Genomic DNA, 56,020 nt, shown 5'->3' with positions numbered 1-56,020 from the left:
CGCGCGGGTTCGGCGGCCAGACCGGAGATTTCGGCGGCGAGACGATCGGAGCTGAACTCGGTCTGCGGGATGCGGATCGCGCCATCGACCTTGGCCAGCACGCCGGCATTGGCGAACTGGTCCTGGTCGATCGAACCGGGCAACGGCACCAGGATCGAGGGCCTGCCGATCGCCGCGAGCTCGGCCACCGTGCCGGCGCCGGAGCGCGATACCACGAGATGGTTTGAAGCGAGCCGTGCCGGCAGATCGGTGAAGAACGGCGCGAGCTCGGCCTTGATCTTGAGCTTGTCATAGACCGCGCGCACGCGGCTCATGTCTTCCTCGCGCACCTGTTGGGTGAGGATGAGGCGATTCCATAACGCCGGCTCGAGCCGCTCGATCGCACCGGGCACGATGTCGGCCATGATGCGCGCACCCTGGCTGCCGCCGACGACGAGCAGGCGCAGCGGGCCGTTCACCTCCGGCGCGGCATAAGGCACAGCGGCGGCGGCGAGCACTGCCGGACGCATCGGCGTGCCGACCGTCGTGGTCTTGCCGGAGAGCGCGGGATCGCGGTCGAGCACCCCGGGCAAGGACGTCGCGATGGCGCGGACGTGGGCGGACAGGAACCGGTTGGCGCGGCCGAGTACGGCGTTGGCGTCGTGGATGATGCCGGGCACGCCGGCGAATTTCGCCGCGACCAGCGGCGGCAGCGTCGGATAGCCGCCGAAGCCGACGACGGCAACGGGCTTCAAGCGCTTGATCAGGCGATACGCGGAGAGCGTGCCGGCGGCGAGCGTGAAGCCGGCATAGGCGAGTTGCAGCGGATTGCGGCCGCGCGCGGTCTCGCTTGCCACGACGTCGATCATGTCCTTGCTGAACAGCCCGCTATAGCGCAGCGCGCGCTCGTCGGTGACGAGGCGGACGCGATAGCTGCGCCGGATCAATTCGACGCCGAGCGCCTCGGCCGGAAACAGATGGCCGCCGGTGCCGCCCGCGGCAAGAAGAATCAGGGGGGACGTGTCCATGATGGAGGGGTTTTACAGTGTCTCAGCCGTCATTGCGAGCGCAGCGAAGCAATCCAGAATCCCTCCGCAGAGACAGCCTGGATTGCTTGGTCGCTGCGCTCCTCGCATTGACGAGCTAAGCGTAACTGCGCATCGCCTCGGCGTGGCCGCTGGCCTCGACCTCGGTGCGCGGGCGCAGCCGCGTCAGCGCCAGCATCATGCCGACGCCATAGGCGAGCGACACGATCGAGGAGCCGCCATAGGAGATGAACGGCAGCGTCATGCCCTTGGCCGGGATGAGCTGGAGGTTGACCGACATGTTGATCGCCGCCTGCACGCCGAACAGGATCGCGAGACCCGAGGCGGCGAAGCGCGAGAACATGTCTTCATTGGCATAAGCGCGCGACAGCGTGCGGAGGACGACGAAGGCGAACAGCGCCAGCATGGCCAGGCACAGGATGATGCCGAACTCCTCGGCAGCGACGGCGAATACGAAGTCGGTGTGGCTGTCCGGCAGGCTACGCTTGGCGATGCCCTCGCCCGGCCCGAGGCCGAACCAGCCGCCGTTGTAGAAGGCTTCCATGGCGGTATCGACCTGGAAGGTGTCGCCGGAGGCCGGATTCATGAAGCGCCTGATGCGCCCCGCCACGTGCGGAACGAACAGATAGGCGCTGAACAGGCCGGCGGCGCCAAGGCCTGCGAGACCGAACACCCAGATCATGCGCATGCCCGCGATGAAGAACAGCGAGCCCCACACCATCAGGACCAGCATGGTCTGGCCGAAGTCGGGCTCCATCACCAGGAGCGCGACCAGCATCAAGAGCAGCACCAGTGCCATCGTGGTCGCCGGCATCTCCGGGCGCCTGGTCGATTCCGCGAACAGCCATGCCGCGATCACGACGAACGACGGCTTTGCGATTTCGGAAGCCTGGATGTTGACGCCGAGCAGCGTGATCCAGCGCCGCGAGCCCTTCACCTCCGGGCCGATGGCGAGCGTCAGCACGATCAGGACGATGCTGATCGCGAAGATGATCAGCGCGCTGCGGCGGATCGAGCGCGGCGACAGGAAGGACACTCCGAGCAGGACGATGCAGGACGGCAGCAGGAACAGCACGTGGCGGCTGAAGAAGTGGAAGGGCTCGAGCCCGATGCGGGTCGCAACCGGCGGGCTCGCCGCCAGCGATAGGATCACCCCGGTCAGCATCAAAGCCAGGATCGCGCCCATCAGCGGCTTGTCGACGGTCCACCACCACTCGGAAAAGGGGGTGCGTTCTTCACGGGAGAGCATGGGCGGCCGCTTTCGGACGGAGGTCCGTCCATTGGTCGCCGAGGTTGGTTACCGAAGGGTTAATAGCTTGTTCAAGTTTTGAAGAGTCTCGTGCCCCGGACGCAGCGCAGCGCCTTTTGCGGTGCGCTGCAGAGCCGGGGCCCAGCGAGCTTTCTGGTCCCGGCTCTGCGGAGCGTCACTTCATGCCGCGCCGCGTCCGGGACACGAGACCGCCTCACACCACCGGCTTCACCCCCGGCAGCGCCTGCACCAGCTCGCGGAACTTGGTGCCGCGGATCTCGAAGTTGCGGTACTGGTCGAAGGAGGCGCAGGCGGGGGACAGCAGCACGACGGCGTCGGTGAGGCCTGCGGCATCCGCATCGCGCGCGGCATGCTCGACGGCGACGTCGAGCGTCTGGCTGATCTCGTGCGACACCTGCGTGCCCAGCGTTCCCGAGAACTCCTGCGCGGCCTCGCCGATCAGATAGGCTTTTCGGATACGCGGGAAGAAACCGGTCAGGCCAGTGATCCCGCCGGCCTTGGGCTTGCCGCCGGCGATCCAGAAGATCTCCGAAAACGACGACAGCGCATGCGCGGTTGCGTCCGCATTGGTGCCCTTGGAATCGTTGACGAACAGCACGTTGCCGCGGCGGCCGACCTGCTCCATGCGGTGCGCAAGGCCGGGAAAGCTGCGCAGGCCGTTCTGCAGCACCTCCAGGCTGATGTCCATCGCGAGCGCGGCGGCGGCGGCACAGGCCGCGTTCTGCGCGTTGTGCTGGCCGCGCAGCGAGCCGATGCCGCCCAGCGCGGCCACTTCGCTGCGGGCACCGCCCGAAGAACGCACGATGTCGCCATGCTCGACATAGATGCCGCTCGCCAGCGGGTTCTTGACGGAGATACGCACCACGTTCTTGCCGACGCGGTCGAGCCGGTCGGCGATGTCGCGGCAGAAGCCGTCGTCGACGCCGACGATCGCGGTGCCGCCGTCCTGCACGCCGGCAACGAGGCGTTCCTTCACGGCGGCATAATGTTCGATGGTGCCGTGACGATCGATATGGTCCTCGCTGACATTGAGCAGGATGCCGACGGAGGGATCGAGCGAGGGCGTGAGGTCGATCTGGTAGGACGACATCTCGATGACGTGGACGCGGCCCATGCGCGGCGGCTCCAGCGACAGGATCGCGGTGCCGATATTGCCGCCCATCTGGGTGTCGTAACCGGCGACCTTGGTGAGATGCGCGATCAGCGCCGTCGTGGTCGACTTGCCGTTGGTGCCGGTGATGGCGACGAACGGCGCATCCGGCGCGTGTCGCCGCCGCTCACGGCAGAACAGCTCGATGTCGCCGATCACCTCACAGCCGGCCTCGCGCGCCTTCAACACGCTCCAATGCGGCACCGGATGGGTCAGCGGCACCCCGGGCGCGAGCACGAGGGCCGCGAAATTCGCCCAGAACACGCTGCGCAGATCGGCAGTGATGAAGCCGGCCTGCGCGGCCTTGGCGACGTTCTCGGCATTGTCGTCGGCCGCGATCACCTCGGCGCCTCCCGCCTTCAGCGCGTGGCAGGAGGCAAGCCCCGACCCGCCGAGGCCAAACACCGCGACGGTCTTGCCGGCAAAGGAGGTGACGGGGATCATCGATCGATCACCGCAGCTTCAGCGTCGACAGCCCGGCGAGCGCCAGCATCACCGAGATGATCCAGAACCGGATCACGATCTGCGGCTCGGTCCAGCCGAGCTGCTCGAAATGGTGGTGGATCGGCGCCATCTTGAAGATGCGCTTGCCAGTAAGCTTGAAAGACACCACCTGCACGATGACCGAGACCGCCTCCAGCACGAACAATCCGCCGATCACCGCGAGCACGATTTCGTGCTTCACCGCGACCGCGATGGCGCCGAGCATGCCGCCGAGCGCGAGCGAGCCGGTGTCGCCCATGAAGATCGAAGCTGGTGGAGCATTGAACCAGAGAAAACCGAGGCCGGCACCCAATAGCGCGCCGCAGAGCACCGCGAGCTCGCCGGTGCCGGCGACATATTTGATCTGGAGATATTCGGCGAACACCGCGTTGCCGGCGAGATAGGCGATCATCGCAAAGCTCGCGGTCGCGATCATCACCGGCACGATGGCGAGGCCATCGAGACCGTCGGTGAGGTTCACCGCGTTGCCGGAACCGACGATGACGAAGGCGCCGAAGATGACGAAGAACCAGCCGAAATGCAGCACGGTGTCCTTCAGGAAAGGAATCGTCAGCGCGGTCGAGGCGGGGTCGCGGTTCAGCCGCACCAGCGCGTAGCAGGCCACCAGCGCGATCGCCGCCTCGATCAGGAGGCGCAGCTTGCTGCCGAACCCGGTCGTGGTCTGCTTGGTCACCTTGAGGTAATCGTCATAGAAGCCGACGAAGCCGAAGCCGAGCGTCACCGCCAGCACGATCCAGACATAGGGGTTGAGCGGATTGGCCCACAGCACGGTGCCGACCGTGAGGCCGGACAGGATCATCAGCCCGCCCATCGTCGGCGTGCCCTTCTTGGCGAGATGCGATTGCGGACCGTCGGTCCGGATCGGCTGACCCTTGCCCTGGCGGATGCGCAGATGGTCGATGATCCAGGGCCCGAACAGGAACACGAACAGCGCGCCGGTGACCACCGCACCGCCAGTGCGGAAGGTGATGTAGCGGAAGACGTTCAGGAAGGTGCGGACGGCACCGAAGCCCGGAAATGTGTTGGAGAGCTCGATCAGCCAGTAAAACATTCAGTCGGTCCTATGGCGCCAATGCACGCGGTCTTGGCCTGGGTATTGGCTTGAACGTGCCTCACGCGCATTCGCTGTCTTCATCATGGGTCGCGCGCCCCCAGGGAAACCGGATCGCTTCGCGCCGCAAAGGGTGGGATTCGGGAACGGCGCCTTCCAAGCAGTTTACGCCTTCGCCTGCAAGGCGGCCACCAGGCCGGGCACAAACTTGTTGACCCAGAACATCTTCTTGCTGCCCTTGACAACCACGACATCGCCTGCCTGCAGCAGATTTGCGACCTCGCCCGGCTTCAGCGTGGCGGGATCATCGTGCCAGCCGAGGCGCTTGCCTGACGGCAGCACATCGTAGAGGTGGCGCATCAGGGGGCCGACGCAGTAGACCCCGTCGATCCCGTCGAGGTGCTTGGCAAGGGCGGTGTGGTAGCCTGGCGCGTCTTCGCCGAGCTCCAGCATGTCGCCAAGGACCGCAATGCGGCGGCCGCCGCTCATGTGGCGGGCCTGCAGGCTCTGCAGCGCGGCAGCAACGCTGGCCGGATTGCCGTTGAAGCTGTCGTCGATCACGGTGATGCCGCCGACCGCCTGCTCGACGCCGCGGCCGGTCATGATGCCGACACGGTCGAGCTTGATCGCGAGCGTCGCCGGATCGAGATGGGCCGCGCGGATCGCGGCGAGCGCGGCCAGCGCATTCTGCACGCGATGCGGCGCGCCCGGCGTCAGGCTGAAGGCGATCTCCTTCTTGCCGATCATGGCCACGACCTGCCAGCTCTCGCCATGCGGCGCGTGCGCGACCTCATGCACCTCGGCGTGCTCGCCGAAGCGCACGACCTTGCCTTTCCATTCGGAGGCCTTGAGTCCCGCAGGCAGCACCAGCACGCCGTCCTCGGGCAGACCGAGCGCGATCGAGACTTTCTCGTGCCTGATAGCTTCGAGCGAGCCGAGCTTTTCCAGATGCACGGGCTGGACGTTGACGACCAGCGCCACCGTCGGCCGCGTCAATTCGCTCAGCCGCGCGATCTCGCCTTTCTGGTTCATGCCCATCTCGACGACCCAGAGGCTGGCGTTGGGCCGCGCGTTGCACAGCGTCAGCGGCACGCCCCAGAAATTGTTGAAGCTCGAAGGGCTGGCATAGGCGTTCGGATAGGCCGCCAGAAACTCCTTGGTGCTGGTCTTGCCCGCGCTGCCGGTGAGCCCGATCACCGGCCCCTTGAAACGCGCGCGCCCAGCGCGTGCGAGAGCCCAGAGGCCGTCGATCAGCGTGTCCTTGACGACGATCTGGGGAATGCTGATGCCCGCGATCTGGTGCGGCACGATCATGGCGACCGCGCCTGAAGCCTCCGCCTTGTCGGCGAATTCCCAGCCGTCACGCGCGCTGGCGAAGGCCGAGACGAAACCGCCGCTCGGCGTGCCGCTCAGCGCCACGAACAGGCTGCCCGGTTTCACCAGGCGGCTGTCCTGGGTGACGAAATCGATCGGGGTGTCCGGGAACGATCCGTCCGCGCCCAGCGCGCGCGCCACTTCGGCAATCGTCCATATCGGCGCGCTCATGCAATCCTCGACGCTAATGCGGCGGCGACCGCCTCGTGATCACTGAAGGGCAAGACCTCTCCGCCGACGATCTGCCCGGTCTCGTGGCCCTTGCCGGCGATGAGCAGCGCATCGCCCTCCTGCAATTCCTCGATCGCGGCGCCGATCGCGGCAGCGCGGTCGCCGATCTCGCGGGCGCCCTTGGCGGTGGCGAGGATCGCGGCGCGGATCGCCTCCGGCTTCTCGCTGCGCGGATTGTCGTCGGTGACGATGATGCCGTCGGCATTCTCGGCCGCGATCTCGCCCATGATCGGACGCTTGCCGGCATCGCGGTCGCCGCCCGCGCCGAACACGACGACCAGCCGGCGCTTGGCATAGGGCCGCAGCGCCTGCAGCGCCTTCGCCAGCGCATCGGGCTTGTGCGCATAGTCGACGAAGATCGGCGCGCCGTTGCGCTCGCCGACGCGTTCGAGCCGGCCCTTGGCGCCTTCGAGATGCTCCAGGCTTGCGAACACGTCGGCTGCATCGCTGCCGGTGCCGATCGCAAAACCGGCCGACACCAGGGCGTTCTCGATCTGGAATTCGCCGACCAGCGGCAGCCGGATCCCATGGCGCTTGCCGCGATGTTCGAGCGTCAGCCGTTGCGAGAAGCCTTCGACCACGGCTTCAGTGAGACGGATGCCCTCGCCCGCCCCGTCGCCGTTGCGGCCGACCGCCATCACGCGCAGGCCGCGCGCCTTCGCTGCATCGATCGCCTCTGCCGAGCAATCATGATCGGCAGAGACCACCGCCGCGCCGCCGGGCGGCACCAGCTCGCGGAACAGGCGGAGCTTCGCCGCGAGATAATGCGCGACGGTCGGATGGTAATCCATGTGGTCGCGCGACAGATTGGTGAAGCCAGCGGCGGAGACGCGCACGCCGTCGAGCCGGTACTGATCAAGCCCGTGCGACGACGCCTCGAAGGCGAGATGCGTGACGCCCTCGCGCGCGATCTCGTCGATCTGCCGGTGCAGCGCGATCGGATCCGGCGTCGTCAGCGAGCCGTAGATGGTGCGCTTGGGCGAGACGAGGCCGATGGTGCCGATGCTGGCGGCGGCATGCCCCAGCCGCTCCCAGATCTGGCGCGTGAAGGCTGCGACCGAGGTCTTGCCGCTGGTGCCGGTCACCGCCGCGATGGTCGCCGGCTGGGCGGGGAAGAAGTTGGCAGCGGCCAGCGCCAGCGCGCGGCGCGGATTGGCCACGGTGACGAACGGCACCCTGCCCGCGACCGGCGCATGGTCACCGACCACAGCCACGGCGCCCGCGGCAACCGCAGCATCGATGAAGCGTGCACCGTCGGTCTTGCTGCCCGCCAGCGCGAAGAAGACATCACCCGGTTTGACCGCGCGGCTGTCGAGCGCAAGGCCGGTCACCTCGAGCGCGGCGGCAGCGGGCTCGATGGCGGCGTCATTGCCCAAAATATCCTGACCCAGGAGGTCGCGCAGCTTCATGGTCTTCCAGTCGACATGCCCTGCCGGAAAGCCGAATCCTGGAAAAATCCCGACTCAGCCGCGGCGAAAAGCCTACCCGTTGATTACTGGGTTGTCCTGGATGCTGCAAGAATAAGGCGCTCCGCAGGCGGCAGGTCGAACCGCGGCTCGACGCCCAGAAGCGGCGCGATCCGCTCGATCACCTTGCCGCCGGTCGGCACCGCGTTCCATCCCGAAGTGATGAAACCATGCGTCTCGGGCAACGCCTGCGGCTCGTCCAGCATGATCAGGACGTGATATTTGGGATCGTCGCAGGGCAGGATGGCGGTGAACGAGTTGAGCACGCGCTTCTTGGCGTAGCGGCCGTTGATGACCTTCTCGGACGTGCCGGTCTTGCCGCCGACATAATAGCCCTTGACGTCCGCCTTTCTTGCCGAGCCGACTTCGGCATTGAGCCGCATCAGGAACCGCATCTTGTCGCTGGTGTCCTGCTTGATCACGCGCTTGGCCAGCGCCGCGGCTTCGGATTCGCTGCGCTTCATGAAGGTCGGCGGAATCAAATGGCCGCCGTTCACCAGCGCGTTGATGCCCATCACCGCCTGGAGCGGCGCCACCGACATGCCCTGGCCGAACGCGATGGTGACGGTGTTCAGTTCCCCCCAGCGTCGCGGCACCAGCGGCGCCGCGCTTTCCGGCAGCTCGGTGCGCAGCCGGGTCGTCTGTCCCAGCTTGGTGAGGAAGGCCTTGTGCGCCTCGACGCCCTGGTTGAGCGCAATCCGTGCCGCGCCGATGTTGGAGGAATAGGTGAACACTTCCTTGGTGTTGATGAAGCGCCCGAGCGGATGGCTGTCGTGGATGGTGAACTTGCCGTAGTGCAGGTTGCCGCGCGCGTCCCACATCGAGTTCAGATTGATCTTACCGGAATCCAGCCCCATCGCCAGCGTGAACGCCTTGAAGGTCGAGCCCATCTCGTAGACGCCGGTGGTCAGGCGGTTGATGCGGTCGGGATCGTGCGCTTCCTTCGGATTGTTGGGATCGAAATCCGGCAGCGACACCATCGCGACGATCTCGCCGGTCTTGACGTTGGAGACGAGGCCGGAAGCGGCCTTGGCGTGGAACTTGTCCTTGGCCTTCAGCAGCTCGTCGCGCAGCGCGTGCTCGACGCGCAGATCGACCGAGAGTTCGATCGGCTTCTGCAGCCGGTCGGTGGCGAATCCGGCGCGATGGAGATCGGCAAGGCCCTGATTGTCGAGCCACTTCTCCATGCCGGCGATGCCCTGGTTGTCGATGTTGACGAGGCCGATGAGGTGGGCGACCTCGTTGCCGGTCGGATAGACGCGCTTGTTCTCGCGCAGGAAGCCGATGCCGGGAATGCCGAGCTTGTGAATCGCCTGCTGCTGCTGCGCCGTGACCTCGCGCTTGAGCCAGACGAAGCCCTTGCGCGTCCTCAGGCGTTCGCGCACCTCGGCCTCGTCGAGGTCGGGCACGGTCGCGGTGAGAAGCTCGATCGCCTCGTCCTTGTCGATGATGCGGCGCGGCTCGCCGAACAGGCTTGCCGTCTTGACGTCGGTCGCGAGGATCGCGCCGTTGCGGTCGACGATGTCGGGCCGCGCGGTCGCAACCACCTCCTGCGAGGCCGCGCGACGCGCACTGTGGGCGTCGGCGCCGATCGCGAACATCACGAGCCGGCCGCCGATCAGGGCGTAGACCAAGGCGAAGGCGAGCATGGCGAGACCGACACGTGCGCGCGCCTTTACGGCGCGGTCGACGTTGCGCCCGTACAGCAGGCTGCGGATCAGACGCTGCCGCCAGGGTTCTGCAGGCTTGGCCGGAGTCACAGCGCTCATTGCTTGTCCTCGGGCTGAGGCACGGAGCCCGTCACATTGTCGGGATCGCTGGCGGCTTCGATGGTGTTGAGCATGGCGCCGATCGGATCGGGCTCGCCCGGCCTGAACATCCGCGGCGGACGCTCCGGCAGGTTCTTCAGCGAATCATATTGCGTGCCGTTGACCGGCCTGAGCTGCAGATGCCGGTCGGACAGCCCTTGCAGCCGATGCGGCGCATCGAGCTTGGCCCACTCGGACCGCAGCGCCGCGATCGCGTCGCGCTGCTCGCGGATCTCCGCATGCAACCGCAGCACCTTCTCGGTGCGCGCGGTGGAGTCCATCTTGATCCGGTAGACATAGGCCGCCGCGAAGATCAGCGCGCCGATGACGATGAGGTGGATGATGCGCATGCGCTACCCTCCCCTGATCACGTCGGAGAGTTTCGGCCAGGACGATTGCTCGCCATCCTGATGCGCCGGCGCCGAGGTGCGTTCGGCCGCGCGCAATTTCGCGGAACGCGCCCGCGGATTGTGCGCAACTTCGTCGTCTCCGGCGACGATGGGCCGCCGCGTCAGCAGCTGGAAGCTCGGCGCAACTTGCGCGACCTCCGGCAGGTGCCGCGAGCCGCCGCCGGTCTTGGAGCGCTCGGCGAGGAAATTCTTGACGATGCGGTCTTCGAGCGAATGGAACGAGACCACGACGAGGCGGCCGCCGGGCTTGAGCACGCGCTCGGCCGCGGCCAGCGCGATCTGCAGCTCATCGAGCTCCTCGTTGACGAAGATGCGCAAGGCCTGAAAGGTCCGCGTCGCCGGGTGAATGTCGCCCGGCTTCGATCGCACCACCCTGCCGACGAGATCGGCGAGCGCGCGCGTGGTCGTGAACGGCGTCTCCTGCCGGTCGGCCACGATGGCGCGGGCGATGCGGCGCGAATGCCGCTCCTCGCCGAGCTGGTAGATGATGTCGGCGAGATCGCCTTCGGAGGCACGCGCGACGACCTCGGCTGCGGTCGGCCCTGACTGTCCCATCCGCATGTCGAGCGGACCGTCGAGGCGGAACGAGAAGCCGCGGCCGGCCTGGTCGAGCTGCATCGAGGAGACGCCGACATCCATCACGACGCCGTCCACGGTGTCGAATCCCTGTGCCGCGCAGACATCGGCGAGATTGGAAAAGCGGTCCTCGACCAGGGTCAGCCGGCCGGCGGAGCGTTCGACCAGCTCGGCACCGCTCGCGATCGCCGTGCGGTCGCGATCAATGGCGATGAGCCGGGTTCCCGGCACTTCCAGGATCGCACGGCTATAGCCGCCGGCACCAAACGTGGCGTCGACATAAAGGCCGCCATCGCGCGGAGCGAGATGGGCGATGGCCTCGCGGCCAAGAACGGGAATGTGCGGGGCCGGGCTCATGCGCCACGCCCGCCGAAGGCCCTGCCTGACGTCCAAGCGAGATCGGGGACGAACAAGCCCATAACGCCTCGAATCATTCCGCGTCGCGGCGGTTCCACGACAAAGCCCCAGTCCGGCATGGTTACCGAGCCCGGTCGTCCCGGGCCGCAGACCGAGTGTTCCCAGCGGAATTTGTCGGGCAGCCATGGGATTTCGAGCCAAAATACGCTTTGGCCGCCTCCGGACGCGGGTCGGCTCTTCATCTCTCAGTAACGGCCCTTAGCGTTAAGAAAGCGTTGATCGACTCGTTACAAGTCGCAAAGGTGAAGCGGCGGTGATGCCTCTTCCACACACATCCGCAAAATGCATGCGTTAACCGCGCCGCGCGATTGCGTACGGTTGACGGTAAAGGAATAGTAAAGAGAAGGGCTTGGCCCATTCGCGTCCGACCTGAGTTGTCCATGCCGCCGTCCGGTTCGTCCACACCATCTGGAACTGATTCGAAGCGCCACCGCGTCCTCCCGGTTCCCAAGGCCGCGGCGAACATGCGGACGTTCGAGCCGGACTCCTCGATCGTCTCCGACATCATCCCTTCGCCGAATTACGGCGAGCGCAACAAGGGACGGCAGCCCGATATGATCGTGCTGCACTACACCGGCATGCCCGATGTCGAGGGCGCGCTGGCGCGGTTGTGCACGGCCGGCACCGAGGTCTCGGCGCATTATGTCGTGCTGGAGGACGGCCGCATCGTGCAATGCGTGCCCGAGACCAAGCGCGCCTGGCACGCCGGCGTATCGTCCTGGGCCGGCGAGGACGACATCAACTCCTGCTCGATCGGGATCGAGATCGTCAATCGCGGCCATGACTGGGGCTATCCGGAGTTTCCGTTGCGCCAGATCGCCGCCGTGATCGCGCTGTGCCGCGGCATTATGCTCCGCCGCAAGGTGCCGTCCCACCGGGTGCTCGGCCATTCCGACGTCGCGCCCGCGCGCAAGAAGGACCCCGGCGAGAAGTTTCCGTGGCACTCGCTCGCCAATTCCGGCGTCGGTCACTGGGTCACGCCCGCCCCTGTCGTGCGCGGCGAGACCCTGATGCTCGGCACCATCAGCGACGAGGTGCTGAGCCTGCAGCAGGCGCTCGCCAGATACGGCTACGGCGTGCCGCTATCAGGCAAATACGACGCCGCGACCATGGAGGTCGTCACGGCCTTCCAGCGTCATTTCCGCCCGGCGCGGCTCGATGGCGTCGCGGACCACTCGACGCTGTCGACATTGCAGGCGCTGCTGGCCAGCCTGCCGCCGGAAGGGACGACCGTCGCATCGAAGTGACGACGAGAGCCGGACGCGCCATCGCCGCGTCCCGTGTCCCGGACGCACTGGGCACACATCTTCAGGATGAACTATTGCAGGCCGTGCGCTCGGCGATATCGGCTTGACGGGACGGTCACAAATGCCCCATGCGTTACCGGTCAGTCGGCCGGACGGCCGCTCCGGCAGGTGCCGAAAGGCCGCCGGGGAGGAAAGTCCGGGCTCCCTTGACATGCGGTGCCGGATAACGTCCGGCGGGGGTGACCCCAGGGAAAGTGCCACAGAGAACGAACCGCCCCGCTTCGCCTTCGGGCTTCGCGGGGTAAGGGTGAAAAGGTGCGGTAAGAGCGCACCGCGGCTGCGGCAACGGAGCCGGCATGGCAAACCCCACCGGGAGCAAAACCGAATAGGGACGGCGTAGCGGGCTGTTCGCGAAAGCGATAACGCCGCGGGGCGATGTCAGGCCCGCCGTCCGGGTAGGTTGCTCGAGGCCGTGTGCAAACACGGTCCCAGAGGAATGGCCGTCACGTATCGTCCGCGCAAGCGGGCGGTGCCCTACAGAACCCGGCTTACAGGCCGGCTGATATCTTGCAACGAGGGGTTCGGCGCCAACGCGCCGGGCCCCTCACCATTTTAGCCAAGCGCGTCCGGTGTCATTCCGGGGCGCGCGCAGCGCGAGCCCGGAATCCATCGCGCAGCAGAGTTAGTGGAAGAATGGATTCCGGGTTCTCGCTACGCGCGCCCCGGAATGACGGCGGAAACTATGCGACGATCTCGTCCAACATCCGCATCAGCGCTTCCGGCGCAGTGACATTCGGGGCATGACTGGCGTCGAGCTCGAAAGAGCGCCATCCGTCCTCGTTCTTGGCACGCGTCGCGAATTGCCCGAACACGTCGCCCGGCGGGATGCGGGTGCAATAGATGTAGCTGCACGGGATCGTCGGCTCGCCATGTTCGAGCCTCAGCTTCGTCTCGAAGCACTTGATGGGCATCGGCACCCGGCGCGCGTTCAGCCAGTCGAGATCGGCCTGCGGCGTATCCGGCGGCGGCGGGTTCGGCGGAATGCGAAAACCGTCGCCAGCAGCTGCCGCCCTTCGCATCGGCTCCCGCCCGCCCTCGTTGAGGTCGAACAGCGACTGGCCGTCGCGCGGCACGAAAGCATCGAGATAGATCAGCTGCCTCACGCGCTCGCGGACGCGGTCGGCGACACCGGTCGCGACCATGCCGCCATAGCTGTGGCCGAGCAGCACGATGTCGTCGAGATCCTCGAATCTGATGACGTTGAGGATGTCCTGAATGTGCGTGTCGAGATCGATCGCCGGGCTGGCGAGATGCGCGCGTTCGCCGAGGCCCGTATAGGTCGGAGTCACCAGGCGATGACCGGCCCCGGCCATCAGCGGATGCATCTTCTTCCAGGCCCATCCGCCGGACCATGCGCCGTGACAGAGCAGGAAGGTCTTCGCGCGTGCGGCCATCGGCGTCTCCATCGTTTTTATTTCTTTCGACGATGAAGTGTAGCGACCGGCCGCGTGATGTAAACGCCGCCTCAGGCGGCGCGGGCGTCGGCCTTCACCAGCACGGGCGCGAGCTCGCCCGCCTCCCGCCGCAGCTTTCCCGCCTCGAATCCGTGCATGCCGAGCTGCCATTGCAGCCCCACGATGGCGCCCTTGGTCGGCTGCAGCAATGCGAGCGAGGCGAACAGCGTCACCGGAAGCCACACGGCGAGCTGCAACCATTCCGGCGGCGCATAGGCGGTCTCGACCGCGAGGATCGCCGGCACCACGAGATGGCCGACCACGACCATCACGAGGTAGGCCGGAAAGTCGTCTGCGCGCTGGTGAAACAGCTCCTCGCCGCAATGATCGCAACGATCGGCGACTTTCAGGAAACGGCCGAACAGATGCCCTTCGCCGCAATTCGGGCACTTGCCGCGAAAGCCGCGCCACATCGCCTTCCCCAGAGAGACTGAACCGGCCGCCATGACCACACCTCTTCCTTTTCGACGACCCATACAATAATAGGCTGTATCCATACATTCAAAGGATAAGGGCCGGAATTGCATGGATTGGATCCCGACAATCTCGGAGCTGTCAGGCCCGCGCTACCAGCGCATCGTCGAGGCCATGGAGGCGGACATCGCCGCCGGCCGGCTGGTGCGCGGCCAACAGCTGCCGACGCAGCGCGCGCTGGCGAAAGCCCTCGGCATCGATCTCACCACGGTGACGCGCGCCTACACCGAGGCGCGGCGCCGAGGCATCCTGGAGGCGCGGGTCGGACAGGGGTCGTTCGTGTCTGAGACCAGCGCGCGCCGCGCCGTCGACCTGCCGCATCCCGTCGCGATCGATCTGTCGATGAACGTGCCGCCGCATCCGCTGGAGGCGCAGCTCGACGAACGCATCATCGCCGGGCTGGAATCCATCCGCGCGCAATCGGGCCTGACGGCGTATCTCAACTACCAGCCGCCCGGCGGCAGCGCGCATGAGCGCGAGGTCGCGGCGCGCTGGATGCGCGGGCGGGTGCCGCACGCGCATGCCGACAGGCTCGTGGTCTTTCCCGGCGCGCAGACGATCCTGTTCAACCTGCTCGCGCACCTCGCGAAGCCCGGGGATATCGTGCTGACGGAGGCGCTGACATTTCCCGGCATCAGGGCCGCGGCCGTGCAGCTCGGCATCAGGCTCGTCGGAATCGCCATGGATGATGGTGGCATCCTGCCCGATGCGCTGGCCAAGGCCTGCCGCGTGCACAAGCCTAAGGCCGTCTATCTGATTCCGACGCTGCACAATCCGACCACCGCGACGCTTTCTGCCCAGCGGCGCGGTGCCCTCGCAAAGATCATCCGCGACGCCGACACGATCCTGATCGAGGACGACGCCTACGGCCTGCTCGACCGTTCGGCATCGCCGATCGCCAATCTCATTCCCGAGCGGACGTATCTTGCGACCACGCTGTCGAAATGCATCGCACCGGCGTTGCGCGTCGCCTATCTGGTGACGCCCGACGGCGGCGCGCAGCGACAGATGCGCACGTCCCTGCAGGCGACCGTGCAGATGCCGGCGCCGCTGATGGTCGCACTGGTGACGCATTGGATCGAGACCGGCGTTGCCGATCGCATCATCACCGCCATTCGCAACGAAGCAATCGGCCGGCAGCAGCTCGCGCAACGCACGCTGAAGGGCTTCCAATTCCTGGCGAGGCCGGCAGCGCATCATCTATGGCTGCGGCTGCCCGAGCGCCGGCCCGATGTCGCCGCAGATCTGCTGCGGAACGGCCTTGCGGTCGTCGCCGCCGATGCTTTCACGGTCGGCGGGATGCCGCCGCACGCGGCCCGCGTCTCGCTGGGGGCGGCCCGGAACAGATCTGAATTGACGGAAGCGCTGCGCATCCTGGTCGGCGCGCTGCAGAAGCCCGCCGACACCAGGCAGATCGTCTAGACCATCGACGACGAGGCGATGGCCGCAGCGCACGATCCTTGCAGCCCTTCGCGAAAGCCCGACGCGCCGCAGATCACGCTTGCATGCGGGATGGATTGACTTGCACGGCAGCAAGCGTGCTATGCGGGCGGCGGCGATCGACCATTCGGGATCGCCGCGGCGAAGGACAATCCGTTGGAAACGCTCACCTACGTCCTGCTGCTCCTCGGCGCGTTGGCCGGCGGCTTCGTCTCGGGGCTGGCAGGGTTCGGCACGGCGCTGATGGCACTCGGCATCTGGCTCTACGTGCTGCCGCCCTCGCTCGCGGTGCCCCTGGTGCTGATCTGCTCGGTGATCGCGCAGACCTCGACGTTGCCGTCGATGTGGAAGAGCTTTGACCTCTCGCTGGTCTGGCCGTTCCTGATCGGAGGGCTGGCCGGCGTGCCGCTGGGGACCATGATGATCGCCTCGGCCGATCCCAAAGTGTTCAAGCTGAGCGTCGGCATCTTAATTCTGATCTTTTCGAGCGCGATGTATCTGAACAAGAGGCCGCTCGCGATCACGTTCGGCGGCCGCATCGCCGACGGCGCGATCGGCTTTGCCGGCGGCATCCTGGGCGGCCTCGCCGGATTGTCGGGTCCACTGCCGATCCTGTGGGCCAACATCCGCGGCTGGAACAAGCACGAGCGGCGCGGCATCTTCCAGCTCTTCAATTTCACGGTGCTGGCCACGGCGCTGGTGCTGCAGACCGCATCGGGTCTCGTCGAGCTCACAGTGGTCTGGCTCGCACTGGTCGCCTTTCCAGGTACCTTGATCGGCGCCTGGGCCGGCGCACGCGTCTATCATGCCCTCAACGACAAGCATTTTGGCGATGTCGTGCTCGGCCTGCTGTTCCTGTCAGGCCTGACCCTGGTCTGGAACAGCCTCGGCGCGCTCTAAAGCGCGATGAGATTTGGATGAATCGTCATCGCGCTTTAGATTGTTGTTTGCGCATGATCTTTCCGAAAGACCGCTGCGCACTTTTCCGGATCATGCTCTAGCTCTTCCGTCCTTCCAACGAACGCAACACAAGGAACAAGCTGCCGTCACACCGGCTCGCGGGCGAGAGGCGCGACGGGTTCGAGGCTCTCTTGCTCCGGGGTCTTCTCCTTCGGCACCAACGTCAGGCGCTTGTTGAACTCGCGATGCAGCAGCCACAGGCTCAAGCCGGCCTGCAACGTGGTCGTCGCGACCGAGAGATACCAGACGTGCTCCATGCGGAAGCCCGGCAGCGTCGAGAGCCAGATCGCCGGCAGGGAGTAGGTGAACACGCGTGTCGCCGAGGTCAAGAGCACCGGCTTGGTGTTGCCGAGGGCCTGGAACATGCTCGAGCAGGTGAAGATCAGCCCTTGCGCGATCATATTGAGCGAGATGATCCGCAGGAACAGATAGGCGATCTCCATGGTTTCGCGGTCGTTCGAGAATCCACCGAGCAGCAACTCCGGCCTCACCTGCGCAAGGATCATGAAGCCGGCCATCACGAGCGTGACGATCAAAGCGGTCTTGATGAAAGTTTCCCGCACGCGCGCCGCGTTGGCTGCGCCGAAATTCTGTCCGGCGATCGGCCCGGCCGCCAGCCCGACCGCGAGCGCAGGCATGTTGATCAGGCCGAGCACGCGCTGCCCGATGCCGAATCCCGCTTGCGCCGCCGCGCCGAAATCGCGCAGCACGTAATAGACCACCGCCATGAAGATGAACATCATCGCGAACTCGCCGCCGGCCGGCAGGCCGACGTCGAGAATGCGCATGAGATGGCGCAGCTGCGGCCGCCACTGCGCCGCGCTGAAGGCGACATAGCGCTCGACCTTGCAGAAATAGACCAGCAGCATCAGCGCGCCGACGGCGACCGCGATTGAGCTCGCCAGACCCGCGCCGGCCACCCCGAACGCATGGCCGGTGCCCCATCCCGAGATCAGAACCGGCGCCAGAGCGATATTGATGACCACGGCAAGCGTCTGCACCAGCATGACGGGACGAACGATCCCGGTGGCGCGCAGCGCCGATCCCATCACCTGGGTCGCGAACTGCAGCGCGAGCGCCGGCACAAACCACAGCAGGTAAGTGGTCCCGGCCTCGATCGTGGCCTGGTCCGCGGCGATCGAATGCATGTAGGGGCGCGACAGCGCGGCACCTGCGACCAAGGTCAACGCTCCGAACAGCACCGACAGCAGCATCGCCTGGTTGAAGATCAGGTTCGCATCCGCCCGGTCCTTCCGTCCCACGGCATGCGCGATCAGCGCCACCGCGCCGACGCCCAGCACCTGCATCAGCCCGTTGACGAGGAAGCCGGCATTGCCGGCCGCGGCAACGCCCGCGACCGCGGCATCGCCGAGGCCCGACACGAAGTAGAGGTCGACCAGCTGGCAGATCATGATCGTGACCATGCCGACCATGATTGGAGGGGCCATGGCCAGGATGTGTCTCACGATGGAGCCGTTCGTCAGGTCTTTCATGTCGTTCCATCCTTGACGCATTCCTCGGCGGCGTGACAGCGGGGCGCCCGCCGCCCCGCGCCGTTCATTCCGCCGCCGCGATATGTCCGAGCTCCACCACCTGGCGCTCGAACAGGCCGCGATAGATGCCGCCGGGCTTGCTCGCGAGCACGGCGTGGGTGCCCTGCTCGACGATCTCGCCGCGGTCGAACACCAGGATGCGGTCGAGGCTCCTTACCGTCGACAGCCGGTGCGCAATCACGATCGAGGTGCGGCCCTTCATCAGCCGCTCCATCGCCTGCTGGATCAGCGCCTCCGATTCCGAATCGAGGCTCGAGGTCGCCTCGTCCAGAATCAGCACCGGCGCATCCGCCAGGAACGCACGCGCCAGCGCCACGCGCTGCCGCTCGCCGCCCGACAGCTTCACGCCGCGCTCGCCGACCAGCGTGCCGTAGCCCTTCGGCAGGCGCAGGATGAAGTCGTGCGCATTCGCCAGCCGCGCCGCCTGCTCGATCGCCTCCAGGCTGGCACCCGGCCGGCCATAGGCAATGTTCTCCGCAAGGGTGCGGTGAAACAGGATCGGCTCCTGCTGCACGATCGCGATCTGACTGCGCAGCGATTGCTGGGTGGCGAGCGCGATATCCTGCGCGTCGATCAGCACGCGGCCGCCGCTGACGTCGTAGAGCCGCTGCACCAGCTTGACGAAGGTGGTCTTGCCGGAGCCCGAGCGTCCGACCAGGCCCACGCGTTCGCCGGCCCGGATCGTCACCGACAGCCCGTCGTAGAGCGGCGCGCGATGGCCGCCATAGTGGAACGTGACGTCGTCGAACACGATCTCGCCGCCCTCGATCGCGATCGGCCGCGCATCGGACGCATCTACAATCCCGATCGGCTCGTCATGGATCGCCACCAATTCGTCCATGTCGTTGACCGAGCGCTGGAGGTTGTTGATGTGCATGCCCACGTCTCGCAAGTACGCATGGATGACGTAATAGCTCGTCAGCACATAAGTGACGTCGCCGGGCGAGGCATGTCCGGACATCCACAGCAGCACCGAGCCGCCGATCACGGAGGCGCGCAAGGCCAGCAGCAGCGACAACTGCGCCATGGCGGTATAGTTGTAGCGAAACCAGGTTCGCCGCACGCGCACGCGCCACCGGTTGATGACGCGGGCCAGCCGCGCGTCCTCGCGCATTTCGGCGCCGAAGGATTTCACCACCGCGTTGCAGGTCAGGGCGTCCGCCAGCGTGCCGCCGACCTTGGTGTCCCAGGCATTGGAGACGCGTGCGGCCGGCGCGATGTAGCGCGTCGAGAACACCACCGTGGTGGTGACGTAGAGGATCGCCCCGATCGCGATCACGAGACCGAGCGAGGTCCAGTGCACGCCGATCAGGATCATCGAGCCGACCAGCACCAGCAGCGAAGGCGCCAGCGCCATCAGGATGGTATCGTTGAGCAGGTCGAGCGCCCACATGCCACGGGTGATCTTGCGCACCGTGGAGCCGGCAAAGGAGTTCGCGTGCCAGTCGGTCGAGAAGCGCTGCACGCGCGTGAACGCGTCCTGCGCGACGTCGGACATGATCTTCAGCGTGAACGGCACGATCGCCTGCAGTCCGATAAGCCGCAGCACCATCGAGGCCGCGCCCAGCGCCACGATGGCGCCGAATGCCACCAGCGCGGCGTGGCGCGCCTCGGGGTCCGACGGACCACGCGTCAGCGCATCGACCAGGTGCCCCGAGAACACCGGCATGAACAGATCGGCGATGGTCGCACCTAGGAGGCCGCCGGCCACGATCAGACCGCGCCCCGGCTGCTTCAGCCAGTGCCGGAATACGAAGGGCAGCACCACGCGAATGGCGGCGGGTCTCTTGGACAGAGCGGTCATGACATCATCCGGCCGCACACGCGGGCCGGCTCCATCGACGGACACAGGCCGGCCACGAGGGCCGAACGGCGTCACTCAAAACTGACTTTGACTTGGGAAGCGGAGCGATCGGGACGCTTGGTCGAAACCTTGGCCCAATCGAAGCTGGCGGAAGAGGCCTCTAACAGGCCGCGTACATACCGAGCCAGACCATCATCGAGCGCGGGCGTACGATCTGCGAATGCGACGAAATCATGCAAATCCTCCCGGTTCGATTGAATGAGATGCGCTTTATAGATGTGTGGTTCGCGCTTTGCAACGGGGCCCGTGCGAGATCACTGACGAGTGTTGCAAATTAGTGCGCATCGCCCCCGGCGCCGAACGGCGACGGCGGCCTGTTCAGCAGCAGCACCAGGAAGCTGAGGGCGAGATAGAACAGTGTCAGGATGAAGAAGGCATCGCCGAAGCTCATCACCACGGCCTGGCGATGAACCAGCTGGGAAAGCTGCTTCATGGCCATCAGCGCGGAATCGCCAAGTCCCTGAAATTTCTGCATGAACATGTTCAGGGTTTCGGTCGCGGTGGCGTTGCCCCAGGTCACGCGCTCCTGCAGGCGGCTGATGTGAAGATCGGTGCGGTCGTTGAGCACGGTGTTGATGACGGCGAGGCCGAGCGCGCCGCCGAGATTGCGCATCAGGTTGAACACGCCGCTCGCATTCTTCACCTTGTCGGGCGGCAGCGTGCCGAGTGCGACGTTGTTGGTCGGGACCATCGCGAACATCATGCCGACGCCACGCAGGATTTGCGGCACCAGCAATTCATAGAAATCATAATCCCGCGTCATCCAGGTCATCTGGTAGGAGCCGAGCGCGAACACGACGAGGCCGAACGCGATCATGTAGCGCATGTCGACCTTCGCCATGAGCCGGCCGACCAGCGGCGCGACCAGGAACATGGTGATGCCGGAGACGAACATGGTGTCGCCGATCATCAGCGCGCTGTAGCCGCGCACCTCGGCGAGATAGCGCGGATAGATGTAGGTCAGGCCATAGAGCCCGATGCCGATGCAGAACTGCAGCGTGCAGCCGACGGCGAAATTGCGGTCCGAGAAGGTGCGCAAATTGACGATCGGCTCGGCCGCCGTGAACACGCGCCAGAAGAAGGCGATGGCCGAAAGACCGCAGATCCAGGCGCAAATCGCGACCGACGTGTCCTGCATCCATTGATATTGCGGGCCCTCCTCCAGCACATATTCCAGCGTGCCGAGGAAGCTCGCCATGAACAGCAGGCCCCACCAGTCGAAGCGGTCGAGCAGCTCGAAATGCGGCTCGTCGAAATCGACCAGCGCCAGCACGCCGACGGTGATGCCGATGCCGGGCACGACGTTGATGAAGAACAGCCAATTCCACGACATCAGGTCGGTGATGTAGCCGCCGACCGTCGGCCCGATGGTGGGAGCAAGGGTCGCGACCAGCCCGATGATGGGGCCGACGATGTGAAATTTCGTTCGCGGGAAGACGGTATAGGCCGAGGCGAACACCGTCGGGATCATGCCGGCGCCCAGGAATCCCTGCAGCGCGCGCCAAAGGATCATCTCCTCGATGGTGGTGGCAAAGCCGCAGAGCAGGCTCGCGGCGGTGAAGCCGGCCGCCGAGATCGCGAACAACAGCCGCGTGCCGAAGGCGCGCGACAGGAACCCCGACAACGGAATCGCGATGACCTCGGCGATCAGATAGGCGGTCTGGACCCATGAGACTTCGCTGGAGCTTGCCGACAGGCCGGCCTGGATCTCGCTGAGGGATGCCGAGACGATCTGGATGTCCAGGATCGACATGAACATCCCGAACACCATGATGATGAAGGCGAACAGCCGCTTCGGCGCGATGCGCTCCGACGCCGGGTCCGCCATCATGGCAGGTGAAGCGGTGGTGGCGGTTGCCATGGGTCAGCTCGGGATCGCGCCAGCCGCGGGGTCGGTGCACCTCTCCCGCCTGCGGGAGAGGTCGGCGCGCAGCGCCGGGTGAGGGCTCTCTCTGCTTGGGGACTGTCTCATTGCGGAGGCACCCTCTCCCCAGCCCTCTCCCGCAAGCGGGAGAGGGAGCGCACCTGCACTTGCGGCTACAGCGCGATTCATCTCACCGCATCCTACTGCGGATGGACCGCGGGATCGTCGAGGTCGACCTCGCTGTCGGCGTCGGCCGCGCCCTTGTTGGTGTCGACGGTGGCATAGACCGACATGCCGGCCCGGAGCAGGTTCTGCTTCGCCACCGACTTCGGCACGCGGATGCGGACCGGCACGCGCTGCACGATCTTGGTGAAATTGCCGGTGGCGTTATCGGGCGGCAGCAGCGTGAACACCGAGCCCGCGCCCGCCGCGATGCTGTCGACCACGCCGGAGAACTTGCGCATGCCGTAGGCGTCGACCTTGATCGTCACCGGCTGGCCGGGACGGATGCGCTTGAGCTGCGTCTCCTTGAAATTGGCGTCGATGTAGACGTCGTCCAGCGGCACGATGTTGCCGAGGCGCTGACCGACCGCGACGAAGTCGCCGGTGTTGACGAGGCGATTGGAGAACGTGCCGTTGACCGGCGCACGCACCGCCGTGAAGCTGAGGTCGCGCTCGGCCTTGGCGAGCGTGGTCTTGAGCTCGGCGAGCTGGGCCTGCGCTTCGGCCTGCTGCGCCTTGGCGACCTCGACATTGCTGACGGCAACGTCGTAGGCGGCCTGCGCGGCCTTGACCGCGGCGGCGCCCTGGTCGCGTCCGGCTTCCGAGCTCTCGAACACGGCACGCGAGGCGAACCCCTTGGTGCTCAGCGCCTGCTGGCGCTCGTAATCGAGATCGGCGCGCTTCAGGCCCGCTTGGGCCGAGACGAGCTGAGCCTTGGCCTGCGCCACCTGGCTGTCGAGCGCGGCGACCTGGCGGCCGATGCGATCGATGGCGGCCTGCTGGGTCGCGATCTTCGTGGCGGCGGCCTCGACCGCGATCTTGTAGTCGCCGTCGTCGATGCGCAGGACGACGTCGCTGGCGCGCACCGGGCTGTTGTCGCCGGCGAGGATCGAGGCGACGTGTCCGGACACCCGCGCGCCCAGCATGGTGTTGTTGGCGCGGACGTAGGCGTCGTCGGTGGAGACGTAGAAGCGGCCGACCAGCGTGTAATAGCCGGCATAGCTCGCGACGGCGAGCGCGAGCAGCAGACCGAAGCCCATCAGGACGAATTTGCGCTTGCCGGATTTGGGAGCACCGCCTGCGGGTGCATCCGGCGCTGCTGCGGCCGGGTCGTCAGTCGCGGGCTTCTCCAGCGCCTCAGCGGGGCGGCGCTTGGCCTCCTCGACCCTTTCACCGCGCAAGTGCTCGGTAACGGGAGCAGAGTTCTCGATCGCAGCGTTACCGCCGGCTTGCTCCGCCGCTTCCTGGCGAAGGACTCGCGCAGCCTGGTCTCTCGATGCCGCCATCAAGGCCTCCTCAAAAGGCGATCGAGGACGGCCGGCCGGAGGCCGCTTTCCCTGTCGCTGATCTCAAATATCATTGACCGAACGGTTCGGTCAATATACATAAATGGCTCTAAGCGGCACCCTACTGGGCCGAATCCCTTAATATTTGCGTTTCACCGTTCAGCTGATCAGAAAATCTTCCGTGACCCTAAACCAATGGTTGTAGCCGACCGAGACCATCTGCACGCCGCCCAGGAGGAGGACGGCACCAAGCGTCGCCAGATCCTGGACGGTGCCCGCAAGGTGTTCATGGATCTGGGTTTCGACGGCGCCAGTATGGGCGAGATCGCGCGCGCCGCGCAGGTCTCCAAGGGCACGCTCTACGTCTACTTCGCCGACAAGTCTGCGCTGTTCGAAGCCATCATCGAGGAAGAGGCCCTCCAGCACGGCCAGGTCGTGTTCAACTTCGATCCTGCCCGCGATGCCGAGGCCACGCTGAGGGAATTTGGCCTCGCCTACCTTCACCTGATCTGCCGGCCCGGTGGCGGATCGGCGATCCGGACCGTGATGGCGATCGCTGAACGCATGCCTGATGTCGGCCGCCGCTATTACGCGCGGGTGCTGGACAAGAGTATCAGCCGCCTCTCCGGTTATCTCAAGGCGCGTGTGGTCGCGCGCGATCTCGATATCGAGGATTGCGATCTTGCCGCCTCGCAGTTCATGGAACTGGCCAAGGCTTCGCTCTTCCTGCCCTTCGTGTTCCAGGCCGCGCCGGCACCGTCGGAACAGCGCATGGCCGAGGTGGTCGACAGCGCTACGCGGATGTTTCTGGCGGCGTACAAGACGAAGTAGCAGCGCGTTGCACCTGCGGGCGGGGCGGCATTATATTGCGGCCATGTCTCGTGATCTTCGCCCGCCGGTCGACATCCTCCACTACGAGATGGTCCAGGAACAGGCCTCGGCACTCGGACGAATGGGCCGCGCCCTCGAACAGGCGCTGGCGCGCTTGCGCGAGTTTGACGCCGCCCACGCCGCCGCGGAAACTGCAGCCTCGATGCAGCCGGCCAGGCGCAAGCTGGTGCTGGAAGCCGGCCAGGCGCTCTGGATGTTCGTGGTCCAGCGCGAGGCGACGGGCCTGCGCGACAGCCGCCACATCATGCGCACCTACAACGTCCCGGGCGAGGTGCAGCGCTGCATGGGGCTGGCACCGTTGACAACAGGCTCGAGATGACGACAGCAGCTCGACCTAGTCTGTCACCTGCTTTCTCAACGCGGCGAGATCATTGACGACCATCTTGGTCGGGCCGGTCGAGATGATGCCCTCGTCCTGGAGTCGGTTGAGGATCAGGCTGATCGACTGCCGTGTCGCGCCGATCATGCGCGCGAGATTGGCCTGCGTGATTCGGCCGAGTGAGATCGGACCATTCTCGTCCTGCGCCGCGTTCTCGCACAGTTTCACCAGCAGCAGCACCAGTCGTTCCGCAGCCTTCTGCCCGGCCAGCGTCTGCGCCAGCATCGAATAGGTCTCGCCCTTGAAGCCGAGACACTCGATCAGCGCGACTGCGAACGAAGGCGACTCCGCGATGAGCCGGCGGATCGCATCCTGGTCGAGATGCAGCGCCTCGACCCGGCCGAGCGCGCGCGCCGACCAGCTATGCCGATGATCGCCGAGAATGTAGGGGGCGCCGACGAAGTCGCCGGCCTCCCAGGTCGCCAGCATCAGTTCTCGCCCCTGCGTACCGGCGTGGGTGCTTTCGACGATCCCGCTCAAAATGATGTGGATGCCGTTCGCGGGCTCGCCTTCGCGCAGCAGATGTTCGCGGTTCTGGTAGGTCGCCAACCTGCCGGTCCGCATCACCAGATCCAGATCGGACTTGTCCAACGACTTCAGCACATAGCGCCCGGTGCCGGCGCCTCGCGCCTCCGCGCACGGCTCACCCGGATCGGCGACCTCATGCGCATGACCGCGCCCCACGATCAGTCTCCCTTCGAGTGACGGCTCGAAGGCTAGGAGGTATCAGGTCGGATTGCAACGCGGCGCGAACGCTCAATGCACGGCCGCCGTAGCTGTAAATGCGCAGGCGAGGTCAGCGAGCAGGCGCTCCCGCCCCGCCGGCGCCAAGAACGTGACCCCGTAAGGCACACCCGCCGTGGTCATCGCATTGGGAACTGCAATCGCGGCGAGCCCGAGCGGATTGGCGTAGTTGGTGTAGTAACCGTTGTTGAAGTTGGCCGTCAGCGGATCGCGCGCCACATCATCAATGCTGAGGATGGTGCCGACCGTCGGCACCACCAGCACGTCGTGAGCATCCCAGAAACCGCGAAGCCGACGCTGGACCTCCTTGACCTCGTAGAACGCACGGTATGCATCGGCGGCGGAGAACTTCCGGCTGCCGAGGACGAGGTCGCGGACGATCTTGACGCCCGCATCGGGATGGGCGTCGAGGAACGCACCGACCGAGACGTCGCGCTCGGCAAGGAACGGACCGAAGAACATCAAGTCGTTGATCGAGGTGAACGGCGAGAAATCGACCGGCGTGATCGGCAGGTCGAGTTGCCGCAGCCGGTGCATTGCGGCGCCGAACAGCCTCTCCGTCTCCGGATTGCCGAAGAACTTGAGCTGATCGACCCGGGGCGCTGCGAGCTTCAGCGGCCGCGCGGGGCACGGCTGCTCCGTCCATCCGGCGAAATCGACCGGCGCAAAACAGTCCGCGGGATCACGCCGTGCCAGCACGCGATAGACGTCGTAGCCGTCATCGGGATCGCGCGTGTAGAGCGAGATGGTGTCGAAGCTCCGGCACGCATACACCATGCCGCGCTGGCTGAATGCGCCCGGCGCCGGCTTGAAGCCGGTCACGCCGCAATAGGACGCAGGCACCCTGCCCGATCCTCCGGTGTCGGTGCCGAACGCGAAGGACGACGTTCCGGTTGCGACCGACACCGCCGCGCCCGAGCTGGAGCCGCCGGGAATGTAGTCAGGATTGTGCGGATTGCGCGCGATGCCGTAGGGCGAGCGAACACCGACGAGCCCGGTCGCGAACTGGTCCATGTTGGTCTTGCCGATATAGATCCCGCCGGCTGCAATGGCATCGGCGACCACCGGGCTCGTATCCTTCGCGACATAGGCAAATTCCGGACAGGCCGACGTAGTCTGCTCGCCCGCGACGTCGATGCAGTCCTTGACCGAAAAGACGAGCCCGTAGAGGGGCAGGCCGTCGATCTCGCCGATGCGCGCATCGAGCGCGCGCGCCGCGGCCATGACGTTCTCGGGCCCCGCCGTCGATATCCAGACGCCGCTCTGGTCGGCGTCCGCCAGGCGCGACAGCACGTGCGCGGCGACGGTCGACGGCTTGAGCGTTCCGCTGCGATAGGCGGCGCGAAGACGGCGAGGCGAAATATCCATGTCGGTCACATGCTCACGGGAATCGGAAGTGCCGGCGAGACGAGCCCGCCGGCCCGGCGCGTCAGCGGCCGATCACCTTCTCGAGATAGACCGGCTGGATGAAGGCTTCGAAGTCGGCGCGCGGCAGCAGTTTCGGCAGTCGCTCCTGCTTCACCAGAAAGTCGGCGGTGGAAATCAGCGTGTCGACAAACCTGCCCTTCTTCGCGGTTGTGCCGAGATATTCCTCGGTGAGCTGCTTGTTGCAAGGCACCATGCCGGTGCCCTTCATCATCCGTGTCGCGTCGGGCAGCGGCAGCGACAGCTCCTCCGCAATGATCTCGGCCGTCTTCTCCGGGTTCTTCAGCCAGAAATCGATTCCCTCGCATTCGGCCTTGATGAACTTGTCGACGTAGGACGGATATTTCTCCGCGAACGCATTCATGACGACGCCGATGTCCCAGGTCGGATAGCCACGCTTGGTCATCTCCCCCGAGGTGATCAGGATCTTGCCACCGTTCTTGACGGCTTTGTCGAGGTTCGGCTCCCAGAACCAGGCGGCATCGATATCGCCGCGAAGCCAGGCGGCCGCGATGTCCGAAGGCGCGAGATCGATGATCTTGATCGAGGCGGGATCGACGCCCTCGTCCTTCAATGCCTGCAACAGCAGGTAGTGCGTGGTGGATCCGAACGGCGCGGCGACCGTCCTGCCCTTGAGGTCCTTGAGCGACGTGATGTTCTTGTCGGCCCGCACCACCATCGCCTCGACATAGTCGAGCAGATTGATCACAAGGATGCCCTTGATCGGCAGGGCCCGGGTCGCCCCGATCGCCGTCGGGGGATTGCCGAGACCGCCGAAATCGACGTCGTTGCCGGCGATCGCGCGCAGCATGTCGCCGCCGCCGCCGACCTTGACGTATTTGATGTCGACACCCGGCATCTCCTTGGCGAGCAGGCCGAGATGCTTGGTGACAAGCTGCGCGTTCACCAAATTCAGATAGCCGACGGTCACCTTGGCCGGCTTGTCCTCGGCCCGCGCGGCGGCCGTGAGCGCCAACGTGGCAAGTGCGAGCGCGGCAACAAGTCTCTTCATCATGTCGATCTCTCCTCGATCAGGATTACGTTCGGGCCCACGGCATCAATAGTCTGGCAATTCCGCGCATCATCAGGTCGAGCACGACCCCGGTCAGGCCAAGCACGATCAGGCCCATGATGACGACGTCGGACAGCAGGAATTTCGCGGCATCCCAGATCATCCAGCCGATGCCGGCCGAGGCCGCGACGATCTCGGCGGCGACGAGGACGGTGTAGGTGAAGCCGAGCGAGATACGCATACCTGCGAGGATCAATGGTCCCGCCGCGGGCAAATAGACGTGAAACAGCAGATGCCGCCGGCTCGCGCCGAGGGATTGCGCCGCGCGCACATAGACGGGATCGACACTGGTGACGGCCTGGATCGTCGAGATCACGATGCCCGGCAGGCCCGCAAGAAACAGCAACGACAGTTTGGAGCTCTCGCCGATGCCGAGCCACATCACCAGCAGCGTATAGAGCCCGAGCGGCGGCAACGGGCGATAGAACTCGATCAGCGGATTCAGCAGCGCACGCGCATTGCGCGATACGCCCATGAGAACGCCGAGTGGAATGCCGACGAGGCACGCCAACGCGAACGCCACGAGGATGCGGTAGAGGCTGGCGCCGAGATGCTGAAGCAGCGTGGCGCCCTGATAGCCCTTCGTCATGGTCTTGACGAACGCACCCCACACCGCCTGTGGCTTCGGCAGGAACAGCTCGTTGGCCCAGCCCATCTCCGTGACGATGGTCCATGCGGCCAGCAGCGCGGCGACGGTAAGCGTGGAGAGCAACACCGACCGGGAGACCGTTGGCAGCCGCAAACTGCCCCGCCGCGTACGATCGGCGGAGATCGGAAGCGCCATGGGGCTTGCCTCGACGCTCATGTGCGCACTCCCAGGATCTGCATGATGGTCAGCGCGTAGATCCGCGTCGCCATCACCGACTTGGTGATGGAGATGTTCTCGTTGTCGACGGCCCAGCCGTCCTCGCCCGGACCGAACGTCACCGCGTTGATGCCGGCTTCGCGGAAGCGGATGGTGTCGTTGAAGGCGTTCTTGCGATTGACGCCGGGCTCGCTGCCCATCAGGCGCCGATAGACCGCGCGAAGCGAGCGGCAGGGCTCTTCCTCAACCGGCACGGGCTCGGTCGCGTTGACGAACAGCGAGCCGGGCACCTGGCGCACCCCGACCTTGACGTCGTTGATCCCGGCAAATGTTTGCTGCCCGAGCCGCTCGATGTCGGAGATCACGCTGGCAAGCGTCATGCCGGGCACGATGCCGACCACTGCAAGCGTGATGGTGCAGGCATCCGGTGAGAACTGCATCTCGCCGGGGAGGCCGCCGCGGATACGCACCACCGAGCAGCAGGGCGGCGTATGCCCCATGAACTTGCTCGGCACGTGGGTGAACGTCATCTCCGCGAGTCCTGGCAGCAGTTTCGCCGCCTCCATGATGGCATTGACGCTGATGTCGGGCCGCCAGATATGCGACTTGATCCCCTGGACCGTGACCTCGATCAGGCAATGGCCGGAATTGGCCACCGAGAGGTTCATGCCCCAGTCTTTACTGACGTCTCCCCAGGCGGTCGGCTCGGCCGTGATCTCGTAGTCGGCAGCAAGGCCGACCTTGTCGAGCATGTAGATCGAGCCCTCGGTGCCGTTGCGCTCCTCGTCGACGGTGTAGCAGCACATCAAGGTGCCATCGAACTTCACGCCCTCCTCGATCAGGGCCTGCACCGCGAGCAGTGAGGCGGCGAGATTGCCGCGCGTGTCGGAGGTCCCGCGCGCGTAGAGCAGATCGCCATGGCGCGTCGCCTTGAACGGATCGTAATCCGTCATGTGCCATTTCTCGGGCTCGACCACCGGATAGGTGTCGAGATGATCGTTGAGAATCAACGATGGCGCGCCCTCGCGCCCTTTGAGCACGCCGAGCACATTGGGCCGGTGCGGCTGCGCACTGTGCTTGGTAACCTCCATGCCGAGGGCTTCGAGCTTGCCGGCGACCAACATGGAGATCGCCTCCTCCTCGGCGGGCGGCAGGTCGGGATCGAGCGGATTGCCGGAGCGCGGCTGACCGGTGCGGATCAGTTCGGATGCAAGGTCAAGCCAGCGTTCCTCGGTGATGCGCGCCAGCACGCGCCGCTCGAGATCGGAGTAAGGCGGGGTGACAGACATCTGCATGACGGGTTCCGCTGGCTCACAGCGCCGGCTGCGCTGCGTCGTTGCAGGCCCTTCATTGCACCGACTGTGCCAATTGCCGGCCACGCCCGTTCGGACACGAATAGCGATTGCAGTTCAATGATTTGGTCGAAAATCGACACCGCGCAAATTTTTGCGCGTCAGCTGTGCTTTGCCGAAGGCACAGCGCTGGCTGAACAGACCAGCCGCAGCGGGCGGACGGCCGCCTCAGCTCTGGCGGACGCGCCTATTCGTCGATGTAATCGTCATCCTCGCGCTTGCGCGCCGTGCTCTTGCGCGCACCGAGCGAGCCGGTGACGGAGGGATCGCGCGCATTGGCATAGGGGCTGCGCGACTGCGAGCGCGCGGCGACCTCCTCGCCGGACACGGCGGCCGGCTGGCAGATCAGGCGGCGGCTGGCGCGGCGCATCAGGTCGACGTGGATGTGATCGTAATGAAAGACGTTCGAGCCCGGCGCGAGAACGGTGGTGAAATGCGCACACGCTCCCGCTTGCACGTCGCGCAGGAAGCCCTGCTCCTCCGGCATGCCGCGCCAACCGTCCTTGATGGTGACGCGGCGGCCGTCGGCGAGCACGAAGGCGGAGATGTCGAGCGCATTGCCGAAAGCGTGCTCGGAGATATGGGCCCGCGAGTTGCCGTTCATGCCGCGGCAGGAATAGGCGGAGATCTGCTTGATCTCGGCGACGCGGACGCCGAACCAGCGCATCGCCGAGGGCTGGACGGTGTCGGCGAGCCAGCGGTCGAGCTCGGACACGATCGGACAGGCCAGCGTCGCCGTCGGCTTGATCGCGACGGGCCCGACGGCGGCGACGGAATTGCCTTGCGCAGGGCCGAGGCGCGGCAGCGGTTGCTGCGCGGGCGCCTGCGAGTAAGGCGCCGGCCGTGCCGGATAGCTCGGCGAATTCATGTAGCGCGCCGCACCTGCGGCATCGGTGCCATCGGGCGGCAGGTCGATCTCGTCCTCCTGCGCCGCCACACCCGGTGCGTTCAGCGACACCGGCCCGGACGAGGCGCCGTAGCCGGACGGCTGGCGCACCGCGCTCTCAGGATAGTTCGACTGCGGCGGATAGGCGGAGGCCGGGTAGTTCTGGCCCTGCGGATAGTTCGATTGCGGCTGCCTCACGGGCCAGCGCGGCTGGTTGCCGATGCTCCCCGGCGGCCGCAACGGCTCGTCGGCGAAGCCGTAGGTGCTGGAGGCCTCGCCGATAGCGGCCACCTTGAGTGGAAATTCGGCGCCACACTGGCCGGGTCCGGAAATCGGGTCGATGCGGACGAGATCCGGCCCCTCCTTCACCGCGCCCGATTTCAGGCATGCGGCTTCCGCCTCGGCCCGCCACGGTTCGCGTTCGGCCTGGAAGAAGCCGCGTCCGCAACCCGCTAGCGAAACAAGGACGATGGAGCCGACGAGATACAAACGAACTCCGCGCGTCATGTACGCACGTTCGGTGAATTTACTTAAAGACTCTTCAACACGTTGATTTCAGTGTTCTTTAACCATGACGACCGGCGCGCGCCGAACCCCCGGGCAAACCGAGCGACAGCAGGGCTGACTTTATCGAGACGAGACTCTCTGTTAACTATGATGCTCGCGCGCAAAGCAGCGCGCGTGGAGGGAGCGACTCATGACGTTCGCCGGGAAACTGAGCGTAGTCACCGCCTACCTCGCCATGGCCTTCGTCGGCGCCATCGTGCTCGGCATGATCTAGCGGCTCATCGAGCGCATCGAAGCCGGCTTGTTCCCTTCTCCCCTTGTGGCAGAAGGTGGCGCGAAGCGCCGGATGAGGGGTTCTATCCGCGCGCGCCGGCGTTCGCGGACATGCCCTCTCCCGCAAGCGGCGCGGGCATTTTGCGCGACGCTACGACCGCGCACTCCATTGCCGCGAGGTCGTGATCAGTTGCTCGCGCGGCGCTTCGATCCGTGTCCAATCATTGCCCGAGCACCAGAAACGCCAAAGCGCACAGGCCTCGACGTGCAGCCTTGCGGAGCTCTTCAGGGTCATCGTCGCGTAATAGGTGTTGCCGCTGGCGCGGCTGTATATGCTGCCGGTCCAGACGTCGTGCGATTTCGACTTCATGTTGACGAGCACGCTCTCGCCCCGGCGCGAGGTCTCGGTCAACGCATAACCGCAAAGCGCAGGGCCGCAGCGCTCGATGCGGACCGTGCCCTTGGCACCTCGGCTCTCCCATTCGCCGAGCGGCGTATAGGCCTGCTCGTCGTCGCTGCGCCGTGCGACCGCCACGGTCTGCTTGATCTCGGGGCTCGGGACCGGCGGCGGCTCCAGGCGCGGCGCCTCAGCTCTTGGCTGCTCTGGTCTCGGTGGCTCTGGTCTTGGTGTCTGCGGCGGCACGACGGGCTGCGATGTCGTCGCGGCCAGCGTCGGGGCTGGAGCAGCCGGCGGAGTCGCGACCACGCTCGCTTGCGGCGGGCGAGGTGGGATGGCCGGATCGACCGGCGAGCTCGGGGCAATCGGCGTCGGGACCGGTCTCGTCGCGGCGTCATCCACCCGCTGAAAGCTGCGATGGGACGAGATCGACACGCAGGATGTGGATCGGCACGTTTTGGGCGCCTCGACATGGAAGCGGTGGCGGCCAATCGAGACGGAATAGGAACCGGCCTCGGCCGCCGGCGCGATCGCCATCAGCGCGATCAATGTGCCAAGCCAAGTCGCAAGCCGTTGCATCGCCCTCTCCCTCAATGTCGCGACGAGCTTACGCAGAGGAATTGCGGCTGAATGTGCGCTGCCTCACCCAGCCGCCCGCCGCCGTTGTGACCCCCATCACAGAACACCGGGCCAGCCCGGCATAGGGTCGAGCCACGCTTCATCCACCAGCGACTTCGGTCCATATCGGGACCGCGCCATTTTGGAGGTTGTCATGAACAAGCTCACCGTCGCCGCCACCGCGCTCTTCCTTGCCTCGACCGCAGCCCATGCCGGCGGCAATACGATCTCGTTCCAGATCGAGGGCCAGCACATCCGCATCGAGACGCCGCGCAACTGCGCCTCGCTCAACTGCGTGACCATCGTCGCGCCGGGCCTGTCGGACAAACCGATCAAGCTGAACAACATCAACCTCAAGGGCTTCGGCGGCTCCAAGGATGATGACGCCGACACCGCGCCGGCTCCGGCCACGGCCGCGCAGCCCGCGCCGGCACCGGTGCAGCAGCAGCCCGTGCAGCAGGCGCCGGTTCAGGCGACCGCCCCGGCCGCTCCAAGTGTCGCCCCCGCCGCGCCCGCGTCGACCGTTGCCGCCGCGCCGTCCGTCGACACGACGACGCAGCCCGCGCCGGCCGCGGCGCCCGCTCCCGTTGCTGCGCCCGCTGCGGTGGCGGCCGCTCCCGCTCCGGCCCCGGTGGCTGCCGCGCCCGTGGCCGTAGCGAACTCGCCGATCGGTATCTGGGCGACCGAAGAGGGGAAGGGCAATGTCCGGGTCGAGCAGTGCGGCGCCAATCTGTGCGGCTACGCCGAGAAGACCAACGAGCGCATCCTGATCAACATGAAGCCCGAGGGCTCGAAGTGGAGCGGCCGCATCCGCGATCCCAATTCCGGCCGCAACTACGACTCGACCATCGCGATGAAGGGCCCGAATGCGATGCGCGTGCAAGGCTGCGCCTTCGGCGGCATGTTCTGCGGCGGCCAGACCTGGAAGCGCGTGAGCTGACACGCCGAGCGCATCAGCCCCGACACATGCACCATCTTCGTCATGCCCGGGCTTGTCCCGGGCAGACACATTCCTGGTGCCAGCACGCCGCTCTTTCCTCCGTCATTGCGAGCGCAGCGAAGCAATCCAGCGACCCTCCGGGGAAAGATTCCGGATTGCTTCGCTGCGCTCGCAATGACGATGTGGAAGGAGCTCAGGCTCTCGCAGGCCCATCCGCTCGCGGATGTCTTCAGACCGCAAGCAGTGTGCTCTGGACCTCACGCCTCGCCGCGCAGCCAGGCCTTCATCTTGTGCAACAGGCCGTGCCGCAACTCCTCGGCGGAGGCGGCCTCGGCTTGCGTCAGCGTCTGCGAGGCTGAATCGATGTCATCGGCCGATTGCACCGGCTCCGGCACCAGCCCTGCTGCGGCAAGCGCGATCGGGCCGGTCTGGGTCAGGAACGCGCGTTCGTATTCGCGCGACAGCCGCGCGATCGCGTCGTCCAGCGTCAGCCAGTCGACCGCCTTGACGTCGTTCATCAGCTTGCGGACCGGCCCGCCCTCGGCCTCCATGCGCCAGAAATGCACGACCTTCGAGCGCCCGCCGGACTGGTAGGCGAGCGTGCCGAGAAATTCGTGCACGGCGACGTCGTGGCCGGTCTCCTCCAGCACCTCGCGATGCGCGGCTTCTTTCGGCGTCTCGCCGTCGTCGAGCTTGCCCTTCGGCAAGACCCATTCGTTGCGCTTGCGCTGGCGCACGACCGCGATCAGCGGCGTCGAACCACGCCGCAGCACGATACCACCCGCCGCCATCACCGGCGCCCGCGCCATCACCAAATCCGTCGTCGAATCGTCCCCACCGACGATATAGGCGCCGGGAACGGCGGATTGAAGGCTACTTTCTTCTGAGCAGCCCCTGGCCGGCTCGGATGCGCGTGCCCTCGGCGATGCCATCGCAGAAGGTGAAGTCGCCGGGCGCCAGGATGATGATGGTCGAGCCGTGCTCGAACCAGCCGAGCTCCTCGCCCTTGGCCACGTTGACGTCGCAGGGGAAATTGACGGGACCGCGGGTCTGCGCGTTCAGCACCAGATCGAGGAAATGCAACCGGATGCTCGCGACCAGGATCGCGGCGACCGGCACCAGCGTCACGGCCTCGCCGGTCGAAAGATGCGTGCGGATCACCGCGCGCTCGTTCTTGCAGAACAGCCGCTCGACCCGCTTCAGGGCGATCGGGTTGACGTTCCAGACGTCGCCGTGGATCAGCGTCACGCCCTCGATCTGCGCATCATAAGGCGCATGGAAGCGGTGATACATGCTCGACGTCAGCCGCAGCGTGACGAACGAGCCGTTGCGGTGCTGATCAACCAGCGCGGAATCGCCGACGAGATCGAGCAGCGAATACGGCGCACCCTTGACCTGGAACAGCTCGGTATCCGCGATCCTGCCGTGAGCGCCGACGATGCCGTCCGAGGGGCTGGCGACGATCGAGGGGTCCGGATCGAACGGCCGCAGGCCCGGCTTCAGCTCCCGGGTGAAGCAATCATGCAGGCTCGTGAAATGATCCTTGCGCGCCTCGGACAGATCGAGATCGGAGAACAGCTTCCACAGCGCGATCGAGAAGTCCCGAACCAGGGGATTCTCGATCTTGGAGAACCATCCCATGAAGCGGGTCAGGGCCGCGCGGGGGATGCGGTTGGTCAACAGGAAGTTGAGATCTTCCTGCTGGGTGAAAGAGGCGATGAGGGCTTTGACTGTCATGAATCTGTCAGCTCGCAGGTTTAGCGCTTGTTGTCATGGAAACGACACTCCCGATTCTCTCGATGTCCGTGGCCGCCGCAGCGTCCGCTGCCGCCGTCCTCCCGAAGCTGAAGGCGCGGATCGAGTTGTCCCGCGCCAAGCACCGCTCGCTCGCCGGACACTCCAAGATGTCGCGACGGGTGGCCAAGCTGCTCCCGTTCTACGAGTTCGGAGAGAACGACTACTTCTCGTGCGACGGCGCGCCGGCCAACATCGCCGCGCAGCGCAAGGACGGCTTCTTCCGTCTCGCCGCTCTCTACGCCGAGCGCTACCCGAAGGGGCGCGCGATGACAAAGGAAGCGGCGGAGAAAATCTCCGACCTGAACTTCACCGAGAGCTACCGCGTGCCGTTCCAGTTCTCGCGCTTGGTCCGCGAGCACCTGGGCACCTCGACCTTCGTGGCGTCCTCCAGCGGCGTCACCGTCACCGACGCCGACGGCAACACGTCGTACGATCTCACCGGGTCCTACGGCGTCAACATCTTCGGCAACGACTTCTACAAGGAGTGCATCGAGGGCGCCGAGAAGCGCGCGCACGCGCTCGGCCCGGTGCTCGGCCCCTACCATCCCGTCATCCTGGAGAACGTGCAGCGGCTCTGCCAGATCTCCGGCCTCGACGAGGTCTCGTTCCACATGTCCGGCACCGAGGCCGTGATGCAAGCGGTGCGGCTGGCGCGCTATCATACCAAGCGCACGCATCTCGTCCGTTTCGCCGGCGCCTATCACGGCTGGTGGGGCGACGTGCAGCCCGGCGTCGGCAACCCTATCCCTGCGCACGAGACCTACACCCTCGCCGAGATGTCGGAGAAGACGCTGCATGTGCTGCGCACACGCAAGGACATCGCCTGCGTGCTGGTCAATCCGCTGCAGGGCCTGCATCCCAACGCCAACGCGCCCGGCGATTCCGCGCTGGTCGACTCGTCGCGCGGCGGCCGTTTCGAGCGCGCCGCTTATACCGAATGGCTGAAGAAGCTGCGCGAGGTCTGCGACCAGCGCGGCATCGTGCTGATCTTCGACGAAGTCTTCGTCGGCTTCCGTCTCGCCGCGGGCGGCGCCCAGGACTATTTCGGCGTCAAGGCCGACATGGTGACCTACGGCAAGAGCCTCGCCGGCGGACTGCCGGTCGGCGTCGTCTGCGGCACGCGCGAGCTGATGCGCCGCTTCCGCGACGATCGTCCCGCCGACATCTGCTTCGCCCGCGGCACCTTCAACTCGCATCCCTATGTCATGACGGCGATGGACGAGTTCTTGAGCCGCCTGGCCAGCCCGAACTTTCGCGCGGTCTATGACGGGCTGGAGGAGACCTGGAACGGGCGCTGCGGGAAGCTCAATCAGATGATGGAGCGCGCCGATCTGCCGGTGCGGTTCGCCAATTTCTCCTCGATCTGGACGGTGAAATACACCACCCCGTCCCGCTACAATTGGATGCTGCAATATTACCTGCGCGCCGAAGGTCTGGCGCTGAGCTGGGTCGGCACCGGCCGGCTGATCTTCAGCCTCAACTACACCGACGCCGACTTCGCCGAAGTCGCCGAACGCTTCGTCCGTGCGGCCGCGAAGATGAAGGCCGACGGCTTCTGGTGGCACGATGGCGTGCTCACCAACAAGCAGATCAAGCGGCAGATCCTGAAAGAGATGCTGGCCAAGCGCTTCGGGCGCTGAGGTCGGCTTCTCCTCCCACACAGTCATCGTCATTCCGGGGTGAGATCTCTCCTCCCCCTCTCCCCGCCTGCGGGGAGAGGGTTGGGGTGAGGGGGACTCTCCGCTTGTCTGGTGAGAGTTGGTGCGCGATACGGAAGCAGCGCCCCCGCGGAGAGCCCCCCTCACCCGGCTTTGCGCTACGCGCAAATCCGGCCTCTCCCCGCACGCGGGGAGAGGCGAAGAAAATGCCCCCAAGACGTGGATGCCCGGCGCGAGGCCGGGCATGACGTACCCATCAGACATCGGAGAGTTCGGTCGGACCAGCGCGCTCAGGCGTGCTGCTCTTCGAGCGTGGGCTCGCCGATCAGGCCCAGCGTGTGCTCGGGATTGAGGTGCAGGCCGGGGTCCATCAGCTCGCCGCGCATCAGGGCGAGCGGAGCGCTGCGATAGAGCATCAGGTCGTGGAACGGGTCGGTCAGGATCTTGGTCATCCAGACCAGGCCAGTCTCGACATCGCGGATGAAGAACAGGTGCACGGTGCGGAACAACAGGCCGCCGCCGCCGACCACGAGCCAGATCTTGGCGACCTGCCGCATGAAATCGGTCGCGCCTTGCCAGGGCGTGAACAGGCCGAACAACGTGGGATCGATCACCAGTACCAGCGGCGAGAGCGCCCAGATCGCCATCAGCACCACCTTGCGCTGCAGGTTGTAGCCGACCTTGATTTCTTCCTTGTATTCGTGCGTCGCCTGGTTGACGTGATCGTAGGTGTGCGGCTCGAAGAAGAAATGACCGGCCTGACGCGAGGTCATCGACACCAGCCAGCCGACCAGCGCGGACACGACGGGATCGATGAACAGCCAGACATAGGCGAACAGGAAGCTCAGCGCGCTGATGAAGTGCAGGCTCTGATTGATGCGGCTGTGATGATAGTAGCGATGGTCGTCCCAGCGCTGGATCCGCAGCTGCTCGAGATAATTCTTGATCATGCTCTTCCCCAAATGCTTTCGGCTACGGGGTTAAAGGGATTCGATGTACGCCGTGTGACAACATCATCTTGTCATGTGGTGGCACGCGCCGGCGCGATGACGCACGACGCCTGCGCTCGAGGTCAAGCCGCCTTGGCGACATCGACCTTGCGGAAGCGCACCAGCGAGAAATGACCGAGCGGCGGAATCAGGCGGCGCTCGGCGAGCTCGATGCCTTTGGCGCCGGCCAGCCATTTCGTATAACGCGACCAGGCGAACTCGGCGGTGCGGAAGCCGAGCGGACGCACCACCGGCTGCAGCTTCTGCTCGATGAAGCGGCGCATGCCGGCATCCGCGCTGACACGGGTGAGAACGATCAGCTCGCCGTCCGGACGCAGCACGCGGGCGAATTCGTCCAGCGCTTTCTCCGGATTCGGCACCGCGGTGACGACATATTGCGCCATCACCACGTCGAAGGAATTGTCCGGGAATTCGAGCTTCTCGGCGTCCATCACCGCGAGGCCCTCGACATTCTTCAGCCTGCACTCGGCGACGCGCTGGCGCGCCTTTTCGAGCATCGCCTCCGAAATGTCGGTGCCGAAGATGCGCAGATGCGGCGCGTACATCGGCAGCGAGATGCCGGTGCCGACGCCGACCTCGAGCACGCGGCCGCCGATCTTGTTGGTGGCCGCGATCGCGGCCTGCCGGCCCTTGGCGAACACGCCGCCGAACACGAGGTCATAGACCGGGGCCCAGCGGTCATAGGCCTGCTCGACCGTGCCGCGGGTGAGGTCGAGCTGCTGGGTGCCGTCAAGGTTCATGATCTTGGCCATCGATGAGGTTCTCGCTGTGGGTCTAAGGAAAGTTCAACCGCGCACCGGCCGCCGCGCCATGCGAGGCGAGGCGCGCAAGGCGCGGCTGGGTTGGAGTGAGGTCAGGTTGCCGACGAACTGGCGCGCGCTGTTCTCCCAGGAGCGCTCCAACGCGAAGTGGCGGCAGGTCTCGCGCGACATGGTGAGCGCGCGCAGGCAGGCGGCGCGCAGATTGTGATCGATCGCGCCGATCGGATGATCGGCGATGACGTCTTTCGGACCCGTGACAGGAAACGCGGCAACCGGCGTGCCGCAGGCCAGCGCCTCCAGCTGCACCACGCCGAACGTATCGGTCAGGCTCGGAAACACGAACACGTCTGCGGCCGCAAGATGCGCGGTGAGATCGGCCCCCTTCTTCTCGCCGAGGAACACCGCATCGGAATATTTCCGCTCCAGCGCCGCCCTCTGCGGGCCGTCGCCGACGATCACCTTGGTGCCGGGCAGGTCGAGAGCCAGGAACGCGTCGAGATTCTTCTCCACCGCGACGCGGCCCATGGTCATGAAGATCGGACGCGGCAGATCGAGCCTCGCCGGCGCACCGGGATGAAACAGCTCGGTGTCGACGCCGCGGGTCCAGAAGCCGAGCCGCTTGAAGCCACGCTCGGACAGCTCCTGCCGCAGCGACGGCGTCGCCACCATGGTCATGGCGGCGGCATCGTGGAAATGGCGCAGCACGGCATAGCCGACGCTTGCGGGGATGCCGGTCCGCACCGCGACGTATTCGGGAAAGCGCGTCGTGTAGGAGGTGGTGAAGGCGAGCCGGTTGCGGCGGCAATAGGCCCGCGCCGCCCAGCCGATCGGGCCTTCGGTCGCGATGTGCAGCGCGTCCGGCGCCGCGGTCTCGATGCGCCGCGCGATCTCCTTGCTGCCCGGCAACGCGAAGCGCAGGCCCGGATAGGTCGGCAGCGGCCAGGACGGAAAGCCGTCCGGGGTCAGGAAGCCGATCTCGATGTCCAGCGCCTTGGCCGCATTCGCCAGCGAGGTCAGCGTCCGGACCACACCGTTGACCTGCGGATGCCAGGCGTCCGTCGCGATTAATACCCGCATGGGAAAATCCCGAGAGTTTGATGATTCTCGGTTTCCGACCATCAACGAAGGATATTTCAGGCGTGTGACGTCATAGAAGTGTCGGCCCGTCGTTTTGTGCGTAACGGACGCCTGCGGCCACGAAACTGTCATGAAACAATTCTTGCCGCGGTGAAACCGTTTTCGGTTTTCCGCGCAAATGTCCCGAAACGTTTTGCCGTTAGTGATCCAGGCAACAGAGCACCGCAGCGGTGCCGCGGTGGCCGAGACCACCGAGCCAACAGGGGCGATCACATGTTCAATCTGGACACGTTCAAGACGTTTTCGCGCGCCGTTGCTTTTGGCGCAGTCGCGGCCTCCGCGATCGCATTCGCAGGCGCAGCCAAGGCGGCGCCGGTGCAGATCTTCCCGTTCTTCCAGCCGCTGCCGCCGATGGTCGCGCCGCAGCCGTTCCAGCCCTATCAGCCGTATCAGGCGCCGACCTACCAGACCGAACCGTCCGACGATCAGGACGCTGTGGAGATGCCGGCCCGCTTCCGCCGCCAGACCGTCGCTTACGCGACGCGTGAAGCGCCGGGCACGATCATCATCGATACGCCCAACACCTATCTCTATTACGTGCTCGGCAACGGCCAGGCGCTCCGCTACGGCATAGGCGTCGGCCGCGACGGCTTCACCTGGTCCGGCATCCAGTCGGTGACCCGCAAGGCCGAGTGGCCGGCCTGGACGCCGCCGCCGGAGATGATCGCCCGCCAGCCCTATCTGCCGCGCCACATGGCCGGCGGCCCCGGCAATCCGCTCGGCGCGCGCGCCATGTATCTCGGCGGCACCATCTACCGCATCCACGGCACCAACGCCCCCGAGACCATCGGCAAGCGCGTCTCGTCCGGCTGCATCCGGATGACCAACGAGGACGTCACCGACCTCTATTCCCGCGTCAACGTCGGCACCAAGGTCGTGGTGCTGCCGATGACGGAGCGCCGCGCGGAACTCGGAACCGCGACGCGCTGAGCCGTCAGGACATCGTGACGCAAACGGCCCCGGAACCTGCCGGGGCCGCTTTTGTTTGCCCTCGACATGTCGACGCGCGCCTGCTGCGGCGCGGTCCCCGATGGAGGCGCAAATGCAATCACGCCTGCAATCCTCGCTCTATCCGTGGCTGCACGCGATCACCGGCGCCACCGCACTGGCGCTGCTCGTCTCCGCGCCCGCCTCGCTCGCGCAGCAGCCGGCCGGCGATGAGGCAGGCAAGCAGGCCTTCAACAATTCCTGCCGCACCTGCCACTCCATGAAGGAAGGCGACAACCGCCTCGGCCCCAACCTCAACAAGATCGTCGGGCGCAAGGCCGGCGCGCTGCCGGACTACAATTACTCGTCATCGATGAAGGACGCCGGCATCGTCTGGGATCAGGACAAGCTGACACGCTTCATGGTCAAGCCGGACGAGGTGGTGTCGGGCAACAAGATGCAGCCCTATGGCGGCATCTCGACGGAGGAAGCGGCGAAGGTCGTTGCGTATCTGCAGGCGGCGGGCGGGCAATAGCCGCGCTCGCGCCGGGCGGTTTAGACTTGTATCCGAGCTCGCGGCGCATCCTTCGAGACGCCCGCCTGCGGCGGGCCCTCAGGATGAGGGCGGAATGTGCGGTCGCAGTCTCTTCGCAGTACTTGCACCAATCGCCAAATGCCAGTTAGCCTCATCCTGAGGAGCGCGCCCTTGCGCGCGTCTCGAAGGACGAGGCGTTCACGATGACGGAAGGCGCGTGGCTCTACATTCTCAGATGCGCCGACGGCAGCTACTACATTGGCACGACGCGTACCGAGCTCGAAATCAGGGTCGCCCAGCACAACGCCGGCACCTTCGAAGCCTACACGAAGTCACGCCGGCCTGTGGCGCTGATGTTCTCACAATGGTTCGATCGCATCACCGATGCAATCGAGTGCGAGCGAAAGCTGAAGAAATGGAGCCGCGCGAAGAAGGAGGCCTTCATGCGCGGCGATTTTGCCGAGCTTCATGAATTGTCAAAGCGCGCATCGCATCATCCTTCGAGACGCCCGCCTCCGGCGGGCTCCTCAGGATGAGGACGGAATGCGTGGCAGCACTTTCAACGGGCACGGATGTTGGTTGAGCCTCATCCTGAGGAGCGCGCTTGCGCGCGTCTCGAAGGACGAGGCGGGCACGAGATTGCGTTACCTACCCCGCCGCTCCCCGAGCAACCGCAGCCACGCCGCCGAATGAAACGCGCTCATCAGGAGATACATCGGCACCATGCCGCCGAGCGGCGACCCCTGCCCCGCGGCGCACAGCATGTCGGCCGGCCCGCCCATGGCCGTCAGCACGGCCATGATCGCGAAGGTGGGTGTCGCTGCCAGCGACAGCCAGCTGGCAAGGTGGCGCGCCGCCACCACGCCATTGCGGCCGGCGCCGGCCATTGTGCCGACGGGGCTAGTCACGGCCTTCCACAGCCTCCCGGCGGAACGCCTTCTCGCCGGCGTCTGAGATCTCGACCCACTTCTTGTCGGGCGCTGCGCCCTCCGTGTAACTGTCGTGCCAGTTCCACCATTTGTAGGTCGGCGTCTGCGGATAGCCCTTCGGCGAATCCTCCCAGACCTCCTGGCGACCGAGCGGCGTGATGTCGAGGTAATTCCAGGTGCCGCCCATCTGCTCGTCGCCGCGGCTCTTGACGAAATAGGTGCGGAAGATCCGCGTCCCGTCGCGGTAGAACACGTTCGTGCCGTGCCATTCGTCGACGCCGAAATCGGCGTCGAAGCTGTCGGTGATGGTGACCCACGGCATGGTCCAGCCCATCCGCTGCTTCAGTCTGATGATATCGGCTTGCGGCGCGCGCGAGGCGAACACGAGCGTGGTGTCGCGGGCGTTCAAATGCGCGACGTGGGCGACCTGGTCGGCCACCATGGAGCAGCCGCGGCAGGCGTGATCGGGCCAGCCGAACACGCCGGGCTCGAAGAACGCGCGGTAGACGATCAACTGCCGCCGGCCCTGGAACAGGTCGACGAGACTGAGCTTGCCGCCGGGCCCCTCGAACGCATAGGTTTTGGAAACTTCCATCCACGGCATGCGCCGGCGCTCGGCGGCCAGAGCGTCACGGGCACGGGTATGCGCCTTCTCCTTCACGAGCAGTTGCTGACGGGCGGCCTCCCAGTCCTGCGGCGACACCACCGGAGGTGTCTGCATGACGGACTGTCCGTTATTCGGTTCGTTTTGGGCTAATGTCATCATGACTCTCCAAATCTCTCGCTCAAGTCCATTCCGCCCCGCGCCGCACATGGTCGGTCGACAACGATTTCTGGCACCGCGCGGTTGCGCGGTGGGAGTAACAAGTGTGGCGGGATTTGAATGGAGTCGCTGATCACGGCCGCCGCGCGCGCGCTCGAGGCGGGCGATCCGCTCGGCGCCCTGAACCGCGTCGCGCTGCGCAACGACGCACCGTCGCTGGCGCTGCGCGGCATCGCGATGGCGCAGCTCGGCGACCTCGCCAAGGCCAAGTCGCTGCTGCGAAATGCTGCGCGCGCCTTCGGTCCGCGCGAGGCGGTGGCGCGGGCAAGATGCGTGGTGGCCCAAGCCGAGATCGCGCTGGTCTCGCGCGACTTGAGCTGGCCGGACAGGACACTCGCCGCCGCGCGCACGACCCTCGAAAAGCACGGCGATCTCGCCAACGCGGCGCATGCCCGCCACATCGCCGCGCGGCGTCTTCTCCTGCTCGGACATATCGAGGAGGCGGAGAGTATGCTCGCCGGTCCCGGCCGCTTCCCGCTCCCGCCTGCCTCACAAGTCGTTCGCGAGCTGGTGCTCGCCGGCATCGCCATACGGCGGCTCCGATCGGAGGATGCACGCGCGGCGCTGGCGCGGGCGGCCCGCGCCGCACGGCAGGCCGGCATCCCCGCGCTCGCCGCCGAAGTCGAAGGCGCGAGCCGCGTGCTCGATACGCCGACAGCGCGCCTGATCACGCGCGGCGAGGAGCGGCCATTGCTGCTTGCGGAGGTCGAGCAGCTCGCGACATCCGAAGTGCTCGTCGTGGACACGTTCCATCATTCGGTGCGCAGGCGCGGCACCGTCGTGCCGCTCGGCACCCGGCCGGTGCTGTTTGCCCTCGTCCGCATCCTGGCGCAGGCATGGCCTGCGGATGTGTCGCGTCAGACGCTGATCGCGGGCGCGTTTCACGCCAGGCATCTCGATGAATCGCATCGCGCGCGGTTGCGCGTCGAGATCGGTCGGCTCCGCACCAAGCTCAAACCGCTCGCCGACGTGAACGCGACGAAGCAAGGATTTGCGCTGGCGCCGCGCAGGACGCGCGACATCCTCGTGCTGGCGCGGCCGGTCGACGAGAAGCACGCCAATGTTCTCGCTCTCCTCTCCGACGGCGAGCCCTGGTCGAGCTCGGCGCTCGCGCTGGCGCTGGGAACGAGCCCGCGCACGGTGCAGCGGGCCCTCGACGAACTGGCGCGCTCGAACAAGGTGCAATGTTTCGGGCATGGGCGGGCCCGGCGCTGGATGACGCCGCCCGTCCCGGGTTTCCCGACAGGCTTGTTACTCCCCACGCCGCTCCTGAAGACGTAACGTTGAGGCCACATCACAGGGAGCAAGCAGATGAAGCGTTCAGCCGCCGAGATCATCAGGGAGTACGGGCCGTTTGAGGGCGTCGAGGCCGTGCATGGCGTCACCTATGACGGCAGCCATGTCTGGTTCGCCTCCGGCGACAAATTGAATGCGGTCGATCCTGACAGCGGCAAGGTCGCGCGCTCCATCGATGTCGCCGCACATGCGGGAACGGCATTCGACGGAAGGCACCTGTTCCAGATCGCCGAGGATCGCATCCAGAAGATCGATGCGGCATCGGGCAAGGTGCTCAGCACCATTCCGGCGCCGGGTGGCGGCGGCGATTCAGGCCTCGCCTGGGCCGAAGGCTCGCTGTGGGTCGGGGAATATCGCGAGCGAAGGATCCATCAGGTCGATCCGGAAAGCGGCAAGGTTCTCCGCACCATCGAGAGCAAGCGCTTCGTGACCGGGGTGACCTGGGTCGACGGCGAGCTCTGGCACGGCACCTGGGAGAACGAGGAGAGCGACATCAGGCGGATCGACCCCGCGACCGGCAAGGTGCTCGAGCAGCTCGACCTGCCCGCCGGGACCGGCGTGTCCGGGCTGGAATCCGATGGCGGTGACCGCTTCTTTTGCGGCGGCGGCACCAATGGCAATGTAAGAGCGGTCCGCCGCCCCCGGCGCGGCTGAATGCCCGGCAAATGCGGGGCGCATCCGTTAACCTGTTCGCCGCAATTCCACCCCACCGGTGCGCTCTAGCGCCCTGCTCGCCCGCCCTGTAAAATCCCCGCCGGGGCGGCTTGGGGGATTGATGCGACTGACGTTGAATCTGAAGACCATCCTGGTCGGAATCGCCGTGCTCGCGGCGTCCTTCTTCATCAGCTTGAAGGCGATGGATTGGCTGGCGCCGCGCGCGACGAATTCGGCGCCGCCGGTCGCGCAATTGCCGCCGCTGCCGCCGGCCGCGAAGAGCTCGATCGTGATCGCGCCGGTCGCCATCGCGATCTCGGCGATCCGCGAGCAGGCCGAGAAGGCCGCGCCGCGCAATTTCTCGGGGAAGGCCGACAACCCGATCTCGCAGATCCTGGAGAACGCCGACATCGGCTGGTCCGCCGTGCGCGGGCCGATGGCAGCGGCCGGCGACAAGGACGTGCTGACGATCTCGACGCCGCTCTCGGGCAAGCTGAACGTGACGGGCTCGCTGTCGGCGAAGGCCACCGGCGCGCTCGGCGACGCGCTCGGCAGCGTGCTCGGCGGTGACGCAGCCAAGCGGATCGGCGCCGTCAACATCAAGAATCTGAACGCCAGCGCGGAGATCAAGGGCAACGTGGTCGTCACCTCGCGCCCGAAGCTCGGGGCCAATTGGCATCTCGAGCCCAATCTCGGCGCCCAGGTCAATCTCGGCGACACCAACCTCAATGTCTCCGGCGCCAAGGTCAACGTGCCGGCGCAGGTGAAGCCGCTGATCGACAAGAATGTCGGCGAGCAGATCAACATCGTCTCCGAGCGCATCCGCAACGATCCCTCCCTGCGCGAGAACGCGAAGCTGCAATGGGCCAAGGCGTGCCGCTCGATCCCGCTGCAGGGCTCGGGCGCCTCGGCCGCGCTGCCGCCGCTCTGGCTGGAGATGAAACCGATCCGCGCCATCGCCGCGCAGCCGCGCGTCGATGCGCAGGCCGTGACGCTGCTGCTCGGCCTGGAAGCGGAGACGCGCGTCACCTCGACGCCGACCAAGCCGAACTGTCCGTTCCCCGACAAGATCTCGATCGTGCCGCCGACCGGCACCGGCGTGAACATCGGCGTGCCGATCGACGTGCCCTTCACCGAGATCAACAAGCTGATCGCCGCGCAGATGGTCGGCCGCACCTATCCCGAGGACGGCTCCGGCCCGGTCGACGTCACCGTGAAGAGCGCCAACGTGACCCCGTCGGGCGACCGGCTGCTGATCTCGCTGCTGGTGCGCGCCAAGGAGAAGAAGAGCTGGCTCGGCCTCGGCGCCGAGGCGACTGTGCACATCTGGGGGCGGCCGGTGCTCGACCAGGCGCAACAGACGCTGCGGCTCACCGACATCGAGCTCGCGGTGGAATCCGAGGCGGCGTTCGGCCTGCTGGGCGCCGCGGCGCGCGCCGTGGTGCCGCAGATGCAGCAGGCGCTGCTGCAGAAGGCGACGCTCGACCTGAAGCCGATCGCCGCCAACGCCCGCGAGAAGATTGCCGCGGCAATCGCCGATTACCAGAAGAGCGAGGACGGCCTCAAGGTCGAGGCCATGATCGACAGCCTGACGCTGGCCGACATCGCCTTCGATTCCAAGACCTTGCGCGTGGTCGCGGAAGCCGGCGGCTCGCTGAACGTGTATGTGAGCAAGCTGTCGGGGATGTAGCGCTTTCACTCTCAGAAGGCTATCGCATTGAGATCGGTCCCCCGCGGCCATCCTTCGAGACGCCCGCCTCCGGCGGGCCCTCAGGATGAGGCTGGAGTGTGCGGCAGCCATTTCAACGTGCATCCAATGCCGCCTAGCCTCATCCTGAGGAGCCCGCGAAGCGGGCGTCTCGAAGGACGAGGCGTGCGCGCATGCTACCGCCGCGAGTCGCATCCGATAGCCTGTACTCGCACGCTTCTTCATCGGCCGCCCCGCTGGCAATCTCATTCGAGGATGCTAAGCTGCCCCTGGCCACCTCGAACGAGGTGCTGACGAGCATTGTAGCGGCAAGCCGAGGTCAACATGGAAGCCGGCATGGTCACGCCCCCGCCGGCATTGGTGCGCTTTTCCGGCATTCAGAAGACCTATGATGGCGAGCACCTCGTGGTGAAGAACCTCGATCTCGACATCAGGAAGGGCGAGTTCATCACCCTGCTCGGCCCGTCGGGCTCGGGCAAGACGACGACGCTGATGATGCTGGCCGGCTTCGAGGTGCCGACCCATGGCGACATCTATCTCAGCGACCGGCCGATCAAGAACATGCCGCCGCACAAGCGCGACATCGGCATGGTGTTCCAGAACTATGCCCTGTTTCCGCACCTGACGATCGCCGAGAACATCGCCTTCCCGCTCTCCGTTCGCAAGACGAGCAAGGCAGACGTGGAGGAGCGCGTAGCCGCGGCGCTGCGCATGATCAAGATGGAAAACCTGGCGCACCGGCGGCCCGGCCAGTTGTCCGGCGGCCAGCAGCAGCGCGTGGCGCTGGCCCGTGCGCTGGTCTTCAACCCGCAGCTCGTGCTGATGGACGAGCCGCTCGGCGCCCTCGACAAGCGCCTGCGCGAACAGATGCAGCTTGAGATCAAGCAGCTGCACGAAACGATGGGCATCACGATCGTCTACGTCACCCACGATCAGAGCGAAGCGCTCACCATGTCCGACCGCATCGCCGTGTTCAACGACGGCGTCGTGCAGCAGATCGACAAGCCCGACGCGCTGTACGAGCATCCGGTGAACAGCTTCGTCGCCCATTTCATCGGCGAGAACAACGTGCTGGCCGGCACCGTCGAGACGGTCGACAAGGATTATTGCCGCGTCGCGCTGACCGGTGGCGGCACCGTCACCGCCCGGGCGGTCAACGTTTCGGGCGCGGGCACCTCCACCTCGCTCTCGGTACGGCCGGAGCGGATCGCCATCATCGCGGACGGCAGCTCCGGCGACGAACCGAACCGCCTGCCGGCGAAGGTGCAGAACACCATCTATCTCGGCGACCACGCGCTGGCCGTGCTCGACGTCGCCGGCAACGCCGAATTCATGGTCAAGCTTCAGCCGGGCGCACATGGCAGCCTGAGACACGGCGAAAGCATCTTCATCACTTTCCGTCCGGAGGATTGCCTCGCCCTCGATCCGGTCTGATCCAACGCAAGCAGACCTGAAATGCTCAACCTCAACGCAACTCGCACCAAGAAGGAACCAGGACCATGTTGAAGCGCAAGATTGGCAGGATTGCTCTGGGTTTCGCCGCCGCGCTCGGTGCCAGCGCTGCGCTGGCGACGGTCGCCCAGGCGCGGGACCTCACCGTCGTGTCGTGGGGCGGCGCCTATCAGGAGGCCCAGAAGAAGGTCTATTTCGAGCCGTTCAAGAAGGCGGCCGGAATTGCCATGAACGACGAGTCCTGGGACGGCGGCGTCGGCGTGCTGCGCGCCAAGGTGCAGGGCGGCGCCGCCACCTGGGACGTCGTCCAGGTCGAGAGCGACGAGCTCGCGGTCGGCTGCGAGGAAGGCCTGTTCGAGAAGCTGGACTATACCAAGATCGGCGGCGAGGCCGCCTATATCCCGCCATCGGTCAATCCGTGCGGCGTCGGCGCCATCCTCTACGACTTCGTGCTCGGCTACGACAAGGACAAGCTGAAGGAAGCTCCGAAGGGCTGGGCCGACTTCTTCGACATCAAGAAGATTCCGGGCAAGCGCGCCCTGCGTCAGGGCCCGAAGACCACGCTGGAAATCGCGCTGATGGCCGACGGCGTCGCACCGAAAGACGTCTACAAGGTGCTGGCGACCGACGAAGGCGTCGAGCGCGCCTTCAAGAAGCTCGACAGCATCAAGGGCGACATCGTCTGGTGGAAGGCCGGCGCCCAGCCGCCGCAACTGCTCGCCTCCGGCGAGGTGGCGATGACCTCGGTCTACAACGGCCGCATCGACACCGCGAACAAGAACGAGAAGAAGAACTTCGGCATGGTGTGGGACGGCGCGCTGTTCACGCTCGACAGCTGGGTCATCCTCAAGGGCAGCCCGAACAAGGACGCCGCCTACAAGTTCCTCGACTTCGTCGGCAAGGCGGAGAACCAGTCGAAACTGTCGGAGAACATCGCCTACGGCACCTCGAACAAGGACGCGGCCGGCAAGCTTTCGCCTGCCGTCCTGAAGGACCTGCCGACGGCCCCTGACAACATCAAGAACGCGGTCGAGATCAACGTCGCCTTCTGGCTCGAGAACATCGACCGCCTGACCGAGCGCTTCAACAAATGGGCCGCGAAATAGCGCCTTTTTGAATAGGTAAGGATGCGTGGCGGGCAAGTCGCCCGTGGCGCATCCTTCGAGACGCCCGCCTGCGGCGGGCCCTCAGGATGAGATCTGAGTCTGTGGCAGCAACTTTGCAAGCAGCGATGCCGTGGAGCCTCATCCTGAGGAGTCCGCCACCGGGTCCGCGCGAAGCGCGGCCCGATGACAGGCTCCGCGGTCGTCTCGAAGGACGAGGCGCTTGCTCAGGCCATTCCGACGGGCTCTCTCCATGACAGCAGCGTCCCTGACCGGCGCCGATGCGTCGACCGAGGTGCCGCTCAAGCGCCGATTGAGGCGTGCGGAGCGGGCACGTCAGCTCAAGGCATTGGCGCTGGTCGCCCCGCTTCTCGTCTTCCTGCTCTTCACCTTCGCCGGGCCGATCGCCGGCATGTTGTGGCGCGCGGTCGACGACAGGGAGGTGCGTCAGGTTCTGCCGCAAACCATCGCTGCTCTCGCCGATTGGGACGGCAAGGACCTGCCGGACGAGAAAGCCTATTCAGCACTGGCTAGCGACGTGCTGGCGGCGCGCGCCGCCGGCACCATCGCCATCGCGGCGAAGCGGTTGAACTACGCGCTGAACGGTTTTCGCACCATCCTGACCAGCACCGCCCGCAATCTGAAGGCCGCGCCCGAGCCCGGCACCGCCAAGGAGACGCTGGGCAGGATCAATCCGGCCTGGCGCGAACGCGCCACCTGGACGACGATCAAGGACGCCAGCGGCCCCATCACGGGCTTCTACCTCCTGGCGGCGCTCGACCTCGTGCGGAACGTGGACGGCGCGATCGTCGCGGCCCCGCCGGACCAGGCCATCTACCGCAGCCTATTCGTCCGCACCTTCGTCATCAGCCTCAGCGTCACCGTCCTCTGCCTGATCCTCGGCTTCCCGGTCGCTTACCTCCTGGCGACGCTGCCCCCAGGTAAGTCGAACCTCCTGATGATCTTCGTGCTGCTGCCGTTCTGGACGTCGCTTCTGGTCCGCACCTGCGCCTGGATCGTGCTGCTGCAGAGCAAAGGCGTCGTCAACGACAGCCTGCACTGGCTCGGCATCATCGACGAGCCGTTGCGCCTGATCTACAACCGCTTCGGCGTCTGCGTGGCCATGACCCACGTTCTCCTGCCGTTCATGATCCTGCCGCTATACAGCAGCATGAAGGCGATTTCGCCGGCTTACTTGCGCGCCGCCGCCTCGCTCGGCGCGCCGCCGGTCACCGCCTTCCTGCGCATCTACCTGCCTCAGACCCTGCCCGGCATCGCCGCGGGAAGCCTGCTCGTCTTCATCCTGGCGCTCGGCTATTACATCACGCCGGCGCTCGTCGGCGGCGCCGCCGACCAGATGATCAGCTATTTCATCGCGCTCTACACCACCGACACCGCCAATTGGGGCCTCGCTTCGGCGCTCGGCGCGGTGCTGCTGCTCGCCACCATTCTGCTGGCGCTCGTCTACGGCAAGCTGGTGCAGGGCCAGCAGGTCACGGGAGGCATGAAGAATTGAGCGACAATTCCGCCCTGCGCACGCCCAGCCAACGCATCGCGTGGACCGCGACCATCGTCGTCTCCACGCTGGTGTTCGTCTTCCTGATCGCACCGATCCTCGCGATCATGCCGCTGTCCTTCAGCTCGGGCTCGTACCTCACCTATCCGCTGCCCGGACTGTCCTTGCGCTGGTACGACGACTTCGTCACCTCGCCGCGCTGGATGAATGCGTTGAAGAACAGCGTGATCATCGGCGTCGCCTCGACCGCATTGTCGATGGGGCTTGGCACGCTGGCCGCGCTGGGGCTGGCGCAGTGGAAGAGCCGGTTCAAGCCGCTCGTGCTGGCCTTCGTGCTGTCGCCGGTCGTCGTGCCCGGCGTCATCACCGCGGTCGGTCTCTATTTCTTCTTCGCGCCGATCGGACTGACCGGCAGCTATCTCGGCCTGATCCTGGCCCATACCGCGCTGGCGACGCCCTTCGTGGTGATCACGGTCGGTGCGACGCTGCAAAGCTTCGACACCAATCTGGCACGCGCCGCCGCCTCGCTCGGCGCCTCGCCGCTTCAGGCGTTCCGCCGCGTGATCCTGCCGCTGATCCTGCCCGGGCTCGCATCGGGCGCGCTGTTCGCCTTCGCGACCAGCTTCGACGAGGTGGTGATCGTGCTGTTCATGGCCGGCCCCGAGCAGCGCACCCTGCCGCGCGAGATGTTCAGCGGCATCCGCGAGAACATCAGCCCGACCATCACGGCCGCGGCGTTGATCCTGACCAGTGTGTCGGTCATCCTCCTTGCCACCATGGAGGCCCTGCGCCGCCGCAACGAGCAACTCAAGGCCGGCGGCTGAAGGACGGGCGCAACTCGCGAGACAAAAAACGACACGACAACGCGCCCGGTGAAAACCGGGCGCGCCTCGTCTGCTCGCTCAGAGCGGGATTACTCCGTATACTTGAACTCCGGCATGTTCTTCAGCTCGTCCTTGCTGGCGTTGAACACGGCATGGTCCGGATACCATTTTGAGGTGGACGACGTCGTGGTCGCAGCGGGCTTGGTGTCCGCGGTGCCGGTCGCAGCGCCGGTCGTGGTGGTCGTGGCAGGCTTCGCGCCGGTACCGGTATAGGCCACGGCCTCGTTGACGAACTTCAGCTTCTCGTAGGGCACGGCGACCAGATGCTCGCCCATGCCGAGGAAGCCGCCGACGCCGATCACGGCGATCTTGATGTCGCCGTTCTTGTCCATCAGCAGGTCGTTGATGGTGCCGATGTTCTCGTTGGCTTCGTTATAGACCTTCAGGCCGTCCATCTTGGACGTACGCCACTGGCCGGACGCCGTGGTCGAGGCGGTCGTGGCCGTGGACGTAGTCGTGGTAGCGGACGGCGCCGCCTTGTCGGTGGTGGCGGTCGGTGCTTGCGCGAACGCAACGGTCGTGAGCAGTGCAGTGCCGGCAAGACCGGCGACGATCGACTTCATCATGTTGTCCTCTCCTTCAACGAAACTCGTAAGGAGAAAACAGCGTTGACCACACGCAGTTCCGTGCACGCCGCAATTTCGTCGCGATGCGCGCAGGCGCACTGTTCCTGAGTCACTCAGGAACATATTGCGAGGTGTCGATCGACCTCGACGTCGCGGACAGCACGCTCGCCATCGATGTCGAGGACGTCTGGCAGCAGCCGCGCCTGGCGGCGTAGACCTCGCGCTGCTTGGCGGAAGGCCTTACGCCGCGAGCGGCGGGTGCTCGACGGCCGTCTCGTCGTAGATGGCCACCGCCTCGAAGCGGTAGTTGCAGGCGTGGCAGGTCCAGAGATACGAGACGCGTCCCTCGCCCGGCTCGATCCAGTCGGGCCGCGGGATCGGCGTGCCGCACTGGGCACAGGGGTTCTGCCTGGGGGTGTCGCTGAGGATTGCTTTCGGCATGGCACCTCTCCCGATTTGCTAGCCGCTTCTTACTCGCTTTCGCGCGACCGCGCGAATAGACAGCCTTGCTGCCGCGAGCGGGCATCACCTGAGGGAACCCGTAGCCCGGCATTGAGTCGTCAAAGCGGCTCGGCGCCGCAAAATCGCCATTGGCGGCGTTTGGTCACATCATCGCCGCGTTCGGAAGGCCTAACGGCGGCCGGGCGCAGGTCACACCAAGGGCCCAAGGGCCTAAGGAATATCTGATGAAGATTTTACGCATTGCCGCGCTGCTCGCGGCTGGACTGACATTGCCGCAAGCCGCGTTCGCCGGCCAAGCCGATTATGCCGAGATGGTCGCGGCCCATGCCCGCGCCAACGGCGTGCCGGAAGCGCTGGTGCATCGCGTGATCATGCGCGAGAGCCGTTATCAGCCGCACCTGGTCGGCCGCGGCGGCACCATCGGCCTGATGCAGATCAAGCTCGCGACCGCCCGCGGCGTCGGCTACACCGGTGATGCCGCCGGCCTGCGCGATCCCAACACCAACCTCACCTATGCGGTGAAATACCTTGCCGGCGCCTATCGCGCCGCCAATGGCGACCACGCGCGAGCCGTGCGTTATTTCGCCGGCGGCTATTATTACGTCGCCAAGCGCCAGCGCCAGGACGCCGTGCAGCTCGCCACCATGAGCGACAGCAGCATGGGCCAGGGGGGTATGGGTCAACTTTGGCTCGAGCCGAACGGCAACCCGCAGCCGATGTTCGCCGCCGCTCCGCACCGGAAGCTGGCCCAGCGCGTCCGCAACGCGCGGGCGCAGGCCTCGCGGTAACACCCCGTGTCCCGGACAAGCAGCAGCGTGCAACGCTGCTGCGCAGAGCCGGCACCCAGCATCCCGCATGAGCATGGGCCCCGGCTCAGCAGCGCACCACTGCGTAATGCGCTGCGTCCGGGGCAGGGTTTCCACCTGACGCGTTGACCGCCCCGTCCCACTGTCCTACATTAGCACCGTTCCGAGGGGTGCTCCGAGGAGGAGCTGAGATACCGCTAAATGGGCAATGCCGATCGACCGGCTTGCCCGGACCGCGGTGACCCTTTGAACCTGATCCGGGTCATGCCGGCGAAGGGACAGGGATGTTGCAGAAGACCAAGCGACCGGATTCACCGGTATCCATCATCGGCGCAGGCATTGCGGGCGCCTGGCAGGCCCTGCTGTTCGCACAGGCCGGCCATGCCGTGACCTTGCACGAGCGCGGTGACGAGGCGATGACGGACGCCACCAGCCATTGGGCCGGCGGCATGCTCGCGCCCTATTGCGAGGCGGAAGTCGCCGAGCCCATCATCAGCCGCCTGGGGCTGCGCTCGCTCGATATCTGGCGGCGCGAGCTGCCGGACACGCCGTTCAACGGCTCGCTCGTCGTCGCCCATCCGCGCGAGCGCAACGATTTCGAGCGCTTTGCCCGCATGACCGAGGACCACCGCCGGCTCGACGCCGCCGGCCTCGCCGCGCTCGAGCCGTCGCTGGAGGGCCGCTTCCGCGACGCGCTGTTCTTCCCGGCCGAGGGCCATGTCGAGCCGCGCCGCGTGCTGCCGCAGCTGCACGAGCGCATCCGCGCCGCCGGCGGCACCATCAAGTTCGAAAGCGACGTGACCGCAAGCGATCTCGCCAAGGACCCCGCCGGCATCGTGATCGACTGCCGCGGCCTCGGTGCCCGCGACGAGCACAGCGAGCTTCGCGGCGTCAAGGGCGAGATGATCCTGATCGAGACGGCCGAGGTGCAGCTGGCGCGCCCGGTGCGGCTGATGCATCCGCGCTGGCCGCTCTACGTGATCCCGCGCGAGAACAATCTGTTCATGCTGGGCGCGACCTCGATCGAGGCCGAGGACACCGGCGTCAGCGTCCGCTCCGCGCTGGAGCTGCTGGGCGCCGCCTATACCGTGCACCCGGCTTTCGGCGAAGCCCGCATCGTCGAGTTCGGCTCGGGGCTTCGTCCCGCCTACCCCGACAATCTGCCGCGCATCGGCATTCGCGGCAGGACGATCTCCGTCAACGGCCTCTACCGCCACGGCTTCCTGATCGCGCCCGCGCTCGCCGAGCTGACGCTCGCCTATGTCGAGCGCGGCCAGATCGACAACGAGGTGATGCAATGCGGGTGATCGTGCCATGCGTTTGATCGTCAACGGCGAGCAGCGCGAGGTGAACGCGGCCAGCGTCGATGCGCTGCTGTCCGAGCTCGACTACGAGGGCACCCATTTCGCGATCGCGCTCAACTACGACGTCGTGCCGAAAAGCCGCTGGGCCGAGACGAGCCTGAAGGCCGGCGACGAGATCGAGATCATCACGCCGCGGCAGGGAGGGTGAGGTGATGGCACGCTCTATCCTCACGTCGTCCCCGCGAACGCGGGGACCCATAACCCCAGGGAGCGGTTATGGCAGTGGGTCTCTCCCCGCGTGCCCAAAGAGAAATCACGCGGTATGGGTCCCCGCCTTCGCGGGGACGACAGTTGAACTTGAGGAGACACCTTCCACATGGTGACCTTCTACGGCAAGACCTTCGCCTCGCGCCTGCTCATCGGCAGCGCGCTCTATCCTTCGCCGGCGATCATGCAGGAGGCGATCCGGGCCTCCGGCGCCGGCATCGTCACGGTGTCGCTGCGCCGCGAATCCGCCGGCGGCAAGACTGGCGATGCGTTCTGGAAGCTGATCCGCGAGCTCGACGTCACCGTGCTGCCGAACACCGCGGGATGCCGCACCGTGCGCGAGGCGGTGACCACGGCCAAGCTCGCGCGCGAGCTGTTCGGCACCAATTGGATCAAGCTCGAGGTCATCGCCGACAACGACACGCTGCAG

Annotated in this window: 53 protein-coding genes, 1 other RNA gene and 1 riboswitch (2 of these 55 running past the window's edge); of the genes, 23 read left to right on the top strand and 31 right to left on the bottom strand. The window is 66.0% G+C overall.

The annotated features are described in order from the left end of the window. The 9 genes from murG to rsmH form a co-directional block, all read right to left on the bottom strand. On the bottom strand, nucleotides 1-1,007 hold the 5' portion of the coding sequence (gene murG, locus DCM79_RS26500) for an undecaprenyldiphospho-muramoylpentapeptide beta-N-acetylglucosaminyltransferase (RefSeq protein ID WP_373568116.1). It extends 94 nt beyond the left edge of the window; the window shows 1,007 of its 1,101 coding nt (coding positions 1-1,007); the start codon lies at nucleotides 1,005-1,007; its stop codon lies off the left edge, out of view. A gap of 115 nt (nucleotides 1,008-1,122) precedes the next feature. Next, a complete protein-coding gene (gene ftsW, locus DCM79_RS26495) occupies nucleotides 1,123-2,274 on the bottom strand; it encodes a putative lipid II flippase FtsW (protein ID WP_028138074.1) in 1,152 nt (383 codons plus the stop codon). Nucleotides 2,275-2,488: 214 nt separating this feature from the next. Next, a complete protein-coding gene (gene murD, locus DCM79_RS26490; RefSeq protein WP_257177044.1) occupies nucleotides 2,489-3,889 on the bottom strand; it encodes a UDP-N-acetylmuramoyl-L-alanine--D-glutamate ligase in 1,401 nt (466 codons plus the stop codon). Nucleotides 3,890-3,896: 7 nt separating this feature from the next. Continuing rightward, a complete protein-coding gene (mraY, locus tag DCM79_RS26485; RefSeq protein WP_028138076.1) occupies nucleotides 3,897-5,000 on the bottom strand; it encodes a phospho-N-acetylmuramoyl-pentapeptide-transferase in 1,104 nt (367 codons plus the stop codon). 165 nt (nucleotides 5,001-5,165) lie between these two features. Then, nucleotides 5,166-6,545, bottom strand: a complete 1,380-nt coding sequence (murF, locus tag DCM79_RS26480) for a UDP-N-acetylmuramoyl-tripeptide--D-alanyl-D-alanine ligase (RefSeq protein WP_257177043.1) — start codon at nucleotides 6,543-6,545, stop codon at nucleotides 5,166-5,168. Continuing rightward, nucleotides 6,542-8,014: a UDP-N-acetylmuramoyl-L-alanyl-D-glutamate--2,6-diaminopimelate ligase gene (locus DCM79_RS26475; RefSeq protein WP_257177042.1), complete on the bottom strand. Its 1,473-nt coding sequence runs from the start codon at nucleotides 8,012-8,014 to the stop codon at nucleotides 6,542-6,544. The genes murF and DCM79_RS26475 overlap by 4 nt, the downstream gene beginning before the upstream one ends. 83 nt (nucleotides 8,015-8,097) lie before the next feature. Then, nucleotides 8,098-9,840, bottom strand: a complete 1,743-nt coding sequence (locus DCM79_RS26470; protein ID WP_257177041.1) for a penicillin-binding protein 2 — start codon at nucleotides 9,838-9,840, stop codon at nucleotides 8,098-8,100. Then, nucleotides 9,837-10,229, bottom strand: a complete 393-nt coding sequence (locus DCM79_RS26465; RefSeq protein ID WP_257177040.1) for a hypothetical protein — start codon at nucleotides 10,227-10,229, stop codon at nucleotides 9,837-9,839. The genes DCM79_RS26470 and DCM79_RS26465 overlap by 4 nt, the downstream gene beginning before the upstream one ends. A gap of 3 nt (nucleotides 10,230-10,232) precedes the next feature. Then, on the bottom strand, nucleotides 10,233-11,222 hold the full coding sequence (rsmH, locus tag DCM79_RS26460; RefSeq protein WP_257177039.1) for a 16S rRNA (cytosine(1402)-N(4))-methyltransferase RsmH: 990 nt from the start codon (nucleotides 11,220-11,222) through the stop codon (nucleotides 10,233-10,235). Between the two features lie 524 nt (nucleotides 11,223-11,746). Between rsmH and DCM79_RS26455 the strand changes: the two genes are divergently transcribed. Both DCM79_RS26455 and rnpB read left to right on the top strand, forming a co-directional pair. Next, the gene (locus DCM79_RS26455) at nucleotides 11,747-12,529 is read left to right on the top strand and encodes an N-acetylmuramoyl-L-alanine amidase (RefSeq protein ID WP_028138082.1); all 783 of its coding nucleotides are present in this window, start codon (nucleotides 11,747-11,749) and stop codon (nucleotides 12,527-12,529) included. 140 nt (nucleotides 12,530-12,669) lie between these two features. Then, an RNA gene (rnpB, locus tag DCM79_RS26450) (RNase P RNA component class A) lies at nucleotides 12,670-13,096 on the top strand. Nucleotides 13,097-13,269: 173 nt separating this feature from the next. On the opposite strand, the gene DCM79_RS26445 is transcribed toward rnpB, so the two are convergent. Together DCM79_RS26445 and DCM79_RS26440 are read right to left on the bottom strand one after the other, a co-directional pair. Next, nucleotides 13,270-13,983, bottom strand: a complete 714-nt coding sequence (locus DCM79_RS26445; protein ID WP_257177038.1) for an alpha/beta fold hydrolase — start codon at nucleotides 13,981-13,983, stop codon at nucleotides 13,270-13,272. A gap of 71 nt (nucleotides 13,984-14,054) precedes the next feature. Continuing rightward, a complete protein-coding gene (locus DCM79_RS26440) occupies nucleotides 14,055-14,519 on the bottom strand; it encodes a DUF983 domain-containing protein (protein ID WP_257177037.1) in 465 nt (154 codons plus the stop codon). Between the two features lie 49 nt (nucleotides 14,520-14,568). Between DCM79_RS26440 and DCM79_RS26435 the strand changes: the two genes are divergently transcribed. Together DCM79_RS26435 and DCM79_RS26430 are read left to right on the top strand one after the other, a co-directional pair. Then, the gene (locus DCM79_RS26435; protein ID WP_257177036.1) at nucleotides 14,569-15,939 is read left to right on the top strand and encodes a PLP-dependent aminotransferase family protein; all 1,371 of its coding nucleotides are present in this window, start codon (nucleotides 14,569-14,571) and stop codon (nucleotides 15,937-15,939) included. Between the two features lie 174 nt (nucleotides 15,940-16,113). After that, nucleotides 16,114-16,857, top strand: coding sequence for a sulfite exporter TauE/SafE family protein (locus DCM79_RS26430; protein ID WP_257177035.1), 744 nt, complete (start codon nucleotides 16,114-16,116; stop codon nucleotides 16,855-16,857). Nucleotides 16,858-17,003: 146 nt separating this feature from the next. On the opposite strand, the gene DCM79_RS26425 is transcribed toward DCM79_RS26430, so the two are convergent. The 4 genes from DCM79_RS26425 to DCM79_RS26410 all read right to left on the bottom strand — a co-directional run bounded on the left by DCM79_RS26425 (nucleotide 17,004) and on the right by DCM79_RS26410 (nucleotide 23,706). Next, nucleotides 17,004-18,410: an MATE family efflux transporter gene (locus DCM79_RS26425; RefSeq protein WP_257177034.1), complete on the bottom strand. Its 1,407-nt coding sequence runs from the start codon at nucleotides 18,408-18,410 to the stop codon at nucleotides 17,004-17,006. Between the two features lie 64 nt (nucleotides 18,411-18,474). Beyond that, a complete protein-coding gene (locus DCM79_RS26420) occupies nucleotides 18,475-20,274 on the bottom strand; it encodes an ABC transporter ATP-binding protein (RefSeq protein WP_257177033.1) in 1,800 nt (599 codons plus the stop codon). 334 nt (nucleotides 20,275-20,608) lie between these two features. Next, the gene (locus tag DCM79_RS26415; protein ID WP_257177032.1) at nucleotides 20,609-22,195 is read right to left on the bottom strand and encodes a DHA2 family efflux MFS transporter permease subunit; all 1,587 of its coding nucleotides are present in this window, start codon (nucleotides 22,193-22,195) and stop codon (nucleotides 20,609-20,611) included. Nucleotides 22,196-22,398: 203 nt separating this feature from the next. Further along, complete coding sequence (locus tag DCM79_RS26410) at nucleotides 22,399-23,706, bottom strand: HlyD family secretion protein (protein ID WP_257177031.1); 1,308 nt, start codon at nucleotides 23,704-23,706, stop codon at nucleotides 22,399-22,401. Nucleotides 23,707-23,901: 195 nt separating this feature from the next. Between DCM79_RS26410 and DCM79_RS26405 the strand changes: the two genes are divergently transcribed. Then, on the top strand, nucleotides 23,902-24,537 hold the full coding sequence (locus DCM79_RS26405; protein WP_257177030.1) for a TetR/AcrR family transcriptional regulator: 636 nt from the start codon (nucleotides 23,902-23,904) through the stop codon (nucleotides 24,535-24,537). Nucleotides 24,538-24,580: 43 nt separating this feature from the next. Next, entirely contained in the window at nucleotides 24,581-24,916 is a 336-nt protein-coding gene (locus DCM79_RS26400) for a DUF6665 family protein (protein ID WP_257177029.1), read from the top strand. 15 nt (nucleotides 24,917-24,931) lie between these two features. Here the strand turns inward: DCM79_RS26400 and DCM79_RS26395 are convergent, their stop codons facing one another. From DCM79_RS26395 to DCM79_RS26365, 7 genes are all read right to left on the bottom strand, one after another. Continuing rightward, nucleotides 24,932-25,660 (bottom strand): Crp/Fnr family transcriptional regulator, encoded by a 729-nt coding sequence (locus DCM79_RS26395; RefSeq protein ID WP_257177028.1) that lies wholly within the window; start codon nucleotides 25,658-25,660, stop codon nucleotides 24,932-24,934. A gap of 72 nt (nucleotides 25,661-25,732) precedes the next feature. Continuing rightward, nucleotides 25,733-27,088 (bottom strand): amidase family protein, encoded by a 1,356-nt coding sequence (locus tag DCM79_RS26390; RefSeq protein WP_257177027.1) that lies wholly within the window; start codon nucleotides 27,086-27,088, stop codon nucleotides 25,733-25,735. 61 nt (nucleotides 27,089-27,149) lie between these two features. After that, on the bottom strand, nucleotides 27,150-28,160 hold the full coding sequence (locus DCM79_RS26385; protein WP_257177026.1) for an ABC transporter substrate-binding protein: 1,011 nt from the start codon (nucleotides 28,158-28,160) through the stop codon (nucleotides 27,150-27,152). Between the two features lie 22 nt (nucleotides 28,161-28,182). Beyond that, entirely contained in the window at nucleotides 28,183-29,022 is an 840-nt protein-coding gene (locus DCM79_RS26380) for an ABC transporter permease (protein ID WP_257177025.1), read from the bottom strand. Further along, a complete protein-coding gene (locus DCM79_RS26375; protein ID WP_257177024.1) occupies nucleotides 29,019-30,317 on the bottom strand; it encodes a M20 family metallopeptidase in 1,299 nt (432 codons plus the stop codon). The genes DCM79_RS26380 and DCM79_RS26375 overlap by 4 nt, the downstream gene beginning before the upstream one ends. 244 nt (nucleotides 30,318-30,561) lie before the next feature. Further along, nucleotides 30,562-31,767, bottom strand: coding sequence for an extensin family protein (locus DCM79_RS26370; protein ID WP_257177023.1), 1,206 nt, complete (start codon nucleotides 31,765-31,767; stop codon nucleotides 30,562-30,564). 424 nt (nucleotides 31,768-32,191) lie between these two features. After that, complete coding sequence (locus DCM79_RS26365) at nucleotides 32,192-33,016, bottom strand: DUF2147 domain-containing protein (RefSeq protein ID WP_257177022.1); 825 nt, start codon at nucleotides 33,014-33,016, stop codon at nucleotides 32,192-32,194. A gap of 193 nt (nucleotides 33,017-33,209) precedes the next feature. Between DCM79_RS26365 and DCM79_RS26360 the strand changes: the two genes are divergently transcribed. Then, nucleotides 33,210-33,995: a DUF2147 domain-containing protein gene (locus tag DCM79_RS26360; RefSeq protein WP_257177021.1), complete on the top strand. Its 786-nt coding sequence runs from the start codon at nucleotides 33,210-33,212 to the stop codon at nucleotides 33,993-33,995. Nucleotides 33,996-34,252: 257 nt separating this feature from the next. On the opposite strand, the gene DCM79_RS26355 is transcribed toward DCM79_RS26360, so the two are convergent. Together DCM79_RS26355 and asd are read right to left on the bottom strand one after the other, a co-directional pair. Further along, a complete protein-coding gene (locus DCM79_RS26355) occupies nucleotides 34,253-34,804 on the bottom strand; it encodes an NUDIX hydrolase (RefSeq protein WP_257177020.1) in 552 nt (183 codons plus the stop codon). 64 nt (nucleotides 34,805-34,868) lie between these two features. Next, nucleotides 34,869-35,732: an archaetidylserine decarboxylase gene (gene asd / locus DCM79_RS26350; protein WP_257177019.1), complete on the bottom strand. Its 864-nt coding sequence runs from the start codon at nucleotides 35,730-35,732 to the stop codon at nucleotides 34,869-34,871. Nucleotides 35,733-35,767: 35 nt separating this feature from the next. Between asd and DCM79_RS26345 the strand changes: the two genes are divergently transcribed. Continuing rightward, nucleotides 35,768-37,432 carry an aminotransferase class III-fold pyridoxal phosphate-dependent enzyme gene (locus tag DCM79_RS26345; RefSeq protein ID WP_257177018.1) on the top strand — a complete coding sequence of 555 codons (1,665 nt, stop codon included), beginning with the start codon at nucleotides 35,768-35,770 and terminating at the stop codon, nucleotides 37,430-37,432. A gap of 308 nt (nucleotides 37,433-37,740) precedes the next feature. On the opposite strand, the gene DCM79_RS26340 is transcribed toward DCM79_RS26345, so the two are convergent. The 3 genes from DCM79_RS26340 to DCM79_RS26330 all read right to left on the bottom strand — a co-directional run bounded on the left by DCM79_RS26340 (nucleotide 37,741) and on the right by DCM79_RS26330 (nucleotide 40,298). Continuing rightward, entirely contained in the window at nucleotides 37,741-38,400 is a 660-nt protein-coding gene (locus DCM79_RS26340; RefSeq protein ID WP_257177017.1) for a hypothetical protein, read from the bottom strand. 122 nt (nucleotides 38,401-38,522) lie between these two features. Next, the gene (locus tag DCM79_RS26335) at nucleotides 38,523-39,212 is read right to left on the bottom strand and encodes a methyltransferase domain-containing protein (RefSeq protein WP_257177016.1); all 690 of its coding nucleotides are present in this window, start codon (nucleotides 39,210-39,212) and stop codon (nucleotides 38,523-38,525) included. 33 nt (nucleotides 39,213-39,245) lie between these two features. Further along, nucleotides 39,246-40,298, bottom strand: a complete 1,053-nt coding sequence (locus tag DCM79_RS26330; protein ID WP_257177015.1) for a glycosyltransferase family 1 protein — start codon at nucleotides 40,296-40,298, stop codon at nucleotides 39,246-39,248. A gap of 273 nt (nucleotides 40,299-40,571) precedes the next feature. Here DCM79_RS26330 and DCM79_RS26325 point away from each other — a divergent pair, with 273 nt between their 5' ends. The 3 genes from DCM79_RS26325 (at nucleotide 40,572) to DCM79_RS26315 (ending at nucleotide 42,356) form a co-directional block, all read left to right on the top strand. Further along, a complete protein-coding gene (locus tag DCM79_RS26325) occupies nucleotides 40,572-41,288 on the top strand; it encodes a L,D-transpeptidase (protein ID WP_257177014.1) in 717 nt (238 codons plus the stop codon). A 112-nt stretch (nucleotides 41,289-41,400) separates the two neighbouring features. Further along, nucleotides 41,401-41,820 (top strand): cytochrome c family protein, encoded by a 420-nt coding sequence (locus tag DCM79_RS26320; RefSeq protein ID WP_257177013.1) that lies wholly within the window; start codon nucleotides 41,401-41,403, stop codon nucleotides 41,818-41,820. Nucleotides 41,821-42,023: 203 nt separating this feature from the next. Continuing rightward, nucleotides 42,024-42,356, top strand: coding sequence for a GIY-YIG nuclease family protein (locus DCM79_RS26315; protein ID WP_257177012.1), 333 nt, complete (start codon nucleotides 42,024-42,026; stop codon nucleotides 42,354-42,356). Between the two features lie 108 nt (nucleotides 42,357-42,464). Here DCM79_RS26315 and DCM79_RS26310 read toward each other — a convergent pair whose 3' ends face one another. Together DCM79_RS26310 and DCM79_RS26305 are read right to left on the bottom strand one after the other, a co-directional pair. Beyond that, entirely contained in the window at nucleotides 42,465-42,728 is a 264-nt protein-coding gene (locus tag DCM79_RS26310) for a hypothetical protein (RefSeq protein ID WP_257177011.1), read from the bottom strand. Further along, nucleotides 42,721-43,512 (bottom strand): DUF899 domain-containing protein, encoded by a 792-nt coding sequence (locus DCM79_RS26305; protein WP_373568125.1) that lies wholly within the window; start codon nucleotides 43,510-43,512, stop codon nucleotides 42,721-42,723. The genes DCM79_RS26310 and DCM79_RS26305 overlap by 8 nt, the downstream gene beginning before the upstream one ends. Before the next feature lie 120 nt (nucleotides 43,513-43,632). Between DCM79_RS26305 and DCM79_RS26300 the strand changes: the two genes are divergently transcribed. The 7 genes from DCM79_RS26300 (at nucleotide 43,633) to DCM79_RS26270 (ending at nucleotide 52,125) form a co-directional block, all read left to right on the top strand. Continuing rightward, nucleotides 43,633-44,853, top strand: coding sequence for a helix-turn-helix domain-containing protein (locus DCM79_RS26300; protein ID WP_257177009.1), 1,221 nt, complete (start codon nucleotides 43,633-43,635; stop codon nucleotides 44,851-44,853). Between the two features lie 30 nt (nucleotides 44,854-44,883). Beyond that, nucleotides 44,884-45,522: a PQQ-binding-like beta-propeller repeat protein gene (locus DCM79_RS26295; protein WP_257177008.1), complete on the top strand. Its 639-nt coding sequence runs from the start codon at nucleotides 44,884-44,886 to the stop codon at nucleotides 45,520-45,522. 121 nt (nucleotides 45,523-45,643) lie between these two features. Then, nucleotides 45,644-47,212, top strand: coding sequence for a DUF4403 family protein (locus tag DCM79_RS26290; RefSeq protein ID WP_257177007.1), 1,569 nt, complete (start codon nucleotides 45,644-45,646; stop codon nucleotides 47,210-47,212). 342 nt (nucleotides 47,213-47,554) lie between these two features. Beyond that, complete coding sequence (locus DCM79_RS26285; protein WP_257177006.1) at nucleotides 47,555-48,664, top strand: ABC transporter ATP-binding protein; 1,110 nt, start codon at nucleotides 47,555-47,557, stop codon at nucleotides 48,662-48,664. A 65-nt stretch (nucleotides 48,665-48,729) separates the two neighbouring features. Next, complete coding sequence (locus DCM79_RS26280) at nucleotides 48,730-49,788, top strand: ABC transporter substrate-binding protein (RefSeq protein ID WP_257177005.1); 1,059 nt, start codon at nucleotides 48,730-48,732, stop codon at nucleotides 49,786-49,788. A 250-nt stretch (nucleotides 49,789-50,038) separates the two neighbouring features. Further along, entirely contained in the window at nucleotides 50,039-51,301 is a 1,263-nt protein-coding gene (locus DCM79_RS26275) for an ABC transporter permease (RefSeq protein ID WP_257177004.1), read from the top strand. Then, nucleotides 51,298-52,125, top strand: a complete 828-nt coding sequence (locus DCM79_RS26270) for an ABC transporter permease (RefSeq protein WP_257177003.1) — start codon at nucleotides 51,298-51,300, stop codon at nucleotides 52,123-52,125. The genes DCM79_RS26275 and DCM79_RS26270 overlap by 4 nt, the downstream gene beginning before the upstream one ends. An 89-nt stretch (nucleotides 52,126-52,214) precedes the next feature. Here the strand turns inward: DCM79_RS26270 and DCM79_RS26265 are convergent, their stop codons facing one another. Then, the gene (locus DCM79_RS26265; protein WP_028138115.1) at nucleotides 52,215-52,751 is read right to left on the bottom strand and encodes a PRC-barrel domain-containing protein; all 537 of its coding nucleotides are present in this window, start codon (nucleotides 52,749-52,751) and stop codon (nucleotides 52,215-52,217) included. Nucleotides 52,752-52,834: 83 nt separating this feature from the next. Here DCM79_RS26265 and DCM79_RS26260 point away from each other — a divergent pair, with 83 nt between their 5' ends. Further along, on the top strand, nucleotides 52,835-52,966 hold the full coding sequence (locus DCM79_RS26260) for a hypothetical protein (RefSeq protein ID WP_257177002.1): 132 nt from the start codon (nucleotides 52,835-52,837) through the stop codon (nucleotides 52,964-52,966). Nucleotides 52,967-52,991: 25 nt separating this feature from the next. Here DCM79_RS26260 and DCM79_RS26255 read toward each other — a convergent pair whose 3' ends face one another. Then, nucleotides 52,992-53,192 (bottom strand): hypothetical protein, encoded by a 201-nt coding sequence (locus DCM79_RS26255; protein ID WP_257177001.1) that lies wholly within the window; start codon nucleotides 53,190-53,192, stop codon nucleotides 52,992-52,994. A gap of 245 nt (nucleotides 53,193-53,437) precedes the next feature. On the opposite strand from DCM79_RS26255, the gene DCM79_RS26250 reads away from it, so the two are divergent. From DCM79_RS26250 to DCM79_RS26235, 4 genes are all read left to right on the top strand, one after another. Further along, nucleotides 53,438-54,001, top strand: coding sequence for a lytic transglycosylase domain-containing protein (locus DCM79_RS26250; RefSeq protein WP_257177000.1), 564 nt, complete (start codon nucleotides 53,438-53,440; stop codon nucleotides 53,999-54,001). Between the two features lie 174 nt (nucleotides 54,002-54,175). Further along, a riboswitch (TPP riboswitch) is annotated at nucleotides 54,176-54,316 on the top strand. Next, nucleotides 54,304-55,326: an FAD-dependent oxidoreductase gene (locus tag DCM79_RS26245; protein WP_257176999.1), complete on the top strand. Its 1,023-nt coding sequence runs from the start codon at nucleotides 54,304-54,306 to the stop codon at nucleotides 55,324-55,326. It overlaps the preceding riboswitch by 13 nt. A 7-nt stretch (nucleotides 55,327-55,333) precedes the next feature. Continuing rightward, on the top strand, nucleotides 55,334-55,531 hold the full coding sequence (thiS, locus tag DCM79_RS26240) for a sulfur carrier protein ThiS (protein ID WP_126255223.1): 198 nt from the start codon (nucleotides 55,334-55,336) through the stop codon (nucleotides 55,529-55,531). A 168-nt stretch (nucleotides 55,532-55,699) separates the two neighbouring features. Then, a protein-coding gene (locus DCM79_RS26235; RefSeq protein WP_257176998.1) for a thiazole synthase crosses the window boundary here: on the top strand, nucleotides 55,700-56,020 show its 5' end (the start). 462 nt of this gene lie beyond the right edge of the window; 321 of the gene's 783 nt are visible here — the first part of the coding sequence; the start codon lies at nucleotides 55,700-55,702; its stop codon lies beyond the right edge, outside the window.

It is taken from the genome of Bradyrhizobium sp. WBOS07, from assembly GCF_024585165.1.
Lineage (GTDB): Bacteria > Pseudomonadota > Alphaproteobacteria > Rhizobiales > Xanthobacteraceae > Bradyrhizobium > Bradyrhizobium japonicum_B.
Note: the sequence above shows the minus strand (reverse complement) of the source record. Positions and strands in the feature narration are given on the sequence as shown.

Coding starts and splice junctions, on each gene's coding strand:
- ftsW (WP_028138074.1), bottom strand. CDS start 2,274: ATGCTCTCCCGTGAAGAACGCACCCCCTTTTCCGAGTGGTGGTGGACC.
- murD (WP_257177044.1), bottom strand. CDS start 3,889: ATGATCCCCGTCACCTCCTTTGCCGGCAAGACCGTCGCGGTGTTTGGC.
- mraY (WP_028138076.1), bottom strand. CDS start 5,000: ATGTTTTACTGGCTGATCGAGCTCTCCAACACATTTCCGGGCTTCGGT.
- murF (WP_257177043.1), bottom strand. CDS start 6,545: ATGAGCGCGCCGATATGGACGATTGCCGAAGTGGCGCGCGCGCTGGGC.
- DCM79_RS26475 (WP_257177042.1), bottom strand. CDS start 8,014: ATGAAGCTGCGCGACCTCCTGGGTCAGGATATTTTGGGCAATGACGCC.
- DCM79_RS26470 (WP_257177041.1), bottom strand. CDS start 9,840: ATGAGCGCTGTGACTCCGGCCAAGCCTGCAGAACCCTGGCGGCAGCGT.
- DCM79_RS26465 (WP_257177040.1), bottom strand. CDS start 10,229: ATGCGCATCATCCACCTCATCGTCATCGGCGCGCTGATCTTCGCGGCG.
- rsmH (WP_257177039.1), bottom strand. CDS start 11,222: ATGAGCCCGGCCCCGCACATTCCCGTTCTTGGCCGCGAGGCCATCGCC.
- DCM79_RS26455 (WP_028138082.1), top strand. CDS start 11,747: ATGCGGACGTTCGAGCCGGACTCCTCGATCGTCTCCGACATCATCCCT.
- DCM79_RS26445 (WP_257177038.1), bottom strand. CDS start 13,983: ATGGCCGCACGCGCGAAGACCTTCCTGCTCTGTCACGGCGCATGGTCC.
- DCM79_RS26440 (WP_257177037.1), bottom strand. CDS start 14,519: ATGGGTCGTCGAAAAGGAAGAGGTGTGGTCATGGCGGCCGGTTCAGTC.
- DCM79_RS26435 (WP_257177036.1), top strand. CDS start 14,569: ATGGATTGGATCCCGACAATCTCGGAGCTGTCAGGCCCGCGCTACCAG.
- DCM79_RS26425 (WP_257177034.1), bottom strand. CDS start 18,410: ATGAAAGACCTGACGAACGGCTCCATCGTGAGACACATCCTGGCCATG.
- DCM79_RS26420 (WP_257177033.1), bottom strand. CDS start 20,274: ATGACCGCTCTGTCCAAGAGACCCGCCGCCATTCGCGTGGTGCTGCCC.
- DCM79_RS26415 (WP_257177032.1), bottom strand. CDS start 22,195: ATGGCAACCGCCACCACCGCTTCACCTGCCATGATGGCGGACCCGGCG.
- DCM79_RS26410 (WP_257177031.1), bottom strand. CDS start 23,706: ATGGCGGCATCGAGAGACCAGGCTGCGCGAGTCCTTCGCCAGGAAGCG.
- DCM79_RS26405 (WP_257177030.1), top strand. CDS start 23,902: ATGGTTGTAGCCGACCGAGACCATCTGCACGCCGCCCAGGAGGAGGAC.
- DCM79_RS26400 (WP_257177029.1), top strand. CDS start 24,581: ATGTCTCGTGATCTTCGCCCGCCGGTCGACATCCTCCACTACGAGATG.
- DCM79_RS26390 (WP_257177027.1), bottom strand. CDS start 27,088: ATGGATATTTCGCCTCGCCGTCTTCGCGCCGCCTATCGCAGCGGAACG.
- DCM79_RS26385 (WP_257177026.1), bottom strand. CDS start 28,160: ATGATGAAGAGACTTGTTGCCGCGCTCGCACTTGCCACGTTGGCGCTC.
- DCM79_RS26380 (WP_257177025.1), bottom strand. CDS start 29,022: ATGAGCGTCGAGGCAAGCCCCATGGCGCTTCCGATCTCCGCCGATCGT.
- DCM79_RS26375 (WP_257177024.1), bottom strand. CDS start 30,317: ATGCAGATGTCTGTCACCCCGCCTTACTCCGATCTCGAGCGGCGCGTG.
- DCM79_RS26370 (WP_257177023.1), bottom strand. CDS start 31,767: ATGACGCGCGGAGTTCGTTTGTATCTCGTCGGCTCCATCGTCCTTGTT.
- DCM79_RS26365 (WP_257177022.1), bottom strand. CDS start 33,016: ATGCAACGGCTTGCGACTTGGCTTGGCACATTGATCGCGCTGATGGCG.
- DCM79_RS26360 (WP_257177021.1), top strand. CDS start 33,210: ATGAACAAGCTCACCGTCGCCGCCACCGCGCTCTTCCTTGCCTCGACC.
- DCM79_RS26355 (WP_257177020.1), bottom strand. CDS start 34,804: ATGGCGCGGGCGCCGGTGATGGCGGCGGGTGGTATCGTGCTGCGGCGT.
- asd (WP_257177019.1), bottom strand. CDS start 35,732: ATGACAGTCAAAGCCCTCATCGCCTCTTTCACCCAGCAGGAAGATCTC.
- DCM79_RS26345 (WP_257177018.1), top strand. CDS start 35,768: ATGGAAACGACACTCCCGATTCTCTCGATGTCCGTGGCCGCCGCAGCG.
- DCM79_RS26340 (WP_257177017.1), bottom strand. CDS start 38,400: ATGATCAAGAATTATCTCGAGCAGCTGCGGATCCAGCGCTGGGACGAC.
- DCM79_RS26335 (WP_257177016.1), bottom strand. CDS start 39,212: ATGGCCAAGATCATGAACCTTGACGGCACCCAGCAGCTCGACCTCACC.
- DCM79_RS26330 (WP_257177015.1), bottom strand. CDS start 40,298: ATGCGGGTATTAATCGCGACGGACGCCTGGCATCCGCAGGTCAACGGT.
- DCM79_RS26325 (WP_257177014.1), top strand. CDS start 40,572: ATGTTCAATCTGGACACGTTCAAGACGTTTTCGCGCGCCGTTGCTTTT.
- DCM79_RS26320 (WP_257177013.1), top strand. CDS start 41,401: ATGCAATCACGCCTGCAATCCTCGCTCTATCCGTGGCTGCACGCGATC.
- DCM79_RS26315 (WP_257177012.1), top strand. CDS start 42,024: ATGACGGAAGGCGCGTGGCTCTACATTCTCAGATGCGCCGACGGCAGC.
- DCM79_RS26305 (WP_373568125.1), bottom strand. CDS start 43,512: ATGACATTAGCCCAAAACGAACCGAATAACGGACAGTCCGTCATGCAG.
- DCM79_RS26300 (WP_257177009.1), top strand. CDS start 43,633: ATGGAGTCGCTGATCACGGCCGCCGCGCGCGCGCTCGAGGCGGGCGAT.
- DCM79_RS26295 (WP_257177008.1), top strand. CDS start 44,884: ATGAAGCGTTCAGCCGCCGAGATCATCAGGGAGTACGGGCCGTTTGAG.
- DCM79_RS26290 (WP_257177007.1), top strand. CDS start 45,644: ATGCGACTGACGTTGAATCTGAAGACCATCCTGGTCGGAATCGCCGTG.
- DCM79_RS26285 (WP_257177006.1), top strand. CDS start 47,555: ATGGAAGCCGGCATGGTCACGCCCCCGCCGGCATTGGTGCGCTTTTCC.
- DCM79_RS26280 (WP_257177005.1), top strand. CDS start 48,730: ATGTTGAAGCGCAAGATTGGCAGGATTGCTCTGGGTTTCGCCGCCGCG.
- DCM79_RS26275 (WP_257177004.1), top strand. CDS start 50,039: ATGACAGCAGCGTCCCTGACCGGCGCCGATGCGTCGACCGAGGTGCCG.
- DCM79_RS26265 (WP_028138115.1), bottom strand. CDS start 52,751: ATGATGAAGTCGATCGTCGCCGGTCTTGCCGGCACTGCACTGCTCACG.
- DCM79_RS26260 (WP_257177002.1), top strand. CDS start 52,835: ATGCGCGCAGGCGCACTGTTCCTGAGTCACTCAGGAACATATTGCGAG.
- DCM79_RS26255 (WP_257177001.1), bottom strand. CDS start 53,192: ATGCCGAAAGCAATCCTCAGCGACACCCCCAGGCAGAACCCCTGTGCC.
- DCM79_RS26250 (WP_257177000.1), top strand. CDS start 53,438: ATGAAGATTTTACGCATTGCCGCGCTGCTCGCGGCTGGACTGACATTG.
- DCM79_RS26245 (WP_257176999.1), top strand. CDS start 54,304: ATGTTGCAGAAGACCAAGCGACCGGATTCACCGGTATCCATCATCGGC.
- thiS (WP_126255223.1), top strand. CDS start 55,334: ATGCGTTTGATCGTCAACGGCGAGCAGCGCGAGGTGAACGCGGCCAGC.